Genomic DNA, 56,240 nt, shown 5'->3' with positions numbered 1-56,240 from the left:
GCGGGGGCTCGAGCCCCCGTACGCGCTCCGGCCCGAGGAGATCGTCACGCTGCCGGCGCTGCCCGCGCCCGACGCGACGTCTCGGTGACGGCTGCGAGGCCGCGGAAGGCGCCGGCACCCCATCCGTCACCGGGGCGTCGCTGACGACCGGGGAGGAGGATGACGGGTTGTCGGCTCGCTGCAGCGATCGGCGGCTCGCCCATCTTCATCATTCGTTGTGCGACTGGTAGGACCCTCGGTTGCGGCGAGGAGGCGATCAGATGCTGGACGACGTGCTGCTTCCACACCTCGACGCGGGAGCGATCCTCGAGGTCTACCGATCCGCGCCGGGCAACGAGGTGGACAGCGGCAAGATCGCCAGCGCCGAATCCTCGTCGGCACTCGTCGCCAACGGCTTCGGCTTCTTCCTGCGGACGCCGGAGCTTCTCCCGCCGTTGCCGGGCGTCGGCGCGGCCTGGCCGGCTCGGTCCATGAAGCTCGAGGGGGTCGCGCGGTTCCCGTGGGCGGGCGGTCGCCACCCATGCCTCGACGTCCTCGTCGACACCCCCGACGCCGTCGTGGGGATCGAGTCGAAGAGGTACGAGCCGTTCAGATCGCACGGGGCACCCAGCCTCTCGGAGGCGTACTGGCGCCCGGTCTGGGGTGACCGCATGCGAGGCTTCGAACGCGTCCGCGACGGCTTACGGGACGCAAGCCTGACCTTCGAGCACCTGGACGCGGCGCAGCTCGTGAAGCATGGCTTCGGCCTGCGGACAGCCGGGGCCCGCGCCCGCAAGCGAGCGACCCTGCTGTATCTCTTCTGCGAGCCGCCTACGTGGCCTGACGGGCGCGCGGTGACGGCTGCCGCCCACGCCCGCCATCGACGGGAGATCGACCTGTTCGCAACCGCAGTCGCCGGTGACGAGGTGGACTTCGTCCATGGGACCTGGCGTGACGTCATCGCCATCTGGGCGGCCGCGGACCACGACGCCGTCCGGGGACACGCGACCGCCATGCTCGGCCACTTCGCGATGTGACGCCGGGCTGCGGAACCCCGCCCCGTCTCTCACCCCCCACCCCTGACCGACGTCCCTGCCGGCCGACCACGCCCGAAGATCTCGCCGTCCGTTCGCCATGGTCCCCGAGGGTCTCGTGACCCTCGAGCCGAACCGGCACGGGGGATGGGCCATGGCGTCGAAGGCGAGACCGAGACCAGAGACGACCCCGCCGGCAAAGCTGACGCCTCACGCGCTCTACGGTCTCCGCGACGTCGAGGCTGCCCTCGGACGGGGTCGAAGGCCCTTTCAAGGGGATCCCGAAGTCAGCGAGGGGAGCGGGCTGGACATCCGCCACGCGGCGCTCGAGGCGCTGCTCGAAGCCGGCGAGGCCGGCAGGTGGCGCACCCTCGCCCACCCCACGGCGGCCGCCGTCACGGACGTGCAGCGTCTCGCCGCCCGCGCCCCGCACATGAGCCCCGTCATCGACTTGGTCGTCCGCCGCCTGCGGGCGGCGCAGACGATCGGGGTGCCCACGGGCCTGCCGCCGCTGCTGCTGCTCGGGCCGCCGGGGATCGGTAAGACCTGGCTGCTGGCACGGCTCGCCGCGGCGCTCGCCGTGCCGTTCAGGGCCTTCGCGATGAACCTCGCCACCCTGGGCGATTCGCTCACCGGCAGTCACCCGCTCTGGCGGGCCGGGGCGCCGGGCTTGGTCGCCAAGGCGCTTCTGACCGAAGCGGTGGCGAACCCGCTGATCCTCGTCGACGAGATCGACAAGCCGCCCCCGCACCACGTCGGCGGCGACCTCTACCGTCCGTTCTACGGCCTCCTCGAACCCGAGGGCTCCCGCAGCTTCGTCGACGATCATCTCGGGATCCCGATCGACGCCTCCCGGGTCATGTGGATCGCCGCGGCGAACGACATCGAAGGCATCCCGGCGCCGATCGTCGACCGGCTCACGGTCGTCGAGGTCGGGGCGATGGCGCACGACGACCGCGTCGCCGTGGTCCGCAGCGTCTACGCCGACCTGAACAAGGTCTACCTAGACTTCTTCGACCCGCAGCCAGGGCGAGACCTCCTCGAGCGCCTCGCCGCGCTGCCGCCCCGGCGCGCCAAGCTGGTCCTCGACGACGCGATGAGTCGCGCTGCCGCCGAGGGTCGCCGGTCGGTCGAGGCTTCCGACGCCCTGGCGCATGCCCCCGCGCCGTCACCGACGCCGAAGACGCGCCGGATGCACTGAGAGCGTGCCCGACCCGCCTCCGGGCGGGTCGCCCCGTCAACCTTCCGGTCACCTCGACTCACGTTAACCCCGAAGCGGAAACGCTCGGTAAGACTCGTGGCGTCATCGTGACCCTACCAACAGGCGATCGCGAATGGCGCTCTATTCAGAGGTGTTCCCACCGGACTTCGGCCTCAGCAAGGGCGCCTTGCCCGTGCGTGTCATCCCGCGCAGGTCGGGACGGCCGACCATGCCGGGCCGGTTCCCGACCAAGAAGGGCACGCTCGACTCCCTTCGCGGCGAGACCAACCTCGAGATGGACGGCTTCGGCCACTTCGAGGTGAACCCGCGGTGCCGGCTCATGGCGGCCCAGCCGCACCGGCTCCACTTCGAGGAGCACGTGCCCGGGCGCGGGACCAAGATCCGGACCTACGTCCCCGACCTCGCGATCCGCATGGACGACGGCCGCGTGGCCGTCGTGGACTTCAAGCTCGCCAAGTACGCGATGCTGCCGAAGTGGAAGGCTCGGGCCGACGTCCTGACCCGGTGCTACGCCGACCGCGGGGCCGTGTTCTCGACCGTGACCAGCGACGTCCTCCGCATCGAGCCGCGCGCGAGCAACGTGAGGGTGATGCTGCAACGGCGTCCCTGGCATATGGATGCCGAGGCCGAGGCCGCCGTCGACGCGGCGATCGCCATCCTCGGGCTGCCCGCCACCGTGGCGGCCATCGCGGCGAAGGCGGCCCTGTCGCAGCCCCACCCGCACACCGACCGCGCCTTCAGCCGCATCGTCGAGATGGCGATCCTGGGCCTGGTGACACTGGAGCTCGATAAGCGCCTCGGCCCCGGGACGGTCGTCGGTTCGGCTCCGGCCAGGGCGCCGCTTCCTTGAAGGCGGCGCTCGCGACGCGGTCGCTCCCCCACGAGGCCGCGGCCCCGACGATCCTCCTGCCGAAGGGGATCATCGTCGAGGTGGGCGCCCTCGCCGAACGGACGCTCCGGCGCCTCAGCGTGGTGAAGAGGTGGCCTCGCCACGACGGCGTGGCGAGCCGCGTCCAGTTCGAGGACGACCTCGGCCGCCCGACCACGCTCACGGACGAGCAGATCGCCCTCCTGTGCCGCCAGGGGCGGTTCCGGGTCGTGTTCGACGCCGAGGGAAGGGCGGTGACCCCGCGGCCGACCCTGCTCGACCTGTCTGCCGAGCAGCTCGCCCTCTGCCGATGGCGGCGGGCGTTCGTCGACGCCTTCTACGCCGAACCGCACCCCGCGTCCCGGTCGCGCCCCGACGTCGGAGCCAAGATCGCGCGCACCTTCGAGAAGGTCGGCGGCACCAAGGCGCCCTGCTACCAGAGCGTGCTCAACTGGGTCGACGTCTGGGAGGAGCAGGGTGAGCTGTTCCCGCTCGAATGCCTCCACTTCGCCCCGAACACCGGCAACCGGGACTGGAAGGTGAGTTCCGAGCTCGTCGACGAGATGGTGGACATAGGCGTCAAGAACGCGCTCGGGCTGGCGAAGGGCACGGGCGAGGACGCCCGGGGCTTCGCCGCCGCCGCACTCAAGGTCCGGCTCGAGGAGCTCGGACGTTCCGACCTGCTGGGGCACGAGAAGCTCGCCCTCGCGCTGCTCGGGACCAAACTCGACGAGGAGCCGACCCTCGCCGAGGTCACGATGCCGACCCTGCGGACCTTCCAGAGGCGCATGAAGGAGGTCGATGCGTTCCTCCGCGACGATTCCCGCTTCGGCGAGCGGAGGGGGCGGCGCAAGCACGCCAGGTCCTACGAGAGGCCGCTGCCGGAGCTGCCGCTGTCCGAGGTCGAATGCGACCACACGCCCTGCGACGTGATCGTCGTCGACGACGTCAGGAAGGTCATCTTCGGCCGCCCGGACCTGATCGCCTTCCGCGACCGGGCGACCGGCGCGTTCCTCGGGGTGTCGATCGGCTTCGAGGCGCCGAGCTTCGCCTCGTTCGTGAACGGCCTGCGCCACGCCATGTATCCGAAGGACATGTCGGAGTACCCCAGCCTGCGCCCCTGGCCCATGTTCGGCAGACCGACCAGGCTCTACGTCGACAAGGCCCTCCACTTCGTCGGGAACAACATCGAGCGCACGTCGGCGGCGCTCGGCTTCGAGATCCGTGAGTTCCTCCCGGCCGAGCCGAGCCTGAAGGGCGGCACGGAGCGCCTGATCGGCGTCATCAACGCGGCGATGCACAAGCTGCCGGCGGCCACCTTCTCCAACGCCGAGGAGCGCAAGAGGTACGCCGACCTGGCGGGTAAGCCGACCGTGACGATCGACCGGCTGCGAGCCTTCGTCACGAGCTGGATCACGGACAAGCACAACCCCGGGCAACACGAGGGGCTCGGCTTCATGAAGAGGCTGAAGGGCATCCCCGAGGTGCTGTGGGACGAGAAGATCGGCCAGGTCGAGATGGCCCCGCTGCCGCGCGAGGAGACGTTCGTCTGGCTCGCCGGTGACAGCAAGCGCTGCCACGTGACCGAGGACGGCGGGATCTACTGGGATCACATCCAGTACCAGTCCATCGCCCTGGCCGCGATCACCGGGAAGGCGGGGCATAAGTCCGGCAGGGACAAGAAGGAATGGCAGGGCAGGGAGCACGAGGGGAGCAAGTACCTCGTCAGGCGCGACCCCTTCGACATCGGCCACGTCTACGTCACCAACCCCTTCGACGGCGGGCGCGTCATCAAGGTGGGGGCCACGCGGATGGACTACGCGGGCGGGCTGACGCTGCACCAGCACAACGTCATCAAGGCGAACGCCGATGCCGATCTGAGGCGGGCGGCGGACCGGGACCCGGTCGACGTGCTGATGAGGGCCCGCAAGGAGGTCGACCGCTACGTCGAGCTGTTGTTCCAGCAGCGCAGGCAGGACGGCCACGACAAGAGGCTGGCGCGCTGGCTCGAGCACGGGCGTCGCCGGGAGGAGGCCTCGACCGTGTCGCGCCCGGCGTTCTCCCCGGCCCTGTCGGCCGCCTTCGTGGACCCGACGGCCCCCGCGGGCATCGACCCGCCGCCGCCCGGGTCGATCGACACCGTGGCGGCGACGGCCGCGGGGCCGGCCGCGGCCGGGACCGAGCGCGACACCTTCGACACGTCGCAACCCCTGCCGGAGCGCGTCGACCGCGGCGCGAAGGTGGCCGCCCGGATCGAGGCGCGCCGCCTGGCGGCCGAAGCCGAGGCCGAGGCGGAGCGTCGACCGCAACCGGACGCCGATCCCCTCACGACTGAGGACATGGAGGCGATCAGGGACCGGCGGGGCTGGGGCACGCTCGACATGGGCGCGTTCCGGTCGAGCCCGAACCCGAAGGTCACGAGCGACGCGGCGAAACCGTCCGCGGGGGAGACCAGGACGAAGCCGGTCGGCGAGGCCGCGCCGACGCCCCCCACCGCCACGAGGCCGGTGCCACCCCCGGGGCCCCGCGACGAGACCGACGTCTTCAGCCGCCTCCGCGCGGCGCAGCGGCACAGGTCGGTGCATCCGGCGCCCGCGAACGAGCCGGCAAAGCCCGAGCCCGGACCCGGCGATCCCGAACCAGAGACCAAGGACCAATAGCATGGTGGCGTTCCCCGACTTCCACGTGGACGCGTTCGAGACGGCGAAGGAACGGGAGTGGGCCGCGTCCCAGCCCGTGGCCGAGCGGCAGCGCATGGTCATGCAGCTGCTGGCGCCGACGCCCACGTTCCAACGGACGGTCAAGTTCCTCCAATCTCAGCACATGCCGGTGCCCGGCGGCCGCCACAGCCGCGGCAGCGTGTGCGGCATCCTCGGGCCGTCGCGGGTGGGGAAGTCCTGGGCCGTCAAGGCCTACTGCAACTCGCTCGGGGAGGTGGACGGGGACGAGGCCGTCATGGCGAGGGCGGTCTACGTCGACTGCAACAAGCGATGGACGCCTCTGGTCTTCGCCCAGGCCCTGGCCGACGCCGCCGGCGTCAGGCGAAAGGGGCGGGCGAGCGCTGCGGCCCTCCTCGACCTCGTGAGGGGCGACGTCGTCGAGTACGGGGTGGAGCTCGTCGTGATCGACGACGCCCAATGGATGTTCGCGAACCCGAGCGCCGCCGATCAGGTCAAGGGCTTCCTCATCGGCCTCGCCGAGGCGCGCTCCTGCAACGTGGTCCTGGTCGGAACAGAACCGATCGACCTCGTGGTGAGGTCGGAGGAATCCCTCGTCGGACGAGGACAGTTCCCTACCTTGTGGCTGGAACCGTCGGCGTGGCGTGACGGCACGGGGCCGGGCGAGTTCCACCTCGCCCTGGGCACGATCGACAGGATGCTGCCCTTCCGGCAGCGCTCGAAGCTCGATGCGCCCGTCCTGGCCGCGCATCTCTACCACGTGTCGGCCGGCAAGCTCGGCCTGGCGATGAACTACCTCATCGACGCGACGAACATCGCCATGTCGAACGGCGCCGCGAGCGTCACCATGGACGACTTCCACGCGGCGGCGCAGTCTCGACGCCGACGCGGGGATGCGTGGGACCCCTTCGAATCCGCGATCGACGTGCGGGACCCCGGGACGGCGCGGAGCGACTTCGACGACGACGACGATGAGGCTGCGGGGCGCATCCGGGACATGCTGGAGGTGGACAAGGGCCCACCGAGGACGGGGAGCCGGGGAGGCGCCAACCGCGGGGCCGAAACCAAGGCGACCCTCACCAAGAGGCGGCGATGACCAGCCCGGTGGAGGATCGGACGGCGACCGCCGTCCCGCTCGAGAGGAGGCGCGGCCGCAGGTACATCATGCGGTGGACGAAGCCGAAGGTGGGCGAGCCCGCCCACGGCTTCTTCCTCAGGGTCACATCGAGGAACCATCTGGAGAGCGCCGCCGCCTTCGCGCGCCAGCTGGGCCTGAACGACTCCGACGACGTCGAGGGATGTCTGGTCGCCCTGTCGGGCTACGAGAGGCTGCCCAAGGGACACATCGAATCGTTGAGGCACTGGACGCCCCGCTTCGAAGGCTCGACCGGCGTCCTGGCCGGCGAGACGATCCGCCGGGACGACTGGTCCAGTCGGTACCGGAAGCACTGCCGGGCCTGCCTCGCCGAGGACGCCTACCATAGGACCTGGTGGGACCTGACGTTCGTCCACGTCTGCCCGTTCCACGGCCTGCCGGTGTCGGACAGGCTCCCCGACGGCACGCGCGCCTACTTCCACACGGCGGAGATGACCTACACGCCGGGAGGCGTCCAGATCGCGCAACGCTCGCCCCGGCTCGAGCGGATGCCCGATACGCTCGAGGCCTACGCGCTCGGCCGCCTCGGGCTGGTGCCCCGGCGCGAGGTGCCCTTCCTCGACGAAGCCACGCTCGGCCAAGCCGTCGAGGCCTGCGAGGTTGTCGGCCGCCTGAGGCAGACGGGGTGGCAGGCCGCCACGCCGCGACCGCTCGGCCTCGATTCGGCCGCTGCCGCTTCGACGAAGGCCGCCGGCTTCGCCGTGCTGTCCGCCGGGCGCACGGCGTTGAAGGATCTGCTGCGCGACGTGGCAGCCGAGGCGCCGCCGGCGACCTTCGGCGCCAAAACGCTCTTCGGATGGGCCCTGCCGAACCTCCTGCAACGCGGCGGCCTCTGCCGCGAGATCGTCGACGCCATGGGCGAGGTGGCGGTCGAACTCGGGCGCCACGCCAGGCGCGAGGCGACGCGGGAGGCCACGGCCACCAGCGCGGCCATGACGATGGCGGAGGTGGCGGCCGAGGTGGGCCAAACCGTGGACGTCGTCACGTCCATCGCCGGGGAGCTCGGGCTCCTGCTCCCCCACAAGGGCGGGACCGGGGCGCCGTTCCTGATGCCCCGGGCCATGGTGCCCGACGTCGCGGCGGCGCTCGAGCGGTCGGTGCCGCGGGCCGAGGCCGCCGAGATGCTCGGCGTCGGATACGACGTCTTCCTCGACGTGGCCCGGGCGTGTGACATCCCGAAGGTCGGCTCGCGTTGGGGCCAGCGCGAGGACGGCCGCAAGGTCGGATACCAGGACCGCTTCGAGCGGGAGGTCCTCCGAGCCTTCCTCGACTCGATCCCCACCGAGCCCCTGCTCGACCTCGAGCTCGCCGACATGCCCGCGCCGTGGCCGGAGTCGATCACGATCCCCGAGCTGCTCGACGTGACCCGCTTCGACGTGCCCGAGTTCTTCCGGGCCGTCTTCGCCGGCGAGATCCGCGTCCAGAGGGTCGGGCGCGACCGGGGGCTCGGCGACTTCGAGGTCTGGCCGAACTTCCAGCCGCTGTGGCACGGCTTCACCAAGCGCTGCCTGTCCGGCATGGCGACCCGCGGCAAGCGCGGGTCGGACGGCATGCCCGTGCGCGAGGCCACGGCGCTTCTCGAGATCGAGACCTCCGCGTTGAAGATCCTGTCGACCGCGGGCCACTTCGGCGGGGATCTCGACGACACCAGCCAGAACCGGCTCGACCGGGACGCCGTGATCGCCTTCTTCCGGCGCTACGCCGTCGCCAAGGTCTACGCCGGGGCGCTCGGCTGCACGAACGCAGAGGCCGTCCACCTCCTGCGCAAGCGCGGGATCGCCCCCGCCATCACGGTGACGGATCCGAAGATGGCGCAGGGGAAGCAAAACCTGGCCTACTTCTTCGACCGCGCCCAGGTCGGGGCGGCCCTCGGGCTCGCCGCCGACCCGGAGGCGTCGGACGGCGCCCGGATCGTGTGGAAGAGGATGTCCGCCTTCCTGGGCCAGAACCAGGGCGCCTTCAGCCTGTGGCAGATCAAGGGACAGTCGGCGTTCTTCTCGACCTTCAACAGGCTGTGGCCCGTCGACGTCCGCTACGACTTCGACGGCGAGCGTCGTCACTCCAGCCTGAGGAACACCTACGGGTATTCGATCAGCGCGCAGCTTGCCATCGAGGGGGCGAACTTCGCGAACCGGCGCGACCAGCTCCTCGCCGTCGTGCGGGAGCGGGCCCTATGGCCCGAGATGGAGGTGGAGATCGACGCGACGGGCCTGGTGGCCCGGATCACGGCGAAGATCGTCCACTTCGGCGTTCCCGTAGGCCCGCGCGGACCGAAGGAGACGGGCATGGACTTCGTGGCCCGATACGGGGCCGACGAGGTCGACCTCATCGAGAGGATGCTCCACATGCTGAAGGGCGGGCTCGAGCCGAGCGACCGACCCTTCGACCTGAGGACGTTCGGGGCCTGGGAGCCCGTACGACACCGGCCGTGGGCCGAGGACGAGCATCGGGTCGAGTTCGTCAGGCCCAACGATAGCTTCAAGATGGTTTGATGAGATCCAGAAGATGGGCGGCAGTCCGCCGCAAGCGTGGCCAAGGCGAAATCGAAAACAGGAATCAGCTATAAGGCTCAAGCATCGAAGCAATCTGCTTCTCGTACTGAGACACATCGATCAGTGCGCCGTCGATACGCGCGATGTCGTTCATTCCTCCCTCGACGAAACATCCATCGATATACCTATATTGAGCTGCTGTCTTCGCTTCTTCCAGGTCTCTCTTCGCAGCGCCTAGCAAGGCTCTAGTTGTCCGCAACGATGCGATATCAGATCGAGAACCGTAATCCTTGGATTGCTCCAGGAAGTGCGAGGCTGATTTCATCGAAAGGCCCGCACGCTCTGTCTCGACTGTCTGGGTCCTCTGAAGGGATGAGCACATGCTATCCTGGTTCCGAGCCATTTTCGATGTGTCGAGAGAGGAGCACCCAGTGAGTAGTACTGTGAGGGCTGGAGCCAGAGCGACTAGCATTGTTGACCTAGGTGCGATCATCTGGGGTCCAGAACAAACGAAGTTGACAGGGTGCTCGCAGGGCGGCTGAAGCGTTCGACTAACAAGAGGAAGCTTCTGCGATTCGGATGCTCGTCGCTATGGCCTGAAAGACATCGCAGCGTGAAATTGTGAACCGCTGCTCTCAAGCCGACCCTCTCGACGTCAGGGCAGAGCTACGGAACACGGTCGAGGTCTGAGCGATCAGGGTACGATGATGGGACTAGGTCATCATTCGGGGATGACGGTACGATCGGCCGGATCGAGCGATTCGGAGAAGAACGTGGGCAGCGACGACTTCACCAACGTTGCCAGAGGTGTCATCACGCGTAACGCGTTCGTAAACGCGGCCCTCGAAGCCGGATACCATCCCTACCTGCCGGTCTGCGCCGGCGATATCCACGTGATCCTGACGCGGAGGGAGGACGCCGTGCTCCGGCCCGTCATCCTGCGGCAGACCTGGTCGGCCGCCGACGCGCTCGAAGGCGGGGAGCAGTGGATCGCCTTCGCGGCGGCCGGTCTGTGGCACGTCGCGCCCGATGGGGCGATCCATCGCATCGTCGTAGGCGGATCGACCGATCGTCCGAGCGGAGGTTCGGAACCGGTCGATCTCGGAGCTCTCGAACTCGCCAAGGTCTACGAGTTCGACGACTACGTACTTCGCCCCTTCGAGAGTTGGCCTCCGCTCGAGTTGCGGACGGGCACCCCTACGCCGTGGAACGTCGCGCTGCTCGCCTGCTTGCAGCAGGCCCTCGAGCCGAGGAACTTCGCCGGTGGTGGCGACGACGATGCCCAAGGCTTGGACGACGCCGTCGCCAGCTTCATCGAACTGTGCGCCATAAGCGGCTGGATGACGGTCGGCTACGATCAGAGGGCAGGCCGGATCGCCTCCGCGCACGATGACGGATGGCTGAGGTTGAGGAAGGCCTGCGCCAGACGGCTCGACGCCGTCCTATGCTACGTCAACAGCGGGGAGAAGTTCGCCGGGGGCTGGTATGCGGGAGCGGCGAGGAAAGGCCTGCTGCGGTCCATCACCATCCGAGCGGGCATGCTGGCCGCCGAGGCTCGCGTGCTGAACGAACCGGTCCTCGCCGAGCGCATCACGGGCTCCCTGATGGGGGCCGCCATCGGGGACGCGCTCGGCCTGCCCGTCGAGGGTCTGAGCGCGGCAGACATCCGCAAGCGGTTCGGCGCCGACGGCCTCACCGGCTTTGCCGAGGCGTCCGGGAGGATCGGCACGCTGTCCGGCGAGGCGCAGATCATGATCTGCGTCGCGGCGGGCCTGGCCTCCGTGGAGATCGCCGACGACCAAGAGGATGCCGGGACGCCGGACGGGTCCATGATGCTGTTCGACGTCGCCGTCGAGTTCGACAGGGTCAGGGTAGCCTGCCTCGAGTGGCGCTTGGGGCAGACGGGGTGCGTCGAGGCGATGCAGCCCTGTGCTGTCACCGAGCACGCCTTCCTGCGCGAGAGGCGACCGCACGGTCAGACGACGGCCCGCGCGCTGGCCGCCGGGGGCGAGGTGGCCGTCAACGACAGCAAGGGCAACGGTTGCATGCTCCGCGTCGTCCCGATCGGCCTCGCCCACCCCATCATGATGCCCGAGGACGTGTTCGCCAGGGCCTCGGCGGTAGCAGGGTTGACGCACGGCCACCCTGTCGCAAAAGCCGCGGCCGGCGTCCTGGCGACGATCCTGTCGCGTCTGACGTGCGGGCAAAGACTGGCCGAGGCCGTCGGCTATGCCCTCAGCATGGCACCCGACGATCATGCCGGCCGTGAGGTGAGGTCCCTCGCCGAAAGGGCACAGGCCCTCGCACGCGGCGGTCCGCCGTCTTGGAAGACGGTGGAGACGATCGGGAAAGGCTTCGTCGCTTCTGAGGCGTTGGCGATCGCCGTCTACTGCGTCCTGTCCACCTCGGACTTCCACGCCGCCGTCACGGCCGCCGTGAACCACTCGGGGGACAGCGACGCCACAGGCGCCATCACCGGCGCCATCGCCGGCGCGCTGTATGGCACGAACGGCATTCCGCTGGACCTGCTGCGGGGCGTGGAGGGGCGTGACGCCATCGTCGCCATCGCGGCCGACCTCGCCATGTGCACCGGTCTTCCGCCCTGGCACGAGGGCCAGATCGGCGAGATCGGAGAGGACGAGATGTTGACGCCCGAGGATGACGCGCGAGACGCCGAACACGCGATCCGAGATGCCGTGAAGGACGGGATGAGCCTTGAGGGCGCGATCGGCGCGTTCGCTCCCGACCTTCCCAAGGTTGCCGCGAAGGTGCGGGCCTGGGCCGCACGACGGGCGAGGCGCGCGAAATCGGGCACAGGCGGCAGTCAGATCGAGCTGTTGTCCTGAAGATGCCTACCAAAGAAGGACAGAGGGCATGACGAAGTGGTTCTGCGCGATGGCGCTGGCGGTCCTATCGGTCGATGCCGCACAGGCCGCGGACGTCTGCAAGGCGATCGCGCTGAGAGACGTCGCCGCGATCGAAAGCCCGTCATCCATGCTGGCCAAGGGGCAGTACGACACGGCCGTGACCCAATACCGCGTCGAGACGGCGACCGGGGACGACTCGATCTGCTCTCACGGTGGATACTGTTACCCGATGCACGTGACGATCGGTGGCAAGCGGGTCGAGGCCCTGCGCCTCACGAACTGCAAACCGGGCACGAAGGCCTACGCCTTCGAGGAGGGGATGAAGACGTATGAACTCGACGTCATACGCTCGGCGGTGCCCGCCAGGGACCTGCGCTACGACGACCTCGACAACAAGCTGCTGTCCATGGGCCTCTGCAGCGCCTGCGCCGGCAACGTGGCGATGATGTACCTGGAAAGGCCGCAGTCGAAGTGCGCCGCCGTGACCCGAAAGGCCTTGGAAGGCGACCCGGCCGCGCTTGAAGCGCTACAGGGCGACCCGGGGTTCTGCACCTACCGTCGCTGATCGCGACCAAGCCCCGACCACAACCCCCAAGCCATGACTGAACAGCCATGCCGAACGGCGTCGTGTCGCGAGCAAAGCGTGATGGTAGAATAAAGGGACAGCCGCAACTAGGCCGTGGTAAATCGGGATGTGTCGCTGGAGCCGGATTATCCATCGGCTTGCGTCGGTTCGTCCAACCGATGTGTCGCTTGTGCGCTGACGCCCTGTATTCGCATCCAACAAGATGCGTCGCCGCACAGCACTTAGCCCTGTTCGTTGGAAAATGAGTTCCAACGCGGAGCAGCCGCTCTTCCGAGACCGCAAAGTTTGGCGCTGAGCGGCGACCCGCCGGCTCTGTTCCAGGGCATTGCCGCTGACGCAGCGCGACGTCGTCTTCGGATCGCTATGGGCCATGACGCGCTGGATGTCGGAGCTCGCCGCGCCCGCTTCGTCGGCTTCCGTCGCTCCTCCTGACCTCGCGTCCATGTTCCACACCCCGCGCGTGATCCCCGCGGCATCAGCCACCTTCCGCCACTCCTGCTGATAGCGGTTCTCCGCATAGGGGCGACCGACCGCCTCGTCGTCGATGATGGCGCCGTGGCGAGCTTCACGCGCTGCAGTTAGGTCAGAGCCAGGGGCAGGGCTGTCAGGTCGAAGGTGACCACGGCTCCCGTTTTCGTGGTGCGCTTGCTCATGGTCCAGTCCGGGGCGATGTGCTCCCACAAGAGGCCGTTGACACAGGCGCGGCCGTTGAGCGCCCAGCCTCCCGGCGGTTTGTCGCCAGCCCTGTAGGGCTCCCACTCGCCGATGACGTCGCGCTGGCGGAGCAGCGTCTCCCATTGCAGCGCCGTACCGAGGGCGAGCGACGGTCGATCCATCTCCTGAGCCTGGCGATGAACGCCTCGACGTGGCGGAACTCCCACCACTGCGCCGTCTCGGCTTGCAGAACACGACAGCGGGCCGCGATAGCGTCGTCGTCGGTTTCGTGGATCCGGACCGTCACCGGCGTAAAGCCGGCGGCCCTGGCTTCCTTTGAGACGCGCCAGTAGATGCGAGGCGCACCGCCCTTGTTCGGGCGGACTGAGGTGGTTCAGGACATCTGAACAGGCTGGCTGATTGGATTGCCGGCCTGACGGCGGCAGAGTGGCGGCGGCTCGGGAGAGACGATGAGCAAGCGAACGCGCCGCAATCACGCTCCGGCCTTCAAGGCGAAGGTGGCCCTGGCAGCCGTGAAGGGAGAGAAGACGCTGGCCGAGTTGGCCCAGCACTTCGACGTGCACCCGAACCAGATCACGACGTGGAAGGCCCGGCTCGTAGATGGCGCCGCCGAGGTCTTCGGATCGGAGCCGAAGGCAGGCTTGGCGGCGCCGGCCATCGATGTGAAGACGCTCCACGCCAAGATCGGCGAACTGACGTTGACCAACGATTTTTGTCCGGCGCGCTCGGCAAGGCCGGCCTTCTGAGCGCAAAGCGATGATCGATCGCCATCATGGGCTGCCGATCACCAAGCAGGCGGAGGCGCTCGGGATCAGCCGGGGCAGTGTCTACGACCTTTCCCATCCCGTGTCGCCGACGGACCTCGCCGTCATGCGGCGGATGGACGAACTCCATCTTGAGTTCCCTTTCGCGGGGAGCCGGATGTTGCGTGATCTCCTGAACCGGGAGGGCTTCGAGGTCGGGCGCCGGCACGTTGCGACGCTGATGAAGCGGATGCGGATCGAGGCGCTGTACCGGACTCCGAGCACGTCGAAGCCGGCACCGGGTCACAAGATCTATCCCGACCTGCTGCGCGGCGTGGCGGTGGACCGCCCCGACCAGGCCTGGGTGATGGGACATCACCGACGTGCCCATGGCCCGCGGCTTCGTCTATCTGGCGGCGGTGGTCGATGGGTACTCGCGCCGGGTCCTCGCCTGGAGGCTCTCCATCACCATGGAGGCGGACTTCTGCGTCGAAGCGTTGGATGAGGCGCTCGCCCGGCATGACAGGCCGGGCATTTTCAACACGGATCAGGGCTCGCAGTTCACCAGCCGGGAGTTCACTGCCGTGCTGCTCGGGGCTGGGACCGCCATCGGCATGGACGGCAAGGGCGCCTGGAGGGACAACGTCTCCGTCGAACGGCTCTGGCGCTCGATCAAATACGAGGAGATCGACCTCCGGGCTATGGCTCAGTCGGCGAAGCCCGGGCCTCGATCGGCCGCGACCTGACCCTCTACAACGGCCGCAGGCCGCACGCGAGCCTTGACCGGAGGACGCCGGATCAAGCTTATTTCGACAGGCAACCGCAGATCGCGGCGGCTTGAACCCGGCAGGAATCCACCCAACGAAGCGACGCACGCTGTTCAAACAAGCGGAGCCACCTCAGAGCACGGTCCACCGCATCGCCCTTCGCCTCACCGCCCCGCGTTTCCTGCGCTGGGTCGTTCTCCCCCATGTCGCCTTCTTCACCGTCGCCTGGATGACGGACGCTCCCCCGCTCATCGCTGTCCTGAGATCGGTCGACATCGCGCTCAGCGTCGCGGTCTGCATCGCGTTCCTGCCGTCCCCCGTCGAAGCCGTGTTCCAGGAACAGCCGGCCGACAAGACGGTGTTCCTGACGCTTGGCATCTTCTGCGGCTGGAGGGCAATGCGATCCGCTCGGGCTGGTCCATAGCCCGGCGTGCCCTCGGCATGCCGGACTGGTTCGCCAACACCGACATCACGAGCTACATCCTGTTCGTCATCGGCGCCGGCGCGCTGTTCCACTTGCTGGCGCCGAGCGCGCTCGACAAGCAGGTGCCCCCGAAGCGCTGGGTCAAGATCGGGGCTTGGGTCGCATCGGCGTGCTGCTCGCCATCATGCTGACCTACCTGCACGACATCGCGGCGGCGCTCCAGTGGCTACACCCGCCGCACGACCGGAGCGTGGTGCCGGGGCGGAGCCTCGTGGAGGGCGGGGCGCCCCCGACCTGACGCGCCTGCACCGCCGATGATCCCGAGATGGCGAACTGAAACCGCGACACTTGCTGCGGTGGTGATCCGTTCATCACCGTCCGTCGTCCCCCTAGACAACTCGGGGTGGCGTTGATTCAATCGCCGGAACGAATCACCCGGCGGGCGACATCAATGGGGCGAGGGAGTTGATCACTCGGCAGCACACGCAGGAACTACTCAGCCGCGCACATTTGTTCGCCTCGGCCGCCAAGGCGGGCTACAACGTGTCCTACCGGGAGTTCGACTACGGCGTGGACTACACGGTCCACAGCGTGGGCATCGACCCAGAGACAGGCAAGCGTAAGGAAGACGGGTTCAAGTTCGACCTGCAGCTCAAGAGCACGGTGGACTGGCGTTTCAGGGGGGAGTCCGTGGTCTACGCTCTCGACGCGGGAACGCTGAACGCAATGATCGGTCGGCACCGGCTCGCCCCGATGTTCCTGACCCTGCTTTGCCTCCCGCGTGACGAGGCGGCTTGGCTGGACTCCGCCGAGGAGGACACCACGCTTCGTCACTGCTGCTATTGGTACGACGCGCGAAAGGACCAGCGGACGACCAACCCGACCACGCAGACGATCGATATCCCGAGGCGGAACCTGCTCACGCCGGACGGGCTAAAGACGCTGATGGGCCTCGCCCGCGGCATGCCATCGCGGCGGAGGCGCGAATGACCATCGCACTGCCCGATCCCAGCCTGCTTCGCGGTTATCTCGAGCGCCAAGGCTGGATGCTGGAACCGATCGACGACGAGGACTATAGCCTCTACGTCCGCGAGGTCGGGGCCTATGGCGAATTCGAGCTCCTAGTCCCCCGCGACCTCGCGACCTCGGGCGCTGAGGGCTTCGTCGATCAGGCGCTGCGTACCCTGTCCGACATCAACGAGCGGCCGATCGCGACGATCGCCGAGGAGGTGCGCGGCCTGGGCTACGACCTGTTCGACGCGGCGCTGCCCGATAGCAGCGAGTTCCGCGGCAGCATCCCGCTTAAGGTGGCCGACAGCCTTCTCCACCAGACCCGCACCCTGATGTACAGCGCAGCCTACGCCGAGTTCGAGGCCGTCGCATCCTCTAAGCCCGGCCCATCGGCTCACGATTATGCGGAAGCGTGCCGCTTCGCCCACACGTTCGAAGGCAGCTTCGGCTTCCGCGTCATGTCCTACGTAGGCCCACAGCCCGAGCGCAGACTAGAGCAGCCAAACAGCCCGGCCCCTCCGGCCCGCAGAATCGTTCAACGGATCGCCGTGGGCCTGCAAGCAATCCGGGAGGCGGTCGAAGTTGCCGAGCCCTCGCCCATCGTCCGTGCCGCGTCTCGCGGGTTGAACGCAGAATCCTGCTTCGTCTTAGCGCGCCTGCTCGACCGCTCGGAGGCCGACCGCGTCACCTTCGACTTCACCTTCTCGCCAGCCTGGACCCTCCCCGAAGACATGGTCGGCCGGAAGCCCGTCATGCTGAAGACCGGCGCCGTCAAGCTGATCCGCGAGGCCGGGAACCAACTCCGGGCCAAGCCGCCCGAGACCGTCGCGACGGTCAGCGGCCGCGTCGTTGAGCTTGCGTCGCCCTACGCGCCCGACGACCTGCTCCATCCCGGCGGCCGCGAGATCGGCGTGAGGTGGGCCAGCGACGACTTTGGGGACGTGACGGTTCGGTTGCGCCTCACGCCAGTGGCCTATGCCGAAGCATTGGAGGCCCACCGGCGCGGGCGCGATGTGACGGTGACCGGTGTGGTGGAGCCAAGCCGGGGAGGCTACAGGGTCGCGAGCGTGGTCTCGTTCCGGACGCTGTGACCACCAACCCGGCCAGACTGTGGTCACAGCCGAGGATCCGCCCCGCTGCCCGAGAGAGTGGCGGGCGGTTTTTTGCGTTCAGTCGTCATGCCGCGCGTCTCGCGTACGATGCTCATTCCCTGTGACACGCGGAAACCACGTTGAACGGCGATCGTTCGTCACACGCTGAGCGTGACACGCCGCACGTTGACGAAGCCTCGTGTGAAGGACATTTTCATAACCGCAGCGGTTATCCTGCGAGCCACGCAAGCCGGGAGGCCGACACGATGAACGCACCCGTCTTCACCTACCCCTTCAAGGAAGCCGAGCCTGCTACCTTCGCCAATCTCGACCTCGTTCGCGTGCTGCATGCCGTGGTGACCGACGAGGAGGAGGTCGTCATCTCCGGCAGCCTGGGCACCGTCGTGGCAGTCTACGGGGCTGGCAAAGCGTATGAGGTCGAGTTCGAGGTCGGGCTCGCCACGATTTATGCGGCAGATCTCGTCAAGGCCTGATGCGTGGCGGTCGTCACACACCTCGGCATCGATCCGCCCAAAGTCACACACTACCTGCTCGACCTCACTTCACCGCAGGGTCGAGGAAAGGCCACGTTCTTTCTCGCTCGGGGTTTCAGCCGTGATCGGCCGGAGGAGTTTGCTCTCGCCTTGGTGCGGCAAGCGTTCGCTGGATGGCCCGGCGATTCGCTCACCGTGCCGGACGCGGTGAAGCACCGCATCACGGGGCCGATCGCCTGTCCAGACGGCACAAAACCGACGATCCTCACCGTCTGGTACATCGCGGACGGTGACACCACGGCCATGCTGACCACGGCCCGCCCTGGGCGCTTCAAAGGCGTGTGATTGGGCGCCCGGGAAGGGCAGTTATCAGGCGCCCGATGGGGCAAGGCAGGGCGGTCCGACTTATCCAACGGCGCTCAACGATTATCGTGCGCCCGATCTGCTTCCCAAACTGCAGACGAGGGTTCGACTCCTTCCATCCGCTCCAGACCGCCGCATCCGCCGGGCCTCATGGCCGAGGTCGATCGGCTGGCGTTCTCCTGGTTTCTGTCCCGACCCGTGATGCGCGCCGCCGGCCCACGCGGGGCCGCGCCGGCTCGCGGCCGACGGCTTTTCCGCCCTGGACAGGACGGGCGCCGTGGTGTCCACTCCCGTCAAGGCCCGATCCAAGACGGGCCACGGGTGGAGACGTGACCATGAACGTGACGCGGCGCGCGGTCCTGCGCGGGGCCGGCCTGTCGATGGCAGGGATCGCGGGGTTGGCGCCGACGCGGGCTGCCTTCGCGGCGGGTGACGCCACCGTCAGGGTCGGCATGGTGCTGCCCGTGACGGGGCCGGGCGCCGATGCCGGGCGTTTCGCCCTCGGCGGTGCCAAGCTGGCGCTCGACGCCGTCAACAAGGCCGGGGGCGTGCTCGGCAAGCCTTTGGAACTCGTCACCGAGGACGACCAGACCACCAATCCCGGGGCCGTGCTGGCCTTCTCCAAGCTGGCGTCCCAGCCCGACATCGTGGCCTTCCTGGGCTCGATCCGCTCGACCCAGAACCACGCCATGGCGCCCGACATCCTCAAGGCGGCCAAGCCGGTCTGCTTCGGCGGCACGGACCCGACCCTGACCCATCTCGGCAATCCCTGGCTGTTCCGCTTCCGGCCGAACGACACCTATTCGGCGCGCGTCATCGCCGACTACGGCATCGGCACGCTCGGCAAGAAGAAGTGGGCCGTGGTGCATTCCACCGACGCCTTCGGCACCAGCGGCGCCAAGGCGCTGACCGAGGCGCTCGGCAAGGCCGGCGCGACCGTGGCGCTCGACCAGGGCTACGCCAACCAGAGCCAGGACTTCACGCCGGTGGTGCTGGCGATCCGCCAGGCCGGCGTCGAGGTGATCGGCTCCTATTTCACCTTCGAGAACGACCTCGGCATCTTCGCCCGCCAGCTCCGCCAGCTCGGCGTCGCCGTGCCCTGGGTCGGCTCGCCGTCGATCACCAACGTCACGGCCCTGAAGCTCGCCGGCCCGGCCCTCTACGGCACGTTCGGCGTCGCCGATTACGCCGAGGACGCCAGCGACGCGTCGCGGGCCTTCAGCAAGCTCTACCGCGATGCCTACAAGCTCGAGCCCGACAACCAGTCCTCCTGGACCTTCGACGCCGTCACGGTGCTGGCCCGGGCCATCAACGCCGCCGGCAAGACGGAACCGGGCGCGATCCGCGAAGCGTTGCTGGCCGTCAAGGGCGTACCCGGGGCCGAGGGCACCTACAGTTTCGACGGCAACGGCGACGGGCTGCACGGCTACAACGTCGTCAGGAACGACAAGGGCAAGATGAGCTTCGCCAAGCGCGTCGACTTCCAGGACTGACCCGCCTTGGACCTCGTCCCCCAGCTCCTGTTCACGGGCATCGGCATCGGGGCCGTCTATGCGCTGGTGGCGCTCGGCTTCGTGCTGATCTTCCGCGCCACCAACGTCGTGAACTTCGCCCAGGGCGAGTTCTCCATGGTGGCGGCCTTCCTCATGGTGGTCTTCGCCGTCGACCTCGGCTGGCCCTACTGGCTGTCCTTCCTCGCCGCCCTCGGCGGCATGGCGGTGCTGGGGGCGCTGTTCAACCTCGGCGTCTACTATCCGCTCCGCCACCGCTCCTACCTGCCGGTGATCATCTCGACCATCGGCGCCTCGATCCTGCTCGCCAACACCACGCTGGCGCTCTACGGGCCGCAGCCCCAGGTGCTGCCGGGCTGGTTCGAGACGCAGGGCATCCTGGCCGGCGGCGTGTTCTTCGACAGCCAATACCTGCTCATCATCGGCGTCACGGCCGTGCTGGTCGCCTTCCAATACTGGTTCTTCGAACACACGCTCGTCGGCAAGAAGCTGCAGGCGACGTCCCAGGACAAGGAGATGGCGTCGCTGCTCGGCATCCCGGTGGCCGGCATGATCATGCTGACTTTCGTGTACAGCGCCGTCCTCGGCGGCATCGCCGGCATCCTGGTGGCGCCCGTGCTCTTCGTGTCGATCGGCATGGGGTCGACGATCGCGCTGAAGGCCTTCGCCGCCACCATCATCGGGGGCTTCGGCGACGTCACCGGCGCCATCGTGGGCGGCCTGGCGCTCGGCGTCATCGAAACCTTCGGGGCCGCCTACATCTCGGTGCCGTACAAGGACGCCTTAGGCTTCCTGGTCCTCGTCGTCTTCCTCGTCGTGCGGCCGCAGGGGCTGTTCGGCGAACGCGTGGCGGAGAAGGCGTGATGGCGCCCCGCGCCTCCGCGGTCCCCCACCGTTTGGGCGGCACCCTGGCCTATGCGGCCTTCGCCCTGCTGGCGGCCGTGCTGGCCGGGGCGCTGCCGCTCAGCGGCTACGCCCTCAACATCCTCATGCAGGCCACCACCTACGCGGTTTCGGTCATCGGCCTCACCGTGGTGCTGGGGCTCTGCGGCCAGATCAACCTGGCGCAGGCGGCCTTCTTCGGCATCGGCGCCTACGCGGTCGGCCTCGGCACCACGGCCTGGGGGCTCGACTTCTGGCTCTGCCTTGGGCTCGGCCTCGGCGCCGCCCTGGTGCTCGGGGGCGCCCTCGGCGCCTCCACGCTGCGCCTCGGCGGCCACTACCTCGCCATGGTGACGATCAGCTTCCAGCAGATCCTCACCCTGGTGCTGGTCAACTGGATCCCGGTCACGCGCGGGCCGGACGGCGTGCCCGGCATCCTGCGGCCCGCCGGCCTGGCCGACGGGCAGCGCTACCTCGCCTTCTGCATCCTGGCCCTCGCGGCCGTGGCCTACGCGGTCTGGCGGATGCCCGACACGCGGCTCGGCCGGGCCATGCGCGCCGTGCGGGACAACGAGCTCGCCGCCGGCGTCGTCGGGGTGGACGTGTACCGCACCAAGATCCTGGCCTTCGCCATCGGCGCCCTGCTGGCGGGCCTCGGCGGCGGCCTCTTCGCGGGCGGCTTCGCCTATATCAGCCCGGACCAGTTCACCTTCGCCGAATCCGTCGTCTTCCTCACCATGGCGCTGCTCGGCGGCGTGGGCTCGCCGGCCGGCGCCGTGATCGGCACGGCCCTGCTCATCCTGCTGCCCGAATGGCTCCGCTTCATGAAGGAGATCCCGGGGCTCTACCTCGCGCTCTACGGCCTCGCCGTCATCCTCATCATCATCTTCATGCCGGTCGGCATCTGGGGGTTCGTCGGGGCGCGTCTCGCCCGGTTCCGCAAGGCTGCCCCGGCCCCGGACCGGGCCGGCGACCTCGTGCTGGCGCGGGCGGCGCCCGGCCCGCACCCGGCGCTCGAGGTCGTCGGCCTCGCCAAGCATTTCGGCGGGCTGAAGGCGGTCGACGCCATCGACTTCGCGGTGGCGCGCGGCGGCGTCCACGCGCTGATCGGCCCGAACGGTTCCGGCAAGACCACCACGCTGAACCTGCTGTCGGGCCTCTACGTGCCCACGGCGGGCCGCATCCGCATCGACGGCCGCGACGTGACGGGTCTGCCGCCCCACGCCCGGGCCGCGGTCGGCCTCGGCCGCACCTTCCAGAACATCCGGCTGTTCCGGTCCATGACGGCGCTCGACAACGTGATCGTCGGGGCCGAGCGGCCCGACAACCCGGCCGGCCTCGCCGACGCGGGGGCGCTCGAGGCCCGTGCCCGGGCGGCCCTCGCCTTCGTGGGCCTGGAGGACCGGGCGGACGAGCCCGTCGCGAGCTTCTCCTACGGCCACCAGCGCCTCGTCGAGATCGCCCGGGCCCTCGCCGGCAACCCGGTGCTGCTGCTGCTCGACGAGCCCGCCGCCGGCCTCAACGCCAGCGAGAAGGTCGCGCTGACGGCGCTGCTGCGGCGCATGACGGCGAAGGGCCTGACGATCCTGATCATCGACCACGACATGACCCTGGTGCGCGACGTCGCCGACCGCATCACCGTGTTGAACTTCGGCCGGCGGATCGCCGACGGCGACGCCGCCGCGGTGCTGCGCGAACCCGACGTCATCGCGGCCTATCTCGGCGAGGATGCCGGGCAGGGGGGCGCGGGCCGCGCCGAGGCGGCGAGCCCCCGGCCCGACCTCGCCCCGGTCTGACAGGAGCTTCCCGTGGCGCTGCTCGAACTCCGCGATCTTTCCGTCAGCTACGGCGAGGTCAGGGCCGTGGAAGGGCTGTCGCTCACGGTGGAGCCCGGCGAGGTCGTGACGCTGCTGGGGTCCAACGGCGCCGGCAAATCGACCACGCTGAAGGCGATCTCGGGCCTGGTGCGGCCGCGGGCCGGGCAGATCCTGTTCGAGGGGCGCTCGCTCATGGGCTGCCGGCCCGAGGAGATCGTGCGTCGCGGCGTCGCCCATGTGCCCGAAGGGCGCCGGGTGTTCCCGGGGCTGACGGCGCGCGAGAACATCATGCTGGGGGCGTCGAACCGGTCGGGCCTGTCGAAGCGGCAGATCCGCGCCGAGGCCGACGCCATGTTCGAGCTGTTCCCCGATATCGCCCGCTTCGGCGACGCCCTCGGCTGGACGCTGTCGGGCGGGCAGCTCCAGATGGTGGCGCTGGCCCGGGGCCTCATGGCCAAGCCGCGCCTGCTGCTGCTCGACGAGCCCTCGCTGGGCCTCGCCCCCGTCATCGTCCAGGCGGTGTTCCGCATCATCGCCGAGGTGCGTCGCCGCGGCACCACGGTGTTCCTCATCGAGCAGAACGCCCGCATGGGCCTTTCGGTGGCCGACCGCGGCTACGTGCTGGAATCGGGCCGCCTGGCGCTGAGCGGCACGCCAGAGGCCCTGTGGGCCAACGACGACATCTCCGCCGCCTATCTCGGCGGCAGTCGGGCCGTGTCGGCGGCCGGCTGACGCGCCGGGCCCGGGCAGGGCGACCGCGCCGCAGTGCGGCGGCACCGCGGCGGCAAACGCAGTCGTGGGGCCGGGCGGGACGTCACGCCCCGCCCAGCGCTTCCGTCTTGTCCAGCCGCTCGATCAGCGTGGCGCTGGCGCGGTTGACGCCGTCGAGGTCCACCGCGACCCCCTGGGCCTTGAACCGGCCGACGACCTTGTCGAGCGCCGCGATGGCGGTGACGTCCCAGAAATGGGCGCCCGAAACGTCGATCAGCACGCCGGGCGCGCCGGCCGCCGCGCCCGTGTCGAAGGCGTCCACGAAGGCGTCGGCGGAGGCGAAGAACACCTGGCCGGTGACGCGGTAGACGAGGCGGCCCGTGCCCGGCTCGACGCTCGACACGACGCCGAGCAGGCCCGCGACCTTGAAGGTGAAGAACACGCCGCTGAGCAGCACGCCGACGGCGACGCCCATGGCGAGGTTGGCGGTCGCGACCGTGACGGCGACCGTCGCCAGCATCACGGCGCTCGACACCTTCGGGTGGGTGACGAGGGTGCGGAGCGAGGACCAGTCGAAGGTGTCGATCGACACCATCACCATGACGGACACCAGCACGGCGACCGGCACCTGCGCCATCCAGGGCTTCAGCGCCACGGTGAGGACGAGCAGGAGCACGCCGGCGAAGAGCGTCGAGAGCCGGCCGCGGCCGCCGTATTTCACGTTGCTGACCGTCTGCCCGATCATGCCGCAGCCCGCGATGCCGCCGAACAGGCTGGCGGCGAGGTTGGCGAGGCCGAGGCCGGCGCATTCCCGGTTCTTGTCGCTCGGCGTGCCGGTGAGGTCGTCGACCACGCTCGCCGTCATGAGGGATTCGAGCAGGCCCACCATGGCGATGGCGAGGGCCGGCCCGGCGACGATGCGCAGCGTGTCGAGCGTGAAGGGCACGGAGGGCCAGGCGAAGCGCGGCAACCCGTCCGGCAGGTGGCCGAGATCCGCCACCGTCCGCACCGGCAGGTGGAACGCGATCGCGGCGGCGGTGAGCGCCAGGATGGCGATCAGCGGCGAGGGGACGGCGGTGGTGATGCGGGGCACGAGGTAGATGATGGCGAGCCCGGCCGCCAGCACCGCATAGGTCATCCAACCGCCCCCGAGCACCTGCGGGACCTGGGCGGAGAAGATCAGGATGGCGAGCGCGTCGACGAAGCCGGTGCGCACCGATTTCGACACGAAGCGCATCAGCACGCCCAGGCGCAGCGCGCCGAAGGCGACCTGCATGAGCGCGGCGAGGAGGCCGGCCGCCAGCAGGTAGGGCAGGCCGTGCGCGTGGACCAGCGGCGCCGCCACCAGGGCGACCGAGCCCGCCGCCGCCGAGATCATGGCGGGGCGGCCGCCCGTGACGGCGATGACGGCGCAGATCACGAAGGAGGCGTAGAGCCCGACCTCGGGATCGACGCCGGCCGCGAAGGAGAAGGCGATGACTTCGGGGATCAGCGCGAAGGTCGCGACGGCGCCGGCGAGCATCTCTCGGATCGGGCGTGTGAACCACTCCCGACGGATGGTGGAGGAGGACATGGATGGAAATTCCCGCAAGGGACGGCCTCGGGCGGCTTCCGCGCGAAGGCGGGCCGCAGGACGGGCAGGTCTGTTGCGTGGTCCGGCGGATCGGCGGCCGGAAGAGCCACCCGGATTTGCACCGGGTCCAGTCGAATGGCGCAGCTTAACGCCGTTGCCTGTTGCGATGCAACAAGGAACTCCGCGCGGAAGCGGCGGCCGGCGGCCCGCCGCTGCGCTTTGCCGGCCGTGGCGCGCCGCCGGGCATGGATCCCGGGGGCGGCTTCGCGGCTTGACGAGGCCGATGCACCGGCGCGGCCCGGTGCGAGGCAGGGGAGGCGCGCGATGCCATCGGATTCCGACGCGCCGTCGCGGGGCGGGGCGACCCCCGGCCCCGGCTTGCGCGGCACCGGCCGACCCGATGCCGGCATGGCCGACGACGGCCTGTTCTTCGCCGCCATCGGCACGAGCCGCATGCCCATGGTGCTGTCCGACCCCAACCGGCCCGACAATCCCATCGTCTTCGCCAACGACGCCTTCCTGTCCCTGACGGGCTACGACCGAGCCGAGGTCGTCGGGCGCAACTGCCGCTTCCTGCAGGGGCCCGAGACCGACCCCGAAACCGTGGAGCGGATCCGGCATGCGGTCCGGACCCGGACCGACATCGCGACGGAAATGCTGAACTACCGCCGGGACGGCACGGCCTTCTGGAACGCGCTGTTCATCTCGCCGGTGCTCGACCGGGATGGCAGGCTCGCCTTCTTCTTCGCCTCGCAGCTCGACGTGTCCCGCCGCCGCGATGCCGAGGAGGCGGTCCATCAGGCGCAGCGGATGGAGGCCGTGGGCCAGCTCACGGGCGGCATCGCGCATGACTTCAACAACCTCCTCCAGGTCGTCACCGGCTACATGGACGGGGTGAAGGACCATGTCGCAGCATCCGGCGACCCGCGGCTGATCCGGCAGGTGGGCGCCATGGCGGAGGCCGCCGGCCGTGCGACGGCCTTGACCCAGCAACTGCTCGCCTTTTCGCGCAAGCAGACGCTCCGGGGCCGTGCCGTGAGCCTCAACGACCTCGTGGCCGGAATGGGCGAGCGCCTGGGCCGCGCCCTGGGGGACGGCGCGACGATCGTCACCCGCCTCGACCCGGCGCTGTGGAACTCCCGCCTCGACCCAAGCCAGGCCGAGGCGGCGATCCTCGCCCTCGTGGCCAATGCGCGCGACGCCATGCCGGACGGCGGCACGCTGACGATCGGCACGGCGAACTGCGACGTCGGGGCCGGCGACCCGCTGTCGGGCAGCCTGGCGCCGGGCCGCTACGGCGCGCTGTCCCTGTCGGACACCGGATCGGGCATGCCCGAATCCGTCCTGAAGCGGGTCATGGACCCGTTCTTCACCACCAAGCCGGAGGGCAGGGGCTCGGGGCTCGGCCTGTCCATGGTCTACGGCTTCGCCCGGCAGAGCGGCGGGGCGGTGCGGATCGAGAGCGCCCTCGGCACCGGCACGACGGTGCGGCTCTACCTCCCGGCGGCCGAAACCGACGCTGAGCCCCCGGCGCCCGCCGCCCGGCCCGACGCCGGCCCGGGCGGCGGCGAGCGGATCCTCGTCGTGGACGACCGGGCCGAGGTCGCCGAACTCGCCCGCACCATGCTGGAGGACGGCGGCTACACCGTGGAGGTCGCCCGCGACGGCGAGGACGCCCTCGCCAAGCTGGCGGGTGGGTTCGACCTGCTCTTCTCGGACCTCATCATGCCCGGCAGCCTGAACGGCGTCAGCCTCGCCCGGGAAGCGCAGCGGCGCTATCCGGGCCTGAAGGTGCTGCTGACCACGGGCTTCGCCGAATCCGGCATCGACCGCACCGATTCGGGCGGTGCCGACTTCGCCACGATCGCCAAGCCCTACCGGCGCGCGAACCTCGCCCGGACGGTCCGGGCGGTGTTGGATGCGCCGGCCCGCGCCGGCTGACGGAGCGGCCCGCGCCTCGACCGCGTTCCGCTCGGCGAGGCCGCGCGGCGCTCCGGTGCCGTCAGGCGACCCCCGGGCAGCCGCGGTTGCGCATCTGCTTGGTGGCGCTGGCGCGCGTCCCTTCGCCGATGTTCGGGTTGGTCAGGTAGAAGGCGTAGTAGGCGCACCATTCTTCCTTGGTCATCTTGTCGAGGGGCTTGTCAGGGTCGTAGGGGTTCTTGGTCGACTCGCAACCGGCGGTCGCCAGCGCCAGCGCGATGGCCGCCCCCAGCGCGACCTGCATCGTCCTGTCCCATCTCGTCATGGATCGCTCGTCCTGCCTGCGGAATCGGCCCGGCCGCATCTTAAAGGCTGGATGGGACCGTGGGAACCGTCCCGGCCTCGGAGCGGGCTGCCGAAGGATGCGCCATGGTGATGACGCCTTGGGCGATCGCACCGTGCGGCGAGGAACAAGGAGACCCCGGCAGCGTTGACTTTCCACCTGCAGCCGAAATGGCGCGGTCCATGGGAGACGAGCACAATGAGCGAGTTCACCGACAAGGCCAAGGGCCTCGCCAACGAAGCTATCGGCAAGACCAAGCAGGGCATCGGCGAGTTGACCGGCTCGGAGAAGACCCAGGCCGAGGGCGCCGCCCAGGAAGCCAAGGGCGATGCTCAGCGGGCCGTCGGTGACGCCAAGGGCGCCGTCAAGGACACCGCCAACAACGTCGCCGACAAGGCCCACGACGCGCTCAACCGCTGAACCGCCGGCGGCTTCGGCCGCGCGCGTTCGACGATTCCTTTCGAAGGGCCCGCGGCGACGCGGGCCCTTTCGCCGTTTGGACGATGGCAGCATGCCACTGCGCAGGAGCCTTCGCTCCCCTACGGCGCGGTCGACGGACAGCCGCCGATGCAGTTGACAGGCGGGGTGATCGGCACCTATACAGCGGCCACGCCGAACGACACGGTGCATGGCGGGGTAGCTCAGCTGGTTAGAGCAGCGGAATCATAATCCGCGTGTCGGGGGTTCGAGTCCCTCTCCCGCTACCATGTCGACCACAGCCAGCCAGAAACATTCGGCGGCACCGGTGGTGCATCGATCCCCAGACCGATCCATCGCCGACCGGGTTATCCCGTCCAACGGTCAGCGGAACGTCGAACGACCGCTTGAGGCCTCCGGCATGATGGGAGGGGGCGCTCACGGCCCGAAATCCGAGTCTGCGTCGGCCCGGCTGCCAGTCCCGGCCGCGGGCCTCGAAGGCGATCCGTCATCGGACGATGGCGGCCCGTGCAGGATCAGGGCGGCTGAACGCGCTTTGACGCTTCCAGCCCAGCGCGACGGGGAGCTCGAAGCTTCCCGTCGGCACGTCGTTATTGGACGAGCGCGGCCGTTTCGGCGGGAGCCACGGCGGCAGGAGCGACTTCCGGAGTGGCCGGGGTCTTGGAGGCGACGATCGCCTCCATGAGATTGTACAGCTTCAGCTTCACACGCTCGTCATCGATCGCATGCAGGATGCGGATGATCTTGACGTCGTAGGTCGCGCTGGCGCGCGAGCGCTTGCGGCGGTCGACGATGTCGGCCAGTTCGATGCCACCCGAGGTCTCGCCTTCCGGAGTGATGTCTTCGAAGAAGAACGAGATGTCCTTCTCGAGGATCCTGGCGATATTCATGAGCTGGCTGGCGCTGATACGGTCCTTGCCGAGTTCATACTTTTGCACCTGCTGAAACGAGATGCCGAGTTGCTCCCCGAGCGCGCCTTGGGAGATTCGCTTTTCGATCCGAGCGAAGCGAACGCGCGCTCCGAGGTGCCGATCGACCGCATGATTTTTCCGCGCCATCATGTCCTCTTTTGAGCGCTGTGGTGCTCGATCCTAACACGGATGCCGAGAGTGAACCAAGGGGTTGCGATTGAGATGGACCAGAAATCGTTTTCTTCAACCGCGACCGACCCGTCAAACGACGATTAATCCCTGCTTTTGGCGAAGACCCGCGATGCGAATCCTGGATAACACTGCGGAGGGTTAGTGAGTCCGAAGCCGGATATTACGACATAAGTTAAGCGGAGCGATTCGTCGGGCGATTTGCGCGGCACCGGCGCGGCACGTCCCGGACGGCTCCGAGCCGTCGGCGAAGCCTTGAACATGACACCACGGCGGTCATGGCGGTGCCGGGAAGCCCGGCGCGACAGTGGAACGGCGTCAGCCTCGCCGACGGACTGCGGCCTCGCCATGCGTCGACCGGATCGCGTCGCGGCAGGATCGAAGGCAACGCCCGGGCAGGCGCGGACAGGAGCACGGACCCGGTGCGGACCTGCTCGGTGCCGGACGCGGGCTCGGTGGCGCGACCCTCGCACCGCGCTTCAGCGCCGGTCTGCTCGGCGCCGCTCCGGCCCCGGCGCGCTCGAGGCGGCCTCGCGGCGCCGGAGGCGGTCCCGGCTCCGAGCGGGCGGCCGGGTTCTGTCCCTCAGAGCGCGAAGCTCGTTCCACAGCCGCAGGAAGCGGTGGCGTTGGGATTGTGGATCTTGAACGATTGTCCGATCAGGTCGTCGACGAAATCGATCTCCGACCCCCGCATGTAGTCGATCGACATCGGGTCGATCACCACCGTCGCGCCGTCCCGCTCGAGCACGAGGTCGTCGGGCGCGGGCCCGTCCACGATCGTGAAGGCGTACTGGAACCCGGAACATCCGCCGCCGTCGACGGCGACACGCAGCACCGCGCCGGGCGCCTCGCTCGACAGCACCTTCTTCACGCGCCTGGCCGCCGAGGACGACAGCGCCACGGGTGACAGGACATCGGTCTCGCTCATCGTCGGCTTCTCCTGCGGACTCGCCTCCGGCATTGCCCGAACGCGGCGGGCACGCCACGTCCCGAAAGTAGGAGGCCTCGCCGGGTGCCGCAATGGCCGCCCGGCCCCCTTGCGGCGGCAGCGGCCGCGCGGCATGCCTCTCGGCGGTCGAGCCCGGCGTCGTCCCGGCACGCATCGGCGGCCGGAGGCGTTGAAGCCGATCCATGGATGTCGTGGCCGAACTGCGGGGCTGTCTCGCCCGGGCTCTGAGCGGCATGGCGGCCCGCGGCCTGCTGGAGCGCGGACCGGAGCTGTCCCGCCTCGCCGTGGAGCCCAGCCGCGACGCGGCCCGGGCCGACCTCGTCACCAATGCCGCCCTGGCCTTCGGGCCCGCCTGGACCGGACCGGGCGCGGGGCAGGGGACCCGGCGCCTCGCCGAGGCCTTGGCGGGCGAGATCGCGCGGGAGCCCGGCGTCGCCGACGTGGCCGTGGCAGGCGCCGGCTTCCTCAACGTCACCCTGGCGACCCGGCGCCTGGCGGAGGCGGCCGCCGGCGTGCTGGCCGGCGATCCCGTGCCGACGCTGGCCCGGCCCGGCGCGGTCGTCGACGTCACCGTGGCGGCGCCCGGCCCGGGGCCGCGCGGCCCGGCGAACTTGGACCACCTCCGCGCCGTCGTCGTGGGCGACGCGCTCGGGCGCCTGCTGGCCGGCACCGGCCACGGTGTCGCGGTGCGGTGCGCGGGCGACAGGCCCTGGGACCGGCACGGCCTGCCGTGGCTCGGCGTCGCCTTGCCCTGGGCGAGCGTCGCGGCGCACCAGCCCGCCGGCGAGGCCGCAGCGGCGCGGATCGAAGTGCGGCCGGGGTACGCCGGCCGCGTGTCCGAGGCGGCGGGCACCATCGTGGTGCCGGTGGCGCGGTGTCGCCTCGCCGCCAACACGGGCGTCCCCGCCTCGGCGGACGGCTTCGACGCCGACGCGGTCGACGCGCTGCGCTTCGCCCTCCTGTGCCGGGAGCGGTCGTCGGGCCTGGACTTCGACCCCGCGGCCGCGCGGGACCGGTCGCATGCCGGGCCGTTGTTCGACGTCGGCTATGCCCACGCCCGCGCGGTCCGCACCCTGCGCGGGGTCGCAGGCCCTGAGGCGGATCGCCCGTCCTGGCGGGACGCGCTGTCGCGCCCCGGCCTCGTCGGCGACCGGGACCGCGACCTGCTCCGGCCTGTCGCGCTGTTCCCGCATGCCGTGGGGCGGGCGGTGGCCGAACACGAGCCGCAACGCCTCGCCGGGCTGTTGCGCGACCTCGCCGCCGCCGTGCATCGCCAATGGAACAGAAGCAAAGATCAGCCACAATTACGCTTTGTTAATGAAGAACAGAGAGATTTGACCAAAGCTCGGCAGGGATTGATGATGGCATCCGCCATCGTCCTGAAGTCCGGTCTCCGTCTGTTCGGCATCGCGGCACCCGACGAGATGCGGTGACGGCGGCGCCAGGACCGACCTGCGGGGCTGGACGACGTCCGGCGCGCCCGTCGCGACCGGAAGGGAGCTGCGCGATGCGTCACGACGCACGGCCCGGCCCGAGTGCCATTGTGAGGCGAGGTGTTCGATGAGTGAAGCCGCGAGATCGCGCCGGGACGATGGCCGCTACGAGCCCCAGGTGGCCGTGCCGGGCCGCGGGTCCGCGCCCTCCGATCCCCTGGCCGAACTGGCCCGGCTCGTCGGCCAGGACGACCCGTTCCGCAACGTCTTCCGCCCGGCCGCCCCGGCGACCGCGCCGGAGCCCGGCTTCCGCAACCCGCGGGACGCCGGCCTGGCGCCCGACGTCCACCACGACCCCCGGGACGGCGGCCACCATGGCGCCGTGGCGGGCTACGACGACAGTGCCGTCTACGACGAGGCGGGTCATGCGGAGGCGGCCCACGGCGAGGATGGTCACGATCCTGACCGCCACCACCAGGACGGGGCCTATGCGGACGGGGCCTACTACGACGACGACCCGGCCCACCATGCCGAACACGACGGCTACGCGGAGCCCCACGCGGACGAGCAGCACTATGCCGCCGAACAGGCGGCCCATCCCGACGAAGCCGGCCTGGCCGACGAGCATTTCGCGCCCGGCTACGATCCCGCCGCTCTTCCGGACACTTGGGCGCAGGACGGTGACTGGGCGCAGGACGGCGTCGCGGCGGAACGCGCCGGAGGCCCGGTGCGCCTGAACGATCATGCGTCGAAATCCGCCGCCCGGCGTCCCATCGCGGTCCTGGCGGCCGTCCTGGTGCTGACCGGCGGCGGGCTCGCGGCCTCGTTCCTGGCCAAAAGCCCCGCGACGTCGGGGGCGGTGGCGACCTCCGGCGGCCGCGGCGCCCCGACCATCCTGGCGGCGACGGGTCCCACGAAGGTCAAGGCCGACGACGGCAGCACGACCGCCCCCGAGGACCAGGATGTGGCGCTGCTCAACAAGGGCGGCATCCTGCCCAACGGGCCGGTCAAGATCGTGTCGAGCCAGGAGCAGCCGGCCGACCTCGGCCAGCTGCCGAAGTCCGACCTCGCCGAGGGCGCACGCCCGCTGCCCGCACCGGTGCCGAGCCCCTTCCCCGAGCCCAAGAAGGTGAAGACCTTCGTGGTCCACCCGGACGGCACCATGCTGTCGGGCGACAGCGCGGCTGCCGCGCCCGGCCGCACCTCGACGGCCGCCCCGGCGCCGTCGACGCCGGGCGACGCCGCCGCCTCGCCCCTGCCGGCCACGCCGGCGACGGGCGTCCGTGGCGGCACCACGCCGAAGAGCTCCGCCGCCACGCCGGCCGCCCCGATGGCGACCATCGCCAGCCTGTCGGCCGATCCCGCCCTGGCCGACCCCGCCACCACGGCCGCCGTCCCGGCGACCCGCCAGTCCGCGCCGGTCAAGGGGCCGGCGTCCTACGGCGTCCAGCTCGCGTCCTCGCCGGTCGAGGCCGACGCCAACGCGGCCTTCGCCAAGCTGAAGAAGCGCTTCCCGGCGCAGCTCGGCCCCTACACCGCCACCGTGCACAAGGCCGAGACCGGCGACAAACCGGTGTACCGGGTGCGGGTCGGCGGCATGACGCAGGACGAGGCCAAGGGGCTGTGCACGCAGCTGCAGAGCGCCGGCGGGGCCTGCCTGGTGATGCACAATTGACCGCGAAAGCCTTCGTCTGCGGCTGCGCCGGGACGGCGCTCGACGACGCCGAGCTGGCCTTCATGGCCGAGACCCGGCCCTGGGGCCTGATCCTGTTCCGCCGCAACGTCGACACGCCGGACCAGCTCCGCGCCCTCGCCGCGTCCTTCCGCGCGGCGGTGGGTCGTGCCGACGCCCCCGTGCTGGTCGACCAGGAGGGCGGCCGGGTGCAGCGCCTCACCCAGCCCCACTGGCCGCGCTACCCGGCGGCGGCGCGTTTCGCCGCGCTCCACGCCGCCGACCCCGCGGGCGCCGCGCGGCTCGCCCGCCTCGGCGGCGAACTCCTGGCCCGCGACCTGTCGGATTGCGGCATCACGGTGGATTGCGCGCCCGTGCTCGACCTGCCGGTCCCGGGCAGCAGCCCCGTCGTCGGCGACCGGGCCTTCGGCGGCGAGCCCGGCACGGTGGCGGCCCTGGCCCGGGCCTTCGCCGACGGCCTCGCGGCCGGCGGCGTGTTGCCGGTCATGAAGCACGTGCCCGGCCACGGCCGCGCCGCGGTCGACAGCCACCACGAGCTGCCGGTCGTGACGGCCGAGCGTTCCGCGCTCGCGCGCGACTTCGCGCCCTTCCGGGCTCTGGCCGACCTGCCGATGGCGATGACGGCCCACGTCGTGTTCACGGCGCTCGACCCCGACCGGCCGGCCACGACGTCGCCGAGCGTCATCCGCGACATCGTGCGCGGCGAGATCGGCTTCGACGGGTTGCTGCTGTCCGACGACCTGTCCATGCAGGCCCTGCGCGGCACGCTCGGCGAGCGGGCCGCCGCCGCCGCCGCGGCGGGCTGCGACATCCTGCTCCACTGCAACGGCATCATGGAGGAGGCCCGGGCCGTGGCGGCCGCCGCGCCTGCCCTGGCCGGCCGCGCCGCCGAGCGGGCCGACGCGGCACTCGCCCGCCGCACCGCCCCCGCCCCGCGCGACCTCGTGGCGGACCGCGCCGCCTTCGCGGCGGCTTTCCCGGTCACCGCCTGACGGGCGCGCGGCCCGGGCTCATGCGCTGGCCGCGCTGCCGATCGAGGCCGCCACCACGCAGCCGATCGCCAGCCATTGCAGCGGCACGAGGGACTCGCCCAGGAACGCCATCCCGGCCAGCGCCGCGACCGCCGGCTCGATGCTGAGCAGGACGCCGAAGGTTTGGCGCGGCAAGCGCTGCAGGGCATACATCTCCAAGGAATAGGGAACGGCGCTCGACAGCAGCGCCACGCCGAGCCCGGCCATCAGCGTGGCGGGCGCCAGCAGGGCCGTGCCGGCCTTGGCGACGCCGAAGGGGATCACCAGGGCGGCGGCGATGGCCGACCCGAGCGCCACGCTGTCGGGCCCCCGCAACCGGCCGGCCCGCTGGCCGAACACGATGTAGAGCGCCCAGCCGATGCCGGCCGCGGCCGCGAGCGCGAGCCCGGCGGGGTCGAGGCCGCGCGACGCGTCGCCGAGCGGCAGCAGCAGGCCGAGGCCCACCACCGCCAGGCCGATCCACACGAGGTCGAGCGCCCGCCGCGACGACAGGGCCGCCACGCAGAGCGGCCCGGCGAATTCGATCGCGACGGCGATCCCGAACGGGATGGTGCGCAGCGCCAGGTAGAACACGAGGTTCATGGTGCCGAGCGCGATGCCGTAGAGCGCCACGGCGGCGGCGTCCCGCCGCGTCAGGGCCCGCCGCCACGGACGCCAGGCCGCCAGCAGCAGCAGCGTGGCGAAGCCGACCCGCAGAGCCGTGGTACCTTCGGCGCCGACGCGCGGGAACAGGCCCTTGGACAGCGAGGTGCCGACCGCGATCGACAGGATCCCGGCCACGACGGCTGCGACGGGGAGCAGGACGGGGTGGGCGGCTGCCGCGGCGGCGGGACGGGCCGTGGGAGCTGCGTGGGAGCGGCCCCGCGCAGCCTCGTCGCCCGTCACCCTCCCGCCCCGGTCAGCTGCGGGCCGCGTCCGGCCAGGTGGCGCCGTGGGCGTTGACGTAGATGGCGTAGAGCGACGTGGTCCCGCAGATGTACAGCCGGTTGCGCTTGCGTCCGCCGAAGCAGAGGTTGGCCACCACCTCCGGCACGCGCACGATGCCGAGCAGCGTCCCGTCCGGCGCGTAGCAGCGCACGCCGTCATGGGCCGACGTCCAGACGTTGCCGGCGGTGTCGCAGCGGAAGCCGTCGAACAGGCCGTCGTCCAGGCTCGCGAAGACCCGCCCCTCGGTGAGGGTGTAGCCGTCCGCCCCGACGCGGAACACGCGGATGTGGCGCGGCCCGTCCTCGCTGTGCGTGGCGCCCGTGTCGGCGACGTAGAGCAGCGATTCGTCCGGCGAGAAGCACAGGCCGTTCGGCTTGTGGAAGTCCTGCGCGACGGCGTGGACGCGCCCGTCGCGCGGGTCGATGCGGTAGACGTGGCTGCCGCCGATCTCGGAGGGGGCGGCGGAGCCCTCGTATTCGCTGTCGATGCCGTAGGTGGGGTCGGAAAACCAGATCGAATCGTCCGATTTCACCACGACGTCGTTGGGCGAGTTGAACCGCTTGCCGTCGATCTCGGACGCCAGGATCGTCGTCGAGCCGTCGTGCTCGATGCGCGACACGCAGCGCCCCTCGTGCTCGCAGCACACGAGGCGGCCCTGGCGGTCGACCGTGTGGCCGTTCTGGTGCCGGGCCGGCTGCAGGAACGTCGAGACCGATCCGTCCGTCTCGTCGAGGCGCATGACGCGGTCGTTCGGGATGTCGGACCAGACGAGGTAGCGCCCCGCCGGGAAATAGGCCGGGCCCTCCGTCCAGCGGCCGCCGGTCCACAGCTTCTCGAGGTGGACATTGCCGAAGACCAGCTTCCTGAAGCGCGGATCTCGGATTTCCAGGCTCTCGGTGAACATCGTTTCCCCCTCGCAGCGGCGCATGCGGGCGCGCGGCCTTGGCCGGGAGTAAGGCTCCGGCGGCCGCCGCGCGCAAGCGGAAAAGTCCGACCCCGCCATCTGTGCCGTTTCGATACGCGGGACCGGGGCGGCGGTTGAAGGTCCCTTCACCTTCGCGGGCGAGGTTGGTTACCGAAGCATGACGACCGGAGTCCGGATTCGATGAACAGCGCCGCCCCCGAGCCCGACGAGACCGGCGAGGACGTCACCGCCGGGGCGCCCCGCATCTCGCTCGGCAAGGGTCGCGCCCTGGTGCCGGTGCCGACGCCCCCGCCGACCGCCTCCACCTTCGCCGGCCTCGGCCGCTCGCACGGCCTCGTCGCGGCCGGCGTCGCCGTCGTGATGGGGTTCGGCTTCGTGGCCGGCACGGAAGTCTTCGCGTCGCGGCCCCGGCCGGTCGCGGTCGCCAAGGCCGGGCCACCGGCCGACACCACCATGGACGTGCTGGTGCGGGTGCAGGGCGAGGTCAGGGCGCTGAAGTCCAGCCTCGACGGGCTCAAGGCCACGGCCGAGAACACCCGCCAGGAGGACACGATCCGCGGCCTGAAGCGCAGCGTCGACACGCTGAAGGGCGACCTCGACGGCGTCCGGTCGGCCTCCAGCGCCGCCGTCGGCCAGATCGGCGCCAAGCTCGACCGGCTGGACCGCGACCCCGGCCCCAAGCTCGCCGAGATCGCCGCCCGCCTCGACCGGCTCGACCGCGACCCCACCACCAAGCTGTCCGACGTCACGGCCCGCCTCGATCGGCTCGACCCCACCAGCAAGCTCGCCGACGTCACGGCGCGGCTCGAGCGGATCGAGCGCCAGGTGGCGTCGGGCGAGACCACGGGCTCGCTGCCGCCCCAGGCGACCGCGGCGCCGAAGCCGCCCATCCCGCCCCAGCGCGCCGCCCCCGCGGCCGTGACGGCCGTGCCCCCGGTGCGGCCCGAGCCGGTCCGCGCCGAGACTCCCAAGCCCGACCCGGCCAAGCTCGAGACGGCGAAGCTCGAGCCCGCCAGATCCGAGCCTGCCAGATCGGAGCCCGCCAGATCGGAGCCTGCCAAGCCCGACGCCGTCGCCAAAGCCGAGCCCGCCAGATCCGAACCCGCCAAGTCCGAGCCCGCCAAGTCCGAGCCCGCCAAGTTCGCGCCCGCCAAGCCCGACGTCGCCGACAAGGGGGATGGGCCGGCGCGGGTCGCCACCGTCGAGGGCTGGATGCTGCGCGACGTCTACGGCGGCGTGGCCCTGCTCGAAGGCCGCCACGGCGGCCTGCGCGAGGTCGCCCCCGGTGAGTTCGTGCCCGGCGTCGGCGAGATCCGCTCCATCGAGCGGCGCGGTCGCGGCTGGGTCGTGGTGACGAGCCGCGGCCTGATCCAGGCCGACGCCCGCTGGTAGGCGCGCCGGCTCTTTCGAGCTTCCGATGCCTCCGCCCCCGGCCCGAAGGTCCGGGGGCGTGGGTGTTTCCATCCGCGTCGGAGTATCCCACATGGACATGATCATCGGCACGGTCGAGGCTTTCGTCCTCGCCGGCATCCTCAGCGTCGCCAGCCTCGCCACGGCGGGCGTGCTGCACATCGGCTGACGCGCCCGCGGCGCGGGGAGGGCGCTTTGCGACGCGACACGCTCGGGCCCGACCATTTCGAGGCGCTCTACGCCGCCCGGCCCGACCCCTGGTGCCTCGCCAGCAGCGACTACGAGCGGGCGAAATACGCCGCCACCCTGGCGGCCCTGCCGCGGCATCGCTACGCCCGCGGCTTCGAGGTCGGCTGCGCCATCGGCATCCTGACGGCCGAACTCGGCCGGCGCTGCGCGGACCTGCTCGCCGTGGAACCGGTGGCGGCGGCGCTCGCCGAAGCCCGGGCCCGCAACGCCGGCCAGCCCCACATCCGCTTCGCCGGGATGTTCGTGCCGGGGCAATGGCCGGCGGAACCCTTCGACCTCGTCGTCCTGTCCGAGGTGATCGACTATCTCGGCGCCGACGACGTGGAGGCGCTGGCGGGGCGCGTCCTCGCCACCCTGGCGCCCGGCGGCGACGTCGTCATGGTCCACTGGGTCGGCAAGAAGCGCGGGCCGCCGACGGGCGACGAGGCCAGCGACCGGTTCGTCGCGGCGGCGGGCCCCGCGCTGCGGGTGCTGCGGCAGGACCGCAACCCGGACTACCGGCTCGACGTCCTGCGCCGGGTATGACGCGCGGCGCCCGCCGCGGATTCGGCGGGACCCGTTGCCGGATGGGCGTCGCGGTTCCTATGATGGGGGAACGGCACCGGAGCGACTCATGGCCAAGACGATCCGCATTCACGCCTTCGGGGGTCCCGAGGTGCTCACCGTGGAGGACCTCGACCTCGCCGCGCCCAGGCCCGGCGAAGTCCGCATCCGCCAACGTGCCGTGGGTCTCAACTTCATCGACGTCTACCAGCGCCAGGGCGTCTACCCCAACGCACTGCCGCTGGTGCTCGGCAACGAGGCGGCCGGCGACGTCGTGGCGATCGGTCCCGACGTGACGGAATTCGCCCCGGGCGACCGCGTCGCCTACGGCACGGCGCTCGGCGCCTATGCCGAGGAGCGCAACGTCCCGGCCCGGCTGCTCGTGCACCTGCCGGAGGCCGTCTCCTACGAGGTCGGCGCCGTCATGATGCTCAAGGGCCTCACCGCCCAGTACCTGCTGCGCCAAACCTACCCGGTGAAGCCGGGCGACACGATCCTGGTGCATGCCGCCGCCGGCGGCGTCGGGCTGTTCCTGTGCCAGTGGGGCCACGCGCTCGGCGCCACCGTGATCGGGACGGCGGGCTCGCCGGAGAAGTGCGATCTCGCCCGCCAGCACGGCGCCGACCATTGCATCGACTACCGGCGCGAGGATTTCGCCGCGCGCGTGAAGGAGATCACCGACGGGGCGCTCTGCCACGTCGTCTACGACGCCATCGGCAAGGCCACCTTCCCGGCCTCGCTCGACTGCCTGCGGCCGATGGGCATGTTCGCCTCCTACGGCGCCGCGTCGGGCGCCATCGAGGCCTTCGACATCAACCTCCTGGCGCGCAAGGGCTCGCTCTTCGCCACCCGGCCCTCGCTCTTCGCCTACGCGGCCAAGCGCGAAGCCCTCGTCGCCATGACGGAGGACCTCACCACCGCCATCGGCAGCGGCGCCGTCCGCCCCGAGATCCACGCCCGCACCCCGCTCGCCGAGGTGGCGGAGGCGCACCGCGCGCTCGAAGCCCGCGAAACCACCGGCAGCACGATCCTGGTGCCCTGACTTGTCCCGCCCCGACGCCGCCGAACCCGAGCCGTCCCCCTCGGTCCGGCTGCCCGCCCCGCTGGTGGCCATCCGCGGCCTGTCGAAGAGCTTCGGGCCGGTCAGGGCCAACCAGGACATCGACCTCGACGTCCGCGCCGGGGAAAACCACGCGCTGCTGGGCGAGAACGGCGCCGGCAAGTCCACGCTGGTGAAGATGCTCTACGGCCTGCTGCAGCCTTCGGCCGGCGAGATCCTGTGGCAGGGCCGACCCGTCGTGCTGGACACGCCCGAGACGGCGCGGTCGCTCGGCATCGGCATGGTGTTCCAGCATTTCTCGCTGTTCGAGAACCTGACCGTCTCGGAGAACATCGCGCTCGTGCTGCCGCCGGAGCGGCAGAGCCGGCTCGACGCCCGCATCGGCGGCCTGTCCGAACGCTATGGGCTGAAGCTCGCGCCCGCCCGCCCGGTCTGGTCACTTTCGGCGGGCGAGCGGCAGCGCATCGAGATCGCGCGCTGCCTGCTGCAGGATCCCAAGCTGATGATCCTCGACGAGCCGACCTCGGTGCTGACGCCGCAGGAGTCGGAGTCGCTGTTCCGCATCCTCGACCAGCTCAAGGCCGAGGGCCGGGCGTTGCTCTACATCTCGCACCGGCTCGACGACGTCCGCCGCCTGTGCGAGCGCGCCACCATCCTGCGCGGCGGCAAGGTGGTGGGCACCTGCGATCCCCGGGCCGAGACGGCCCGCTCCATGGCGGCCCAGATGGTGGGGGCGCAGATCGCCGAGGTTTCGGCACGCCACGCCACGCCCGGGGCCGAGCGCTTCGCCGCCGTCGGCCTGTCGCTGCCGGCGCCGGGCCTCCACGCGACGGCGCTGAAGGGGGTCGACCTCGCGGTGCGGGGCGGCGAAGTGCTGGGCATCGCCGGGGTCGCCGGCAACGGGCAGGACGAGCTCTTCGCGGCCCTGTCGGGCGAGCGCCTCGCGGCGGCGCCCGGGCAGATCCGCATCGACGGCGCCCCGGCCGGGCGCGACGGCGTCACGGCCCGCCGGCGCCGGGGCGCGGCCTTCGTGCCGGAGGAGCGCAACGGCCACGCCGCCGTGCCGGGCTTCGCGCTCAGCGACAACCTCGTCCTGTCGCGCCACGCCACCGGCGAGGTAAGCCGCGGCGGCTTCCTGCTCGGGCGGGCCGCCCGCGCCATCGCCCGCAAGGTCGTCGAAAGCTTCGACGTGCGGGTCGGCGCCCCCGATCCCGCCGCCCGCACGCTGTCGGGCGGCAACCTGCAGAAGTTCGTGGTCGGCCGGGAAATCCTGCGCGAGCCCGGCGTGCTCGTCGTCAACCAGCCGACCTGGGGCGTCGACGCGCTGGCCGGCGCCGCCATCCACCAGGCCATCCTCGACCTCGCCGGGCGGGGCTCGGCCGTGGTGATCATCTCGCAGGACCTCGACGAGCTGTTCCGCCTCTGCGACCGGCTCTGCGTCATCCACGCCGGGTCGCTGTCGCCCGCCACCCCCACGGCGGCGACGAGCCGCGACGACGTCGGCCTGCGCATGGCGGGCACGGAAGTTGCGAGCGCCACCGCCCATGCACATTGAACTTCAACCCAGGCTTGACCCACCCCGATGGCTCGGCGTGGCGGCACCCGTCGCGGCCTTCGCGGTGGCGCTGCTCATCGGCGGGCTCATCGTGGCGCTGCTCGGCAAATCGCCGCTCGACGCCTTCCGGGTGTATTTCGTCGACCCGCTGACGCAGGACTGGTCGCTCGAAGCCCTGGCCGTGAAGGCGTCGCCGCTGGTCCTCATCGCGGTCGGCCTGTGCTTCTGCTTCCGGGCCAACCTGTGGAATATCGGGGCCGAGGGGCAGTTCATCGCCGGCGGTGCGCTCGGCGGTGCCCTGGCGCTCGCCACCCACGGCGTCCCCCACGACGGGCCGCTCGGCGGCTCCTGGATCCTGCCCGCCATGCTGGCCCTCGGGGTCGTCGGCGGGGCGCTCTACGCGCTGATCCCGGCCGTGCTGCTGGTGACGCTCGGCGTGAGCGAGATCCTCACCAGCCTCATGCTGGTCTATGTGGCGCGGCTGGCGCTCGACTACCTCGTCCGCGGCCCCTGGCGCGACCCCCAGGGCTTCAACTTCCCCGTCTCGGTCAACTTCGACCCCGACGCGACGCTGCCGAGCCTCGTCGAGGGCGCCTCGCTGCATGCCGGCGTGCTCGTCACGCTGGCGGTGGTGGTGCTGGCCGCGGTGGTCTTCGGCCGGACCATGCTGGGCTACGAGATCCGCATCGTCGGGGCGGCGCCGCGCGCCGCGCGCTTCGCCGGGTTCAGCGAGCGCAAGCTCGCCCTGGCGGCCTTCGCGCTGTCGGGCGGGCTCGCCGGGCTCGCCGGCATCATGGAAGTGTCGGGGCAGATCGGGCAGCTGCAGCCGTCGATCTCGCCCGGTTACGGCTTCACCGCCATCATCGTGGCCTTCCTCGGCCGGTTGCAGCCGGTGGGCATCCTGGTCGCCGGCCTCGTCCTGGCCCTCACCTATGTCGGCGGCGAGGGCGCGCAGATCGCCCTCAAGCTGCCGCTCGACGTCACGACCGCCTTCCAGGGCATCCTGCTCATCTGCGTGCTCGGGGCCGACGTCGTGACCCGCTACCGCGTGCGCCTCGTCGGGCGGGTGCTCGCATGAACGGCGAGATGGCGCAGCTCATCCTCGTCACCGTGGTGACGGCGGCGACGCCGCTCTTCCTCGCCGCGCTCGGCGAACTCGTGGCGGAACGGTCCGGCGTGCTGAACCTCGGCGTCGAGGGCATGATGGTGATGGGGGCGGCCGGGGGCTTCGCCGCCGCCTATGTGACGGGCTCGACGCTCGTCGGCGCTCTGGCCGGCATCGCCCTCGGAGCCCTGATGGCGCTGCTCTTCGCCCTGCTCACGGTGGTGTTCGCCGTCAGCCAGGTCGCGTCGGGCCTCGCCCTCACGATCTTCGGCCTCGGCCTGTCGGGCCTCGTCGGCAGCGGTTTCGTCGGGCTGAAGCGCGACCCGGCGCCCCACCTCTCCATCCCGGGCCTCACCGACCTGCCGGGCGTCGGCCGGCTCGTCTTCGGCGAGGACTATTTCGTCTACGCGGCGCTGGCCCTGGCGGTGCTGGTGTCCTTCGTCCTCGGCCGGACCCGGGCCGGCCTCGTGCTCCGGGCGGTCGGCGACAATCACGGCTCGGCCCATGCCCTGGGCGTGCCGGTGCGCCGCGTGCGGATCCTGGCGGTCCTGTTCGGCGGCGCCTGCGCGGGGCTCGGCGGCGCCTACCTGTCGCTCGCCTACACGCCCTTCTGGTCGCCCGAGATGACGGCCGGCCGCGGATGGATCGCGCTGGCGCTGGTGGTCTTCGCCTCGTGGCGCCCGTGGCGTGCCCTGGGGGGCGCCGTCCTGTTCGGCGGCGCGACCGTGCTGCAGCTCCATGCCCAGGCCTTCGGCATCGGCCTGCCCGGACAGTTCATGTCCGCCATCCCCTACCTCGCCACGGTGCTGGCGCTGGTGCTGCTCTCGCTCAGGAGGCGGGCCGGCTCCGTGGCGCCCGCCATGCTGGGGACCGCCTTCGTGCCGGACCGCTGATCCGGCACGGTGATTGCATCAAAAACAGGCATGTGTGCCCGCTGGGCGCCGCTATGGAAGGAATGGACGATGCGTGACTGGGTGAAGGGTGCGGCCGTCGTGGCGCTGGCCGCCATGGCGGGCTCGGCGGCGCGCGCCGAGGACAAGCTGAAAGTCGGCTTCGTCTACGTCGGCCCGGTCGGCGACTTCGGCTATTCCTACCAGCACGACCAGGGCCGGCAGTTCCTGCAGAAGCAGTTCGGCGACAAGGTCGAGACCACCTTCCTGGAGAACGTCGCCGAGAACGATTCCCAGCGCGCCTTCGAGCAGTTGGCGCGCTCCGGCCACAAGCTGATCTTCGGCACCTCGTTCGGCTTCATGGACCCCGAGCTGAAGGTCGCCAAGCAGTTCCCGGGCGTCAAGTTCGAGCACGCCACCGGCTACAAGCTCGCCCCCAACCTGTCGACCTATTCGGCCCGTTTCTACGAGGGCCGCTACATCATGGGCGAGATCGCCGCCAAGGTGTCCAAGAACCACACGGTCGGCTACATCGCCTCCTTCCCGATCCCCGAGGTCGTGTCGGGCATCGACGCCTTCATGCTGGGCGCCCAGAAGGTCGACCCCAACTTCAAGATCAAGATCGTCTGGGTGAACTCCTGGTTCGACCCCGGCAAGGAGGCCGATGCCGCCAAGGCCCTCATCGCCCAGGGTGCCGACGTCATCGCCCAGCACACCGACTCGGCGGCGCCCCTGCAGGAGGCCGAGAAGGCCGGCGTGCATGGGTTCGGCCAGTCCTCCGACATGGCCAAGTTCGCCCCCAAGGCGATCCTGACCTCGCTCGAGGACAATTGGGGTCCCTATTACGTCGGCGAGGTGAAGGCCGTGATGGACGGCACCTGGAAGTCGCACGACACCTGGGGCGGCCTCGCCGCCGGCATGGTCGTGATGGGCCCCTACGAGAACATGCCGGCCGACGTCAAGGCCATGGCCGAGCAGACCGAGGCCGACATCAAGTCCGGCAAGGTGAAGGTTTTCGCCGGGCCGATCGCCAAGCAGGACGGGTCCGTGGGCGTCAAGCCGGGCGAGGTCATGCCCGACAAGGAGATCCTCGGCCTCAATTGGTACGTGAAGGGCGTCGACGACAAGCTGCCGCAGTGAGCGGCGGCGTCCAGCCCCGGTGTCGTCGCCGGGGCGGGACGCTCAGGACGGCTTGCGGCGGAGGTGCTCGTCGAGCCGCGGCATGATCTCGACGAAGTTGCAGGGCCGGGCGCGGTAGTCGAGCTGATGGGCCAGGATGCCGTCCCACGCATCCCGGCAGGCGCCGGGCGAGCCCGGCAGGGCGAACAGGAAGGTCGTGCCGACGAGCCCCGCCGTCGCGCGCGACTGGATGGTCGAGACGCCGATCTTGTCGAAGGAGATGCGGTGGAAGACGGCCGAGAAGCCGTCCATCCGCTTGGTGAACAGCGGCTCGACGGCTTCGGGCGTCACGTCGCGCCCGGTGAACCCGGTGCCGCCGGTGGTCAGGATGACGTCGACGGCGGGATCCGCCGCCAGGGCCTCAACGGCGGCGCGGATGTCGGCGACCTCGTCGCGCACGATGCCGCGCCCCGCCATCCTGTGGCCGGCCGCCGTGATGCGCTCCTCCAGCGCGTCGCCGGAGCGGTCGCCGGCCCGGTCGCGCGTGTCCGACACGGTGACGACCGCGATGCCGAGGGGCACGAAGGCCCGGTCGGGGTCGATCCTGCTCATGATGTTTCCGCCCAAGCTCCCGCGCTGCGCCCGACCCTACCAGCCTTCGCCCGCGGGCTGAAGCCGCGCCGACCGCGCCTCCCCGTCACGCATCTCCCGGCCCTGCCGGTGCGTTGGCCTGCGACACGGAGGTGCCCCCCATGCTCGAGAAGATGCCCAAGGCGATCGGCGAGGCCCTGAGAGGGGTCGGCCCCGGCCTCGACAAGCTCGTGACCAACGCGCATTTCGGCGAGGTCGCCGCGACCCTGGCGGTGACGAGCCCGGCCTTCGCCGACGGCGGCCCCATGCCGGCCGACGCCACCGCGGATGGCAGCGGCACATCGCCCCCGCTCGCCTGGCGCGGCGTTCCGGCAGGCTGCGCCGAAGTCGTGGTGGTGATCGAGGATGCCGACAGCCCGACGCCGGCGCCGCTGGTCCACGCCATCGTGTATGGGCTGCCGGGCCGTGACGGCGCCGTCGCGGAGGGCGAACTCAGCGGGCAGGACGGTGCCGGGCCCCTGCGGCTCGGCAAGTCGTCCTATCTCAAGGCCGCCTACCTGCCGCCCGATCCGCCGACGGGTCACGGGCCGCACCGCTATGCCGTGCAGGTCTTCGCGCTCGACGCGCCCTCCGGGCTGAAAGCCGAGCCCGGGCGGGGCGCCGTGGTCGCCGTCATGGCGGGCCACGTCGTCGCCAAGGGACTGCTGATCGGCACCTACGAGCGGGCCTGACCGCTGCGGCTCCGTCCGGGGCCGTTCAGAAACCGATGGCCATGCCGGGCGACGTGCCGTTGGCGCCGCCGAGCCCGACGCCGATGCGGCGCGACCCGCCCGACGGCGCGGAGTCGGCGTCCGGCGTGCCGAAGCTGTTCTGGCGCGCCCGCGACAGCGCCGAGCCCGTCCTGCTGGGGACCAACTGGTAGCTGTCGGCGGCCGGCGCCGCGGCCTGGGCGGGGGCCGCCTGCTTGCGCCGCCGGGGCTTGGGGGCGGGCTTCGCCATCGCGGCCCTGGCGACGGGCGCCGCCCCGGCGTCCTCGGCCGAAGCCGCGACGGGCAGGAAGGTCGAGGCTGCAAGGGTGGCACAGAGGGCCAAGACCCCGATCCGCTGCATGGCATAAGCTCCCGTGAGACGTCGCCGATGTCGTCGCGGCCGTTCATGTCGCCAGCAAGGCGGAACTGTCGGGGCGAACCCGCGCGAGCGCGCGATTTGACCGGAGACGAGACGGCAGACTAGCGTGGGTCACGCCGTCGCCGATACGCTCCAGCTCGCAAAACGCGAGCCTGTCGGCAGGCGGCGATCGAACCTCCCTCGACGACAGCCTGACGGGTTCCAGCCGCCACGATGACGCGATCGATCCTCCTCCTCGCCGCACTGGCCCTCCTCGGCGGCTGCGCCAACGCCGACGGCTCGCGGCCGCGCCTGTCTCCGGCAAACTCCGAACCCGCCGGCCCGGCCGGCTTCACCGGGGGCTATGTCGGCGCCAACAACGGCTTGGGCAATCTCACGACGAAGAGCGTGCCGTTCTGACGGGCGCCGCGGCCGCCGGGGTTTCGCCCTGCGCCGTTGCGCGCCCTGGCGTTCCGTGATCCTGTCGGCGACGGCGGGCCGCTCTCCAGAGCGACGAACCGCCCCAGGATGTCGGCGGTGGGCGGCCCCGGCGTCCCGGTCCCGTGCTTGACCCCGGATCACGCCATGCGACGCCCCCACGTCTACGAGCGCTCGGTGCCCCGCATCCGCCGTGGGGCCTGCACGGCGCCGGAGGGGGATCCCGTGAGGGCGGCCCGCTCGGTGCTGCGCGCCCTGCAGGCCGTCATCGCCACCGCCGACGCCGCGGGACTGGCCGGGCTCGTCGACCTGCTCGACGCCGCCTGGATCGAGGCCGAGCGCATCGAGGCCGGGACACCGCCCGTCGGGACGTGACGCCGCGACGCGTCTCGGCGGCCCGAGACGGCTGCCGGTAGGGCCGCCGTCGCCGGTATCGCCGGCCTGACGCGGGCCGTTGCCGGACCGCGCCAGGCCGAGAACGCGAGCCTGCTCACAGGCTCACGCGCGCCTCACTTGGCGCAGCTGACCGTGAGCTGGACGGCCGGCGCCCCCGCGGCCGGGGCCGGGCAGGAAGCCGTCCCGTCCTCACCGAGGGTCGCGCCCGTCGCGCAGGTCGCCGCGATGATCTGCTCACCCGCCTCGCAGGTGCCGGTGACGGCCTGGCCGGGCTGGCCGGTCGTGCGCCGCAGCGTGATGGCGAGCTTCCCGACCGCTTGGCCGGCGGGGCCTGCCGGGCCGATGGCGCCGGCAGGGCCGACGGCACCCACGGGCCCGCTCGGACCGACCGGGCCCGCCGGACCCGCGTCACCCTTCGGTCCCGGGATGCCGGGAGCCCCCGCCTGGCCGTCGGCTCCGGTGTCGCCCTTGGCGCCCGCCTGGCCGGCCGGCCCGATGTCGCCCTTGGCCCCGGGTGCGCCCTGCGGGCCCTGCGGCCCCGCGGGACCGGCCGGGCCGGCCTGGCCCATCGCGCCGGCCGGGCCGACCGGCCCCTGGGCGCCGGCGGGACCGGCGGGGCCGGTAGGCCCTGCCGGGCCGACCTGGCCGGGTTCGGGCTTGGAACAGGCTGAGACGGCGAGCAGGCCGACCAGGGAGGCGACGACGAGGCTGGGGCGCATGGAGGCTCCTGTGTGGGGCCGCCACGCTACGGCGTCTTCCCCGGGCCGCAAAGCGTTCCGCCCGTGAAATGCGACCGAGGCCCGCGAGATCGCCGCTGCCGGGGGCGCGCCGGCGCCCGGCCGCAGCCGACACCGGCCCGCGCGGCCCGGCCGGGCGGCGAATCACCCCGCGATGCGGCTCACGCCCGGCCGCGACGGCTCGTCGGTGCCGTCGGGCGGGGAATGGCCGCGGCGCGGATCGCTCTGAGGGATTCTGCCGCGGCCACCCGAGCCGAGGCGCCCGCCCGGCTCGGGCGGACCATAGCGGGGATCGGCGGGGATGAAAGGGCGTTGTGGCGCCGTCCCGCCCGGTCCTTCCGCCCCGGCCTCAGCCCGTCCCGGGGTCGCCCAGCGTCGCGGCGAGCCAGGCCATCAGGGCGTCCCAGGGCGGTGGTGCCGTCGTGTCGACGTCGAAGGCCGGGGCGCGGCCGGTCGGCGCCGCGCGGGCCGCCAGGGCGACGAGTTCCGGGATGTAGGACTCCCCCGGATGGCCGGCGCTGCGCTCGGCGAGGCGGGCCCGGTAGCGCGCCGCCAGGACCTCGGCGGGAGCATGGCACCAGACCTCGGCGAGGCCCTCCAGCCCGGCCGCGGCGATGTGCCGGTCGAGCAGGTCGAGGGGTTGGAAGCCGAACCAGGCGTCGATCACCACGCAGGACGGGTCCGGCCAGTCGCCGATCGCATTGAAGATGATGGCGTAGCTGGCGCGACCGAGCTTGCGGTTGTGGTCCCGGTCGCCGATGCCGAATTCGGCGAAGAGCGGGTCCTTGACGGTGTCGAGCGTCATCAGCGGGCAGTTCAGACGCTCGGCGATGCCCCGCGCCACCGTGCTCTTGCCGCTGGCCGGGATGCCGTTGACCAGGATGGCGCGCTTCATCCGGGCAGGCCCGCCGTGCGGGGCGCCTCCGCGAGGGGCGGCTCGGGCTCGACGAGGTGGTCCACCAGCGCCGAGACGGCGGCGCCGATCACGCCGGCGTCGTCGCCGAGCTGCGCGGGCGCGACCGGGCACTGGTACCAGGCGGAGGCCGAGGGCGCGCGGGCCAGGGCGCGGTGCGCCGGGGTGCCGAGCCCGCCGCCCAGCAGCACGATCTCGGGGTCGACCGCCGCCACGACGCTGTCGATGGCGGCCCGCAGGGGCAAGACCCAGGCGTCGAGCAGGCGAAGGGCGACGGCGTCGCCCGCGGCCTCGCGCTCCAGCAGCGTTTCGGCCAGCGTGCCGGCCGGGAGGCCGGCCTCGGCGATGAGCCGCCCGAGCGCCGTGCCCGAACTCGTGGTCTCGACGCATCCGGCGCGGCCGCAGGCACAGGTGCGCCCGTGGAGCTGGACGGTGACGTGGCCGAGCTGGCCGCCGGTGCCCCGGCCGCGCAGGACCTTGCCGTCGACCGCGATGGCGCCGCCGATCCCCGTGCCGATGGTGAACATGACCACGTTGTCGAAGCCCTGGGCGGCGCCGCTGGCCATCTCGCCCACCAGGGCCATGTTGCAGTCGTTGTCGAGCGCCACCGGCTTGCCGAGCCGGTCCTCCAGTCGCGCGGCGAGGTCGCTGCCGGTGAGGTCGAGGTAGCCGCCCGACAGGACCGCGCGGCTCCTCACGTCCACCCGGCCCGGGATGCCGATGCCGATCCCGGCGACGCCGGGTTCGTCGAGCGCCCGGCACAGCGCCGCGATGCGCTCCATAACGCGCTCGGGGTCGCGCGTGATGGGCTCCGACCGGAACTCCAGGATCTCCCCGATGGGGGAAACCCGGGCGGCGCGCAGGTTCGTGCCGCCGATGTCGATGCCGAGAGCGGACGCGGAGCTTCGCATGGGGAGCTGGCCCTTCGCTGGGAGGATGGGAAGCGTCGCGTCAGGCGCCGCGGCCGGCGCGGCTGCGCGCGATGACGTCCTGGATCTGGCGCAGGCGCGGCACGGCGATGCGCTCCAGCCGGTCCCGCGTGACGCCGCGGTCGAGCGAGATGCAGTCCTTCCACAGCGAACGACCCGCGATGACGCCCGAGGCGCCGTTGCGCATGGCGGTCTCGACTTGGCCGATGAAGGTTTCATGGTCGACGCCCGCCGACAGCACCGCCCAGGGCACGGCGCCGCAGAGTTCCGTCACGGCGGCGCAGGCCTCGGGCGTGCCGGGATAGGGCAGCTTCAGCACCTTGGCGCCGAGGTCGAGGCAGATGCGGGTGCCGGCCACGATGAGGTCGGGGACGGCGGCGGCGTGCTCGGCCTTGCCCTCGCCGGGCAGCGCATAAGTCAGGAACTCGACGACGAGCAGCAGGTCCTCGGCGGCGAAGTCGTCGATGCAGCGCTCGAGGATGTCGATGTTGTGCCGGTCCGCGCCCGGCCGGTCCGGCCGTAGGTAGACCATGATCTTGCCGCCCGTGCCGCCGAGCGCGCGCACGCGCCGGGCGTCGATCCCCGGCACGAGGCGGGACAGCCGGTAGCCTTCGGGCGTGGTGTCGAAGCCCGAGGCGTCGAGGCCGATGAGCAGGGCCGTGTCGCGCGCCAGAACGCCGTCCTCCACCACCTGCGGCACCGCGCAGACGGGGTCGAGCAGGATGCAGGAGGCTTGGCTGGCGAGGTAGCGGGTGAGGTCGGCCTTGGTCTCGCCGAGCGTCGCCTCCGAGATGGCGGCCTCGTCCTCGGGCGTCGCCGCCATGATCTTGCGCATGCCGCCGCGCTGGTCGGCGGCGATCACCATCATGGCGCCGTCGCGCCCGCAGATCTGCTGGTAGCCGCGGAATTCCGCAGTCGTCATCCTGGTCATGTCATGGCTCCGCGGTGTCGCGCCGCCCTGCCTCGGCCCGGCCGTCCGGGCTGCAGGGGGTTTGGCAGGGGTCTTGGCAGGGTCTTGGCAGGGGTCTTGGCAGGAATCTTGGCAGGGGCTTCGGCCGTGGCTCAGCCCCCGATCATCAGCTTCACGACCTCGTCGTGGGTCGTCTCGTCGATCCGCCGTTCGCCCGCGAGGCTGCCGCGCCGCAGCACGACGATCCGGTCCGAGACGGCGAAAATGTCCTGCAGGTTGTGCGAGATGAAGATCACCCCGCGTCCCTGCGCCTTGAGGGTCCGGATGAGCGACAGCACCTTGCGCTGCTCGGGCACGCCGAGCGCCGCCGTGGGCTCGTCCATCAGGATGACGCGGGCGTTCCAGTAGATGGCCCGGCCGATCGCGACGGCCTGACGCTGGCCGCCGGAGAAGCGGCCGACCGGCGCGTCGAGCCGGTCGACGTGGAAGTCGAGCTGGGCCATCGTGGCCTTGGCGGCCTCCGCCATCTTGCGCCGGTCGATCATCGGCAGGAGCCCGAAGGCGCGCCGCATGGGCTCGCGGCCGAGAAAGATGTTGGCGCCGATCGACAGGTTGTCGGCCAGGGCGAGGTCCTGGTAGATGGTCTCGATGCCCTCGTGGCGCGCCGCCTCGGGCGTGGCGAAGTCGACGCGCTTGCCGTCGAGGCGGATCTCGCCGTCGTCGGCGCGATAGACGCCCGAGATCATCTTGGTCAGCGTCGACTTGCCGGCGCCGTTGTCGCCGGCCAGCGCCACGACCTCGCCCGGGTGGAGGGCCAGCGACACGCCCTTCAGGGCCTCGACGCCGCCGAACCGCTTGTAGACGGCGCGGATGTCGAGGATCGGCTCGGACGCCTGCCCGGCATGCAGGCTCTGCACGGCACTCATCAGCGCTCTCCGCCGAGCTTGCGTTGCGTCTGGTCCACCAGGACCGAGATGATGATGACGACGCCCACCGAGACGAACTGCCAGAAGGGCGCGACGTCGATGAAGACGAGGCCGTACTGGATGACGGCGATGACCAGCGAGCCCGCCACCGTGCCGAAGATCGTGCCCGAGCCGCCGAAGAGGCTGGCGCCGCCGATCACCACGGCGGCGATCGAGTCGAGCAGCAGCGGCTCGCCGGCCTGGGCGGCGCCGGCCGTGAAGCGGGCCGCGTAGAGCACGCCGCCGATGCCGGCGCAGAGGGCCGACAGCAGGTACAGCTTGCGGGTGTGGCGCCCGACGCCGATGCCGGCCCGCAGCGCGGCCTGTTCGCTGGCCCCCACCGCGTAGGTGTGCTGGCCGAAGCGCGTCTGGCTCAGGGTGTAGTGCATGGCGAGGACGAAGATCGCCGTCACCACCACCACCACCGGGACGCCGAGCAGGCGGCCGTTGCCGAGCGAGGCGAGCCAGTCGTTGGACACCGGCACGGTGGTGCCGTTGGCGAGCAGGAAGGCGGCGCCGCGGGCCACGCCGAACATGCCGAGCGTGCCGATGAAGGGCGGCACCTTGAGCTTGGAGATGAGCCAGCCGTTGACGGCGCCCGGCACCAGCGCCACGGCGAGGCCGGCCGCGATGCCGACCAGCATGGCGGGGAACGGCGGCAGGACGGTGCCGGCCGCGTTGGTGGCCTGGGCGGCGATGACGGCCGAGAGCCCCATGACGAAGCCGACCGACAGATCGATGCCGCCCGCGATGATGACAAAGGTTTCGCCGAGCGCCAGGAGCAGCGGCGCCACGGCGAAGACCGCGATGGACTGGGCGTTGTAGGACGAGAGCACGAAGCTCGTGCCGTAGCTGACCCGGGCCCAGGCCTCGAAGACGGCGAGCAGCAGGGCCAGGAACAGCCAGGCGCGAAACGACGCCAGGCGGACGACCCAGGCCGGCGCTCCGGCCGGGCGGCGGGTGGCGCGCAGGCGCGCCGTGTCGTGGATGGTCATGCGCGGCTCCGATGGCGGGTTTGGGAGAGCCGCCCTTTCGGGGCGGCCCGCATCGGGGACGGCTCAGTCCTTGTAGACGAACTTCGCCACGTCGGGCTGGTCGATATTGGACTTGTCCATCTCGGTGAAGCCCGTGCCGATCATCACCGGGATCGACTGGCCGGTGAGGTGGGCATAGGCCGAGATGACGCCGTAATAGCCGATCTCCGCCGGGTGCTGGGCGATGACGGCGTCGATGAGGCCCGACTTGATGTCGCCCACGACGGAGGTCGGCGCGTCGAAGCCCACGACCTTGACCTTGCCGGACAGGCCGCCCTGCTTCACGCCGTTGGCGGCGCCGAGCGCCGAGAAGAGGTTGGCGCCGAAGACGCCGGACAGGTCGGGGTTGCGGGCGTAGACGGACTGGACCTGCGAGGCCGCCTTGTTGGCGTCGTCGTCGTTGTACTGCGTCTGCAGGACCTGGATGCCCGGGTGGTTCTTCATCTCGGCGGTGAAGCCCTCCTCGCGCTGGTCGGTGGTGGAGATGCCGGGCTTGACGTTGGCGACGTAGACCTTGCCCTTGTCGCCGATGGCCTTGGCGAGGGCCCGCGCCGCCATCTTGCCGCCGAGCAGGTTGTCCGACGCGATATAGGCGAGCGGGAAGTCGGCATTGCCGGAGCCCGTCTGGTAGGTGCCGGTGCCGATGAACGTGTCGACCGTGATGACCGGGATGCCGGCGTCGGCGGCTTTCTTCAGGGGCTGGACCATCTGCGTCTTGTCGGTGGGGGCGACCAGGATGGCGTCGGGGTGGCGGGCGATCACGGCGTCGAGCACCGGCGTCTGCGTCACGGGGTTGAAGTCCGGCGCGCCCTGGAACACCAGGTCGGCCCCCACCGCCTTGGCGGCGGCTTCCGCGCCCTTGCGCATCGTGATGTAGAAGGCGTCCGTCGTGAGGCCCGGGACCAGGGCGATCGTGTATTTCTTCTGCGCTTGAGCGGACGAAACGCCCGAAAGCGCGAGGGTCGACAGCGCCAGGGCCGCGAGGCCCGTCAAACTCTTCTTCAAAGCATCCTCCCGAAGCTTCTATGCCGATGGTGCGACGCCGCCCTTGAGGCTTGTCCCGTCGTGCCCATGAGGCTAGATCCGGCCCCGGGACGCGTCAACGGAAATGTTGACGCGCGCAAAATTTCACGGCCCATCGGGCTGGCCGCGCCGGCGGGTCGGGGACTGGGATGAACGACCACACGATCAGGAACATGGAGGAGTTCTCGCTCCTCAGCGGCATCTCGCGCCCGACCCTGTCGAAGTATTTCAACGACCCCGCCAGCGTGCGGGCCTCGACGCGCGCCCAGATCGAGCAGGCGCTGAAGCGCTACGACTACCGGCCGAACCTGTTCGCCGTGAACCTCAACAAGCGCAAGCCGAAGATCATCGGCCTGCTCGTGCCCGACCTCGGCGACCCGTTCTTCGCGCAACTGGTGCGGCTCGTCGAGAAGCGCTGCATCGCGGCGGGCCTGTTCCTCATGGTGCTGAGTTCGGGCGGCGAGGCCGGGCTCGAGGCGCGGGCCGTCGAGACGCTGCTGTCCTTCAACATCGCCGGCGCCGTGCTGGCGCCGCTCGGCCGCAGTTCGAAGGGCGGGCTGATCCAGAGCCTGCAGGCGCGCATCCCGGTGGTCTTCGTCGATTCGCGCCTCGACGAGGCCGACGCCTTCGTCGGCACCGACAACCGCCAAAGCATCGGCCTCATCACCGACTACCTGTGCCGCACGGGCGAGCGGCCGACCTTCGTCGACATGCCGCCCGTGAACCACAATGCCGCCGAGCGCCGGGCCGCCTATGTGGCGACCATGGAGGCGCTCGGGCTGCAGCCCGAGATCGTCCCGGTCCCGGCGGGGCGGGACTGGAACTTCGAGGAGGTCGGCTTCACGGCCGCCGCCGCCGTGCTCGACGGTCCCACGGGCTTCCCGACCCGCACCCTGCTCTGCGCCAACGACCGGATCGCCACGGGCGTGATGGCGGCGGCCTTCGGGCGCGGCATCCGGGTCGGGCGGGAGCCCGGCTGCGGGCTGCGGGTGGCGGGCCACGACGACCAGCCGCTCAGCCGCTACGCCTGCCCGCCGCTCACCACCGTGGCGCAGGACTTCGCCGGCCTCGCCGGGGCCGCGCTCGACATCCTGCTGGCGCGGATCGACGGCGGGCCCGAGGCGGAGCGGAAAGCCGGACAGGTGAGGCTCGACGCTCGCCTCGTGATGCGCGCCTCGGCCTGACGGCGCGCGTCGCGCCCGAAGGCGCGCGTCGCCCCGGCCCGCGGCCTCTGGTAGGGTTCCGGCATGTGCCCCGGCGAATCCCCCTCCGTCCCGCCGCCCGAGGCGGGTGCCGCGCTGCCCGCGCTCCGCCAGGAACGCCTGCTGGCCCTGCTGCAGGACCGGGGGCAGGCGACCGTCGCCGAACTCGTGAGCCTGCTCGACGTGTCGCGCGACACGGTGCGCCGCGACCTCGACGCGCTGGACGCCCGCGGGCTGCTGGTGCGCACCCACGGCGGCGCCGTCCACCGCGACCGGATGGTGCGGGTCGACACGACGCTGGGCCTGCGCATGGACGCCCATGCGGAGGGCAAGCGCCGCATCGGCCTCGCGGCCGCCGCCCTGGTCCGCGACGGCGAAACGCTGGTGCTCAACGGCGGCTCCTCCACGGTGGCTTTCGCGGCGGCCCTGGCGGAGCGCCGCGACCTCACGCTGGTGACCAACAACCTGCGCGTCCCGCCGGCCACGCCGGAAGCGGCCGTGCGGGCCCTCTACCTGCTCGGCGGAACCTACTGGGCGGTGTCGCAGGTGACGATCGGGCCCCTCGGCCTGCCGGGCATCGCGGGATTCGACGCCGACACGGCGGTGATCGGCGTCACGGGACTGTCGGCGGCCGGCCTGACCATGGGGCGCCTCGAGGAGGCCGCCGGGACCGCCGCCATGATCGCCGCCGCCCGGCGCACCATCGTGCTGGCCGACGCCAGCAAGTTCGACGTCGCGGCCTTCGCCCGCATCGCGCCCCTCGACGCCATCGAGCACCTCGTCACCGACGCGCCGCCCCCCGCCGCGGTCGCGGCCGCGCTCGACGCCGCCGGCGTGCAGGTGCTGGTCTGCCGGTGAGGCTGGTGGGGAAGGGCCGAACGGCGCGCCTCGCGACGCGAATGCGCGAGGCCGACGTCCGCCCCACCGTCCTGGCGCCGGGCCTGGCGGCGACGTGATCGCGGCACGCGGAATCGCGTCCCGAAGGCGTCCGACGACGGATCGACGACGTTGACAGTCGGGGTGGGCGACGCCGAGGTGGCGCGACGCCGACCGACGGCCAGGAGGACACGCCGATGCCCATCGCCCAGCCCGACCGGATCGAAGGCTCCCGCGGGGACGACGCGCCGGCGAGCCGGGTCGCTCTCGTGGCCGGCGCGGGCGGCATCATCGGCAAGGCGCTGCTCGAGGAGATCGCGCGCTCGCCGGGCTGGCGGGGCCTCGCCTTGTCGCGCCAGGGCGGCGACGTGTCGGCCGACCTCACCGATGCGTCCGCGACGCGGACCGCGTTGGCGGCGGCGCGCGACGCGACGCACCTCTTCTATGCCGCCTACAAGCCGGGCGGCGGGTTGGCGGAAGAGGACACGGTCAATTCCGCCATGTTGCGCAACCTGCTCGACGGTCTCGTGGCAGTCGGCGCGCCCTTGGAGCGCGTGGTGCTCTATCAGGGCGCCAAGGTCTACGGCGTCCACCTCGGCCCGGTTCCGTCGCCGTTCTACGAGGACGACAATCCTCGCCCGATCGGCCCCAACTTCTACTTCAGCCAGGAGACCGAACTGCGCCGCCGCGCCGAGGCGGGTGGGCCGGCCTGGGCCATCCTGCGGCCCGACGTCGTGGTGGGCGACGCCGCCGGCAATGCCATGAACATCGCCACCGTGATCGGCGCCTATGCCGCCATCACCAAGGCCGACGGCGCGGCCTTCCGCTTTCCCGGCTCCGTCGCGGTCTACGACCGCTGTCTCGCCCAGTTCACCGACGCGCATGCGCTCGCCCGCGCCAGCCTGTGGGCGGCGACGGCCGATGCGGCGTCGGGCCAGGCCTTCAACTACGTCCACGCGCCCTTTCGCTGGCGCCGGGTGTGGAACACGGTGGCGCGCCATTTCGGCCTCGACGCGGGCGAGCCGATCCCCTTCTCGCTCGCCGCCCACATGCCGGCTCTGGAGCCGGTCTGGCGGCGCATCGCGGGACAGCTCGTCGAACCCGACTTCGCCAGGGCGGTCCGCTGGGGCTTCGGCGACTTCGTCTTCGGCTCGGCCTTCGACGTCCTGTCCGACATGACCAAGATCCACCGGGCCGGCTTCGCCGAGACGGTCGATCCGGCGCAGGCCCTGGTGAGCGCCATCGAGAGGCAGATCGCCGGGCGTGTCCTGCCCCGTCCGTGACGAGGGAGGGGCCGGCACTGGCACGAGGCCGTCACGGGCGGCATCGTCGACGGGTGGGCGATGCGTCGCAGAGGTTGCGAAGACTTGCGCCGTCACGCTGGAGCCGAGCCGCACCGGCACGGCGGCGAAGGCCCCGCGCCGGTGCGTCAGCGGGCGGCGGCCCCGGCGGGCGGCAGGGCGTGGAGCCAGGCCGTGCGGGCCG

At 71.2% G+C, this 56,240-nt stretch carries 54 protein-coding genes, 1 tRNA gene, 1 pseudogene and 1 other annotated feature (1 of these 57 running past the window's edge); of the genes and pseudogenes, 39 read left to right on the top strand and 17 right to left on the bottom strand.

Annotated features, from left to right (window positions below):
• From D3272_RS22655 to D3272_RS22615, 9 genes are all read left to right on the top strand, one after another.
• A protein-coding gene (locus D3272_RS22655) for a hypothetical protein (RefSeq protein ID WP_129221489.1) crosses the window boundary here: on the top strand, window positions 1-88 show its 3' end. The gene continues 836 nt to the left of window position 1, outside the view; 88 of the gene's 924 nt are visible here — the last part of the coding sequence; its start codon lies beyond the left edge, outside the window; the stop codon is at window positions 86-88.
• Between the two features lie 172 nt (window positions 89-260).
• Complete coding sequence (locus D3272_RS22650; RefSeq protein WP_129221488.1) at window positions 261-1,016, top strand: hypothetical protein; 756 nt, start codon at window positions 261-263, stop codon at window positions 1,014-1,016.
• Window positions 1,017-1,131: 115 nt separating this feature from the next.
• A complete protein-coding gene (locus D3272_RS22645) occupies window positions 1,132-2,214 on the top strand; it encodes an AAA family ATPase (RefSeq protein WP_165361484.1) in 1,083 nt (360 codons plus the stop codon).
• A gap of 133 nt (window positions 2,215-2,347) precedes the next feature.
• Window positions 2,348-3,085 carry a hypothetical protein gene (locus tag D3272_RS22640; RefSeq protein WP_129221486.1) on the top strand — a complete coding sequence of 246 codons (738 nt, stop codon included), beginning with the start codon at window positions 2,348-2,350 and terminating at the stop codon, window positions 3,083-3,085.
• Complete coding sequence (locus D3272_RS22635; protein ID WP_129221485.1) at window positions 3,082-5,763, top strand: Mu transposase C-terminal domain-containing protein; 2,682 nt, start codon at window positions 3,082-3,084, stop codon at window positions 5,761-5,763. Before D3272_RS22640 ends, D3272_RS22635 begins: the two co-directional genes overlap by 4 nt.
• 1 nt (window position 5,764) lies before the next feature.
• Window positions 5,765-6,877 carry an AAA family ATPase gene (locus D3272_RS22630; protein ID WP_129221484.1) on the top strand — a complete coding sequence of 371 codons (1,113 nt, stop codon included), beginning with the start codon at window positions 5,765-5,767 and terminating at the stop codon, window positions 6,875-6,877.
• Window positions 6,878-6,945: 68 nt separating this feature from the next.
• Window positions 6,946-9,429: a TniQ family protein gene (locus D3272_RS22625; RefSeq protein WP_165361483.1), complete on the top strand. Its 2,484-nt coding sequence runs from the start codon at window positions 6,946-6,948 to the stop codon at window positions 9,427-9,429.
• A 773-nt stretch (window positions 9,430-10,202) separates the two neighbouring features.
• Window positions 10,203-12,275, top strand: a complete 2,073-nt coding sequence (locus D3272_RS22620; protein WP_165361482.1) for an ADP-ribosylglycohydrolase family protein — start codon at window positions 10,203-10,205, stop codon at window positions 12,273-12,275.
• 28 nt (window positions 12,276-12,303) lie between these two features.
• Window positions 12,304-12,861 (top strand): hypothetical protein, encoded by a 558-nt coding sequence (locus D3272_RS22615; protein ID WP_129221481.1) that lies wholly within the window; start codon window positions 12,304-12,306, stop codon window positions 12,859-12,861.
• 599 nt (window positions 12,862-13,460) lie between these two features.
• Here D3272_RS22615 and D3272_RS22610 read toward each other — a convergent pair.
• On the bottom strand, window positions 13,461-13,718 hold the full coding sequence (locus tag D3272_RS22610) for a hypothetical protein (protein ID WP_129221480.1): 258 nt from the start codon (window positions 13,716-13,718) through the stop codon (window positions 13,461-13,463).
• A gap of 288 nt (window positions 13,719-14,006) precedes the next feature.
• On the opposite strand from D3272_RS22610, the pseudogene D3272_RS22605 reads away from it, so the two are divergent.
• From D3272_RS22605 to D3272_RS22560, 12 genes and pseudogenes are all read left to right on the top strand, one after another.
• Window positions 14,007-15,141 (top strand): annotated as a pseudogene (locus tag D3272_RS22605) (IS3 family transposase).
• Window positions 15,138-15,491, top strand: a complete 354-nt coding sequence (locus D3272_RS22600; RefSeq protein WP_129221479.1) for a hypothetical protein — start codon at window positions 15,138-15,140, stop codon at window positions 15,489-15,491. Before D3272_RS22605 ends, D3272_RS22600 begins: the two are co-directional and overlap by 4 nt.
• Before the next feature lie 17 nt (window positions 15,492-15,508).
• Window positions 15,509-15,682 (top strand): hypothetical protein, encoded by a 174-nt coding sequence (locus tag D3272_RS27500; protein WP_165361481.1) that lies wholly within the window; start codon window positions 15,509-15,511, stop codon window positions 15,680-15,682.
• A complete protein-coding gene (locus tag D3272_RS28250; protein ID WP_281011002.1) occupies window positions 15,661-15,789 on the top strand; it encodes a hypothetical protein in 129 nt (42 codons plus the stop codon). Before D3272_RS27500 ends, D3272_RS28250 begins: the two co-directional genes overlap by 22 nt.
• A 167-nt stretch (window positions 15,790-15,956) precedes the next feature.
• On the top strand, window positions 15,957-16,481 hold the full coding sequence (locus D3272_RS22595; protein WP_165361480.1) for a DUF4365 domain-containing protein: 525 nt from the start codon (window positions 15,957-15,959) through the stop codon (window positions 16,479-16,481).
• Window positions 16,478-17,593 (top strand): hypothetical protein, encoded by a 1,116-nt coding sequence (locus D3272_RS22590; protein WP_129221477.1) that lies wholly within the window; start codon window positions 16,478-16,480, stop codon window positions 17,591-17,593. Before D3272_RS22595 ends, D3272_RS22590 begins: the two co-directional genes overlap by 4 nt.
• A gap of 266 nt (window positions 17,594-17,859) precedes the next feature.
• Window positions 17,860-18,087, top strand: coding sequence for a DUF4926 domain-containing protein (locus D3272_RS22585; RefSeq protein ID WP_129221476.1), 228 nt, complete (start codon window positions 17,860-17,862; stop codon window positions 18,085-18,087).
• Window positions 18,088-18,090: 3 nt separating this feature from the next.
• Window positions 18,091-18,432, top strand: coding sequence for a DUF6883 domain-containing protein (locus D3272_RS22580; RefSeq protein WP_129221475.1), 342 nt, complete (start codon window positions 18,091-18,093; stop codon window positions 18,430-18,432).
• A gap of 353 nt (window positions 18,433-18,785) precedes the next feature.
• Entirely contained in the window at window positions 18,786-19,943 is a 1,158-nt protein-coding gene (locus D3272_RS22575; protein ID WP_129221474.1) for an ABC transporter substrate-binding protein, read from the top strand.
• Window positions 19,944-19,949: 6 nt separating this feature from the next.
• Window positions 19,950-20,825: a branched-chain amino acid ABC transporter permease gene (locus tag D3272_RS22570; protein ID WP_129221473.1), complete on the top strand. Its 876-nt coding sequence runs from the start codon at window positions 19,950-19,952 to the stop codon at window positions 20,823-20,825.
• Window positions 20,825-22,639: a branched-chain amino acid ABC transporter ATP-binding protein/permease gene (locus D3272_RS22565; RefSeq protein ID WP_129221472.1), complete on the top strand. Its 1,815-nt coding sequence runs from the start codon at window positions 20,825-20,827 to the stop codon at window positions 22,637-22,639. The genes D3272_RS22570 and D3272_RS22565 overlap by 1 nt, the downstream gene beginning before the upstream one ends.
• 12 nt (window positions 22,640-22,651) lie before the next feature.
• Window positions 22,652-23,392, top strand: a complete 741-nt coding sequence (locus tag D3272_RS22560) for an ABC transporter ATP-binding protein (protein ID WP_129221471.1) — start codon at window positions 22,652-22,654, stop codon at window positions 23,390-23,392.
• 82 nt (window positions 23,393-23,474) lie between these two features.
• On the opposite strand, the gene D3272_RS22555 is transcribed toward D3272_RS22560, so the two are convergent.
• Complete coding sequence (locus tag D3272_RS22555; RefSeq protein WP_129221470.1) at window positions 23,475-24,944, bottom strand: SulP family inorganic anion transporter; 1,470 nt, start codon at window positions 24,942-24,944, stop codon at window positions 23,475-23,477.
• Between the two features lie 76 nt (window positions 24,945-25,020).
• Window positions 25,021-25,076: a sequence feature (sul1 is cis-regulatory element that is thought to sense ions involved in sulfur or methionine metabolism; They are found in Alphaproteobacteria), on the bottom strand.
• A gap of 192 nt (window positions 25,077-25,268) precedes the next feature.
• On the opposite strand from D3272_RS22555, the gene D3272_RS22550 reads away from it, so the two are divergent.
• The gene (locus D3272_RS22550; RefSeq protein ID WP_129221469.1) at window positions 25,269-26,885 is read left to right on the top strand and encodes a histidine kinase famiy protein; all 1,617 of its coding nucleotides are present in this window, start codon (window positions 25,269-25,271) and stop codon (window positions 26,883-26,885) included.
• 61 nt (window positions 26,886-26,946) lie between these two features.
• Here D3272_RS22550 and D3272_RS22545 read toward each other — a convergent pair whose 3' ends face one another.
• On the bottom strand, window positions 26,947-27,189 hold the full coding sequence (locus D3272_RS22545; RefSeq protein ID WP_129221468.1) for a hypothetical protein: 243 nt from the start codon (window positions 27,187-27,189) through the stop codon (window positions 26,947-26,949).
• Between the two features lie 216 nt (window positions 27,190-27,405).
• Here D3272_RS22545 and D3272_RS22540 point away from each other — a divergent pair, with 216 nt between their 5' ends.
• Entirely contained in the window at window positions 27,406-27,627 is a 222-nt protein-coding gene (locus tag D3272_RS22540; protein WP_129221467.1) for a CsbD family protein, read from the top strand.
• Window positions 27,628-27,837: 210 nt separating this feature from the next.
• A tRNA-Met gene (locus D3272_RS22535) sits at window positions 27,838-27,914 on the top strand.
• 321 nt (window positions 27,915-28,235) lie between these two features.
• Here D3272_RS22535 and D3272_RS22530 read toward each other — a convergent pair.
• On the bottom strand, window positions 28,236-28,706 hold the full coding sequence (locus tag D3272_RS22530) for a helix-turn-helix domain-containing protein (RefSeq protein WP_129221466.1): 471 nt from the start codon (window positions 28,704-28,706) through the stop codon (window positions 28,236-28,238).
• Between the two features lie 622 nt (window positions 28,707-29,328).
• Window positions 29,329-29,673, bottom strand: a complete 345-nt coding sequence (gene erpA / locus D3272_RS22525) for an iron-sulfur cluster insertion protein ErpA (RefSeq protein ID WP_281011001.1) — start codon at window positions 29,671-29,673, stop codon at window positions 29,329-29,331.
• Window positions 29,674-29,876: 203 nt separating this feature from the next.
• On the opposite strand from erpA, the gene D3272_RS22520 reads away from it, so the two are divergent.
• The 3 genes from D3272_RS22520 to nagZ all read left to right on the top strand — a co-directional run bounded on the left by D3272_RS22520 (window position 29,877) and on the right by nagZ (window position 33,812).
• Window positions 29,877-31,127, top strand: coding sequence for a DALR anticodon-binding domain-containing protein (locus D3272_RS22520; RefSeq protein WP_129221465.1), 1,251 nt, complete (start codon window positions 29,877-29,879; stop codon window positions 31,125-31,127).
• Between the two features lie 127 nt (window positions 31,128-31,254).
• A complete protein-coding gene (locus D3272_RS22515) occupies window positions 31,255-32,802 on the top strand; it encodes an SPOR domain-containing protein (protein WP_129221464.1) in 1,548 nt (515 codons plus the stop codon).
• Window positions 32,799-33,812 carry a beta-N-acetylhexosaminidase gene (nagZ, locus tag D3272_RS22510; RefSeq protein ID WP_165361479.1) on the top strand — a complete coding sequence of 338 codons (1,014 nt, stop codon included), beginning with the start codon at window positions 32,799-32,801 and terminating at the stop codon, window positions 33,810-33,812. Before D3272_RS22515 ends, nagZ begins: the two co-directional genes overlap by 4 nt.
• A gap of 18 nt (window positions 33,813-33,830) precedes the next feature.
• Here the strand turns inward: nagZ and D3272_RS22505 are convergent, their stop codons facing one another.
• From D3272_RS22505 to D3272_RS28460, 3 genes are all read right to left on the bottom strand, one after another.
• Window positions 33,831-34,652 carry an EamA family transporter gene (locus D3272_RS22505; protein ID WP_245496735.1) on the bottom strand — a complete coding sequence of 274 codons (822 nt, stop codon included), beginning with the start codon at window positions 34,650-34,652 and terminating at the stop codon, window positions 33,831-33,833.
• A 97-nt stretch (window positions 34,653-34,749) separates the two neighbouring features.
• Window positions 34,750-35,682: an SMP-30/gluconolactonase/LRE family protein gene (locus D3272_RS22500; RefSeq protein WP_129221462.1), complete on the bottom strand. Its 933-nt coding sequence runs from the start codon at window positions 35,680-35,682 to the stop codon at window positions 34,750-34,752.
• A gap of 146 nt (window positions 35,683-35,828) precedes the next feature.
• Window positions 35,829-36,902, bottom strand: a complete 1,074-nt coding sequence (locus D3272_RS28460) for a pentapeptide repeat-containing protein (protein WP_428978012.1) — start codon at window positions 36,900-36,902, stop codon at window positions 35,829-35,831.
• A 406-nt stretch (window positions 36,903-37,308) separates the two neighbouring features.
• On the opposite strand from D3272_RS28460, the gene D3272_RS22485 reads away from it, so the two are divergent.
• From D3272_RS22485 to D3272_RS22460, 6 genes are all read left to right on the top strand, one after another.
• The gene (locus D3272_RS22485; protein WP_129221461.1) at window positions 37,309-37,887 is read left to right on the top strand and encodes an SAM-dependent methyltransferase; all 579 of its coding nucleotides are present in this window, start codon (window positions 37,309-37,311) and stop codon (window positions 37,885-37,887) included.
• A gap of 88 nt (window positions 37,888-37,975) precedes the next feature.
• Window positions 37,976-38,947 (top strand): quinone oxidoreductase family protein, encoded by a 972-nt coding sequence (locus tag D3272_RS22480; RefSeq protein ID WP_129221460.1) that lies wholly within the window; start codon window positions 37,976-37,978, stop codon window positions 38,945-38,947.
• A gap of 1 nt (window position 38,948) precedes the next feature.
• Window positions 38,949-40,520, top strand: coding sequence for an ABC transporter ATP-binding protein (locus tag D3272_RS22475; protein WP_428978011.1), 1,572 nt, complete (start codon window positions 38,949-38,951; stop codon window positions 40,518-40,520).
• Entirely contained in the window at window positions 40,510-41,598 is a 1,089-nt protein-coding gene (locus D3272_RS22470; RefSeq protein WP_129221459.1) for an ABC transporter permease, read from the top strand. Before D3272_RS22475 ends, D3272_RS22470 begins: the two co-directional genes overlap by 11 nt.
• Window positions 41,595-42,518: an ABC transporter permease gene (locus D3272_RS22465; RefSeq protein ID WP_129221458.1), complete on the top strand. Its 924-nt coding sequence runs from the start codon at window positions 41,595-41,597 to the stop codon at window positions 42,516-42,518. Before D3272_RS22470 ends, D3272_RS22465 begins: the two co-directional genes overlap by 4 nt.
• Window positions 42,519-42,587: 69 nt before the next feature.
• Window positions 42,588-43,655, top strand: coding sequence for a BMP family ABC transporter substrate-binding protein (locus D3272_RS22460; protein ID WP_129221457.1), 1,068 nt, complete (start codon window positions 42,588-42,590; stop codon window positions 43,653-43,655).
• Between the two features lie 42 nt (window positions 43,656-43,697).
• Here D3272_RS22460 and moaB read toward each other — a convergent pair whose 3' ends face one another.
• Window positions 43,698-44,246 carry a molybdenum cofactor biosynthesis protein B gene (moaB, locus tag D3272_RS22455; RefSeq protein WP_129221456.1) on the bottom strand — a complete coding sequence of 183 codons (549 nt, stop codon included), beginning with the start codon at window positions 44,244-44,246 and terminating at the stop codon, window positions 43,698-43,700.
• A gap of 140 nt (window positions 44,247-44,386) precedes the next feature.
• Here moaB and D3272_RS22450 point away from each other — a divergent pair, with 140 nt between their 5' ends.
• A complete protein-coding gene (locus D3272_RS22450; RefSeq protein ID WP_129221455.1) occupies window positions 44,387-44,956 on the top strand; it encodes a YbhB/YbcL family Raf kinase inhibitor-like protein in 570 nt (189 codons plus the stop codon).
• Window positions 44,957-44,981: 25 nt separating this feature from the next.
• Here D3272_RS22450 and D3272_RS22445 read toward each other — a convergent pair whose 3' ends face one another.
• Window positions 44,982-45,335, bottom strand: coding sequence for a hypothetical protein (locus D3272_RS22445; protein WP_129221454.1), 354 nt, complete (start codon window positions 45,333-45,335; stop codon window positions 44,982-44,984).
• 231 nt (window positions 45,336-45,566) lie between these two features.
• On the opposite strand from D3272_RS22445, the gene D3272_RS22440 reads away from it, so the two are divergent.
• Entirely contained in the window at window positions 45,567-45,752 is a 186-nt protein-coding gene (locus D3272_RS22440) for a hypothetical protein (RefSeq protein ID WP_129221453.1), read from the top strand.
• A gap of 165 nt (window positions 45,753-45,917) precedes the next feature.
• A complete protein-coding gene (locus D3272_RS22435) occupies window positions 45,918-46,145 on the top strand; it encodes a hypothetical protein (protein ID WP_129221452.1) in 228 nt (75 codons plus the stop codon).
• Window positions 46,146-46,279: 134 nt separating this feature from the next.
• Here D3272_RS22435 and D3272_RS28245 read toward each other — a convergent pair whose 3' ends face one another.
• The 7 genes from D3272_RS28245 to D3272_RS22405 form a co-directional block, all read right to left on the bottom strand.
• Window positions 46,280-46,885: a collagen-like domain-containing protein gene (locus tag D3272_RS28245; protein ID WP_129221451.1), complete on the bottom strand. Its 606-nt coding sequence runs from the start codon at window positions 46,883-46,885 to the stop codon at window positions 46,280-46,282.
• Window positions 46,886-47,252: 367 nt separating this feature from the next.
• Window positions 47,253-47,798 (bottom strand): P-loop nucleotide/nucleoside kinase family protein, encoded by a 546-nt coding sequence (locus tag D3272_RS28100; protein WP_245496731.1) that lies wholly within the window; start codon window positions 47,796-47,798, stop codon window positions 47,253-47,255.
• The gene (locus D3272_RS28095; protein ID WP_245496730.1) at window positions 47,795-48,727 is read right to left on the bottom strand and encodes an ROK family protein; all 933 of its coding nucleotides are present in this window, start codon (window positions 48,725-48,727) and stop codon (window positions 47,795-47,797) included. Before D3272_RS28095 ends, D3272_RS28100 begins: the two co-directional genes overlap by 4 nt.
• A gap of 40 nt (window positions 48,728-48,767) precedes the next feature.
• Window positions 48,768-49,676: a tagatose-bisphosphate aldolase gene (locus D3272_RS22420; RefSeq protein WP_129221450.1), complete on the bottom strand. Its 909-nt coding sequence runs from the start codon at window positions 49,674-49,676 to the stop codon at window positions 48,768-48,770.
• A gap of 131 nt (window positions 49,677-49,807) precedes the next feature.
• The gene (locus tag D3272_RS22415; protein ID WP_129221449.1) at window positions 49,808-50,581 is read right to left on the bottom strand and encodes an ATP-binding cassette domain-containing protein; all 774 of its coding nucleotides are present in this window, start codon (window positions 50,579-50,581) and stop codon (window positions 49,808-49,810) included.
• Window positions 50,581-51,615 (bottom strand): ABC transporter permease subunit, encoded by a 1,035-nt coding sequence (locus D3272_RS22410; RefSeq protein WP_129221448.1) that lies wholly within the window; start codon window positions 51,613-51,615, stop codon window positions 50,581-50,583. Before D3272_RS22410 ends, D3272_RS22415 begins: the two co-directional genes overlap by 1 nt.
• 63 nt (window positions 51,616-51,678) lie before the next feature.
• The gene (locus tag D3272_RS22405) at window positions 51,679-52,659 is read right to left on the bottom strand and encodes an ABC transporter substrate-binding protein (RefSeq protein ID WP_129221447.1); all 981 of its coding nucleotides are present in this window, start codon (window positions 52,657-52,659) and stop codon (window positions 51,679-51,681) included.
• A gap of 167 nt (window positions 52,660-52,826) precedes the next feature.
• Here D3272_RS22405 and D3272_RS22400 point away from each other — a divergent pair, with 167 nt between their 5' ends.
• The 3 genes from D3272_RS22400 (at window position 52,827) to D3272_RS22390 (ending at window position 56,038) form a co-directional block, all read left to right on the top strand.
• Complete coding sequence (locus D3272_RS22400) at window positions 52,827-53,861, top strand: LacI family DNA-binding transcriptional regulator (protein WP_129221446.1); 1,035 nt, start codon at window positions 52,827-52,829, stop codon at window positions 53,859-53,861.
• 63 nt (window positions 53,862-53,924) lie between these two features.
• Window positions 53,925-54,737, top strand: coding sequence for a DeoR/GlpR family DNA-binding transcription regulator (locus D3272_RS22395; protein ID WP_129221445.1), 813 nt, complete (start codon window positions 53,925-53,927; stop codon window positions 54,735-54,737).
• 215 nt (window positions 54,738-54,952) lie between these two features.
• On the top strand, window positions 54,953-56,038 hold the full coding sequence (locus D3272_RS22390) for an NAD-dependent epimerase/dehydratase family protein (RefSeq protein WP_129221444.1): 1,086 nt from the start codon (window positions 54,953-54,955) through the stop codon (window positions 56,036-56,038).
• Window positions 56,039-56,240: the final 202 nt, after the last annotated feature.

Source organism: Lichenibacterium ramalinae, from assembly GCF_004137085.1.
In the GTDB taxonomy this organism is placed as follows: Bacteria; Pseudomonadota; Alphaproteobacteria; order Rhizobiales; family Beijerinckiaceae; genus Lichenihabitans; species Lichenihabitans ramalinae.
This window is presented reverse-complemented; position numbering and strand designations above follow the sequence as displayed.

Coding starts and splice junctions, on each gene's coding strand:
- D3272_RS22445 (WP_129221454.1), bottom strand. CDS start 45,335: ATGCAGCGGATCGGGGTCTTGGCCCTCTGTGCCACCCTTGCAGCCTCG.
- D3272_RS22575 (WP_129221474.1), top strand. CDS start 18,786: ATGAACGTGACGCGGCGCGCGGTCCTGCGCGGGGCCGGCCTGTCGATG.
- D3272_RS22500 (WP_129221462.1), bottom strand. CDS start 35,682: ATGTTCACCGAGAGCCTGGAAATCCGAGATCCGCGCTTCAGGAAGCTG.
- erpA (WP_281011001.1), bottom strand. CDS start 29,673: ATGAGCGAGACCGATGTCCTGTCACCCGTGGCGCTGTCGTCCTCGGCG.
- D3272_RS22480 (WP_129221460.1), top strand. CDS start 37,976: ATGGCCAAGACGATCCGCATTCACGCCTTCGGGGGTCCCGAGGTGCTC.
- D3272_RS22545 (WP_129221468.1), bottom strand. CDS start 27,189: ATGACGAGATGGGACAGGACGATGCAGGTCGCGCTGGGGGCGGCCATC.
- D3272_RS22585 (WP_129221476.1), top strand. CDS start 17,860: ATGAACGCACCCGTCTTCACCTACCCCTTCAAGGAAGCCGAGCCTGCT.
- D3272_RS22395 (WP_129221445.1), top strand. CDS start 53,925: ATGTGCCCCGGCGAATCCCCCTCCGTCCCGCCGCCCGAGGCGGGTGCC.
- D3272_RS22415 (WP_129221449.1), bottom strand. CDS start 50,581: ATGAGTGCCGTGCAGAGCCTGCATGCCGGGCAGGCGTCCGAGCCGATC.
- D3272_RS22410 (WP_129221448.1), bottom strand. CDS start 51,615: ATGACCATCCACGACACGGCGCGCCTGCGCGCCACCCGCCGCCCGGCC.
- D3272_RS22630 (WP_129221484.1), top strand. CDS start 5,765: ATGGTGGCGTTCCCCGACTTCCACGTGGACGCGTTCGAGACGGCGAAG.
- D3272_RS22640 (WP_129221486.1), top strand. CDS start 2,348: ATGGCGCTCTATTCAGAGGTGTTCCCACCGGACTTCGGCCTCAGCAAG.
- D3272_RS22390 (WP_129221444.1), top strand. CDS start 54,953: ATGCCCATCGCCCAGCCCGACCGGATCGAAGGCTCCCGCGGGGACGAC.
- D3272_RS22550 (WP_129221469.1), top strand. CDS start 25,269: ATGCCATCGGATTCCGACGCGCCGTCGCGGGGCGGGGCGACCCCCGGC.
- D3272_RS22565 (WP_129221472.1), top strand. CDS start 20,825: ATGGCGCCCCGCGCCTCCGCGGTCCCCCACCGTTTGGGCGGCACCCTG.
- D3272_RS22420 (WP_129221450.1), bottom strand. CDS start 49,676: ATGACCAGGATGACGACTGCGGAATTCCGCGGCTACCAGCAGATCTGC.
- D3272_RS22470 (WP_129221459.1), top strand. CDS start 40,510: ATGCACATTGAACTTCAACCCAGGCTTGACCCACCCCGATGGCTCGGC.
- D3272_RS22465 (WP_129221458.1), top strand. CDS start 41,595: ATGAACGGCGAGATGGCGCAGCTCATCCTCGTCACCGTGGTGACGGCG.
- D3272_RS28095 (WP_245496730.1), bottom strand. CDS start 48,727: ATGCGAAGCTCCGCGTCCGCTCTCGGCATCGACATCGGCGGCACGAAC.
- D3272_RS22520 (WP_129221465.1), top strand. CDS start 29,877: ATGGATGTCGTGGCCGAACTGCGGGGCTGTCTCGCCCGGGCTCTGAGC.
- D3272_RS22450 (WP_129221455.1), top strand. CDS start 44,387: ATGCTCGAGAAGATGCCCAAGGCGATCGGCGAGGCCCTGAGAGGGGTC.
- D3272_RS22615 (WP_129221481.1), top strand. CDS start 12,304: ATGACGAAGTGGTTCTGCGCGATGGCGCTGGCGGTCCTATCGGTCGAT.
- D3272_RS22625 (WP_165361483.1), top strand. CDS start 6,946: ATGCGGTGGACGAAGCCGAAGGTGGGCGAGCCCGCCCACGGCTTCTTC.
- D3272_RS22590 (WP_129221477.1), top strand. CDS start 16,478: ATGACCATCGCACTGCCCGATCCCAGCCTGCTTCGCGGTTATCTCGAG.
- D3272_RS22515 (WP_129221464.1), top strand. CDS start 31,255: ATGAGTGAAGCCGCGAGATCGCGCCGGGACGATGGCCGCTACGAGCCC.
- D3272_RS22555 (WP_129221470.1), bottom strand. CDS start 24,944: ATGTCCTCCTCCACCATCCGTCGGGAGTGGTTCACACGCCCGATCCGA.
- D3272_RS28100 (WP_245496731.1), bottom strand. CDS start 47,798: ATGAAGCGCGCCATCCTGGTCAACGGCATCCCGGCCAGCGGCAAGAGC.
- D3272_RS27500 (WP_165361481.1), top strand. CDS start 15,509: ATGCCGGACTGGTTCGCCAACACCGACATCACGAGCTACATCCTGTTC.
- D3272_RS22440 (WP_129221453.1), top strand. CDS start 45,567: ATGACGCGATCGATCCTCCTCCTCGCCGCACTGGCCCTCCTCGGCGGC.
- D3272_RS22610 (WP_129221480.1), bottom strand. CDS start 13,718: ATGGATCGACCGTCGCTCGCCCTCGGTACGGCGCTGCAATGGGAGACG.
- moaB (WP_129221456.1), bottom strand. CDS start 44,246: ATGAGCAGGATCGACCCCGACCGGGCCTTCGTGCCCCTCGGCATCGCG.
- D3272_RS22540 (WP_129221467.1), top strand. CDS start 27,406: ATGAGCGAGTTCACCGACAAGGCCAAGGGCCTCGCCAACGAAGCTATC.
- D3272_RS22460 (WP_129221457.1), top strand. CDS start 42,588: ATGCGTGACTGGGTGAAGGGTGCGGCCGTCGTGGCGCTGGCCGCCATG.
- D3272_RS22400 (WP_129221446.1), top strand. CDS start 52,827: ATGAACGACCACACGATCAGGAACATGGAGGAGTTCTCGCTCCTCAGC.
- D3272_RS22530 (WP_129221466.1), bottom strand. CDS start 28,706: ATGATGGCGCGGAAAAATCATGCGGTCGATCGGCACCTCGGAGCGCGC.
- D3272_RS28245 (WP_129221451.1), bottom strand. CDS start 46,885: ATGCGCCCCAGCCTCGTCGTCGCCTCCCTGGTCGGCCTGCTCGCCGTC.
- D3272_RS22435 (WP_129221452.1), top strand. CDS start 45,918: ATGCGACGCCCCCACGTCTACGAGCGCTCGGTGCCCCGCATCCGCCGT.
- D3272_RS22650 (WP_129221488.1), top strand. CDS start 261: ATGCTGGACGACGTGCTGCTTCCACACCTCGACGCGGGAGCGATCCTC.